Source organism: Rhizobium ecuadorense (assembly GCF_001187535.1).
Taxonomy (GTDB): Bacteria; Pseudomonadota; Alphaproteobacteria; order Rhizobiales; family Rhizobiaceae; genus Rhizobium; species Rhizobium ecuadorense.
Map to the genome: position 1 here is coordinate 283,612 of NZ_LFIO01001065.1, position 43,674 is coordinate 327,285.

The 43,674-nt window shown below is 62.2% G+C and carries 38 protein-coding genes, 1 pseudogene and 1 riboswitch (1 of these 40 only partly in view); of the genes and pseudogenes, 22 read left to right on the forward strand and 17 right to left on the reverse strand.

Features of this window, described 5'->3' with window-relative positions:
- A protein-coding gene (locus tag AF337_RS20200) for a cytochrome b (RefSeq protein WP_049733463.1) crosses the window boundary here: on the forward strand, positions 1 to 338 show its 3' portion. The gene continues 163 nt to the left of window position 1, outside the view; only the last 338 of its 501 coding nucleotides appear in the window; its start codon lies beyond the left edge, outside the window; it ends in the stop codon at positions 336 to 338.
- Between the two features lie 12 nt (positions 339 to 350).
- Here AF337_RS20200 and AF337_RS20205 read toward each other — a convergent pair whose 3' ends face one another.
- The 3 genes from AF337_RS20205 to AF337_RS20215 form a co-directional block, all read right to left on the reverse strand.
- Positions 351 to 1,406 carry a TraB/GumN family protein gene (locus AF337_RS20205; protein ID WP_049733464.1) on the reverse strand — a complete coding sequence of 352 codons (1,056 nt, stop codon included), beginning with the start codon at positions 1,404 to 1,406 and terminating at the stop codon, positions 351 to 353.
- 98 nt (positions 1,407 to 1,504) lie between these two features.
- Positions 1,505 to 2,581: a TraB/GumN family protein gene (locus AF337_RS20210; protein ID WP_049733465.1), complete on the reverse strand. Its 1,077-nt coding sequence runs from the start codon at positions 2,579 to 2,581 to the stop codon at positions 1,505 to 1,507.
- A gap of 136 nt (positions 2,582 to 2,717) precedes the next feature.
- On the reverse strand, positions 2,718 to 3,653 hold the full coding sequence (locus tag AF337_RS20215) for a tyrosine recombinase XerC (protein ID WP_049733466.1): 936 nt from the start codon (positions 3,651 to 3,653) through the stop codon (positions 2,718 to 2,720).
- Between the two features lie 139 nt (positions 3,654 to 3,792).
- On the opposite strand from AF337_RS20215, the gene AF337_RS20220 reads away from it, so the two are divergent.
- Together AF337_RS20220 and AF337_RS20225 are read left to right on the forward strand one after the other, a co-directional pair.
- Positions 3,793 to 4,743, forward strand: coding sequence for a GNAT family N-acetyltransferase (locus tag AF337_RS20220; protein WP_049733467.1), 951 nt, complete (start codon positions 3,793 to 3,795; stop codon positions 4,741 to 4,743).
- A 12-nt stretch (positions 4,744 to 4,755) separates the two neighbouring features.
- Positions 4,756 to 5,238 carry a GNAT family N-acetyltransferase gene (locus AF337_RS20225; protein WP_049733468.1) on the forward strand — a complete coding sequence of 161 codons (483 nt, stop codon included), beginning with the start codon at positions 4,756 to 4,758 and terminating at the stop codon, positions 5,236 to 5,238.
- A 3-nt stretch (positions 5,239 to 5,241) separates the two neighbouring features.
- Here AF337_RS20225 and AF337_RS20230 read toward each other — a convergent pair whose 3' ends face one another.
- A complete protein-coding gene (locus tag AF337_RS20230) occupies positions 5,242 to 6,174 on the reverse strand; it encodes a dihydrodipicolinate synthase family protein (protein ID WP_049733469.1) in 933 nt (310 codons plus the stop codon).
- 212 nt (positions 6,175 to 6,386) lie between these two features.
- On the opposite strand from AF337_RS20230, the gene AF337_RS20235 reads away from it, so the two are divergent.
- From AF337_RS20235 to AF337_RS20270, 8 genes are all read left to right on the forward strand, one after another.
- Positions 6,387 to 8,603, forward strand: a complete 2,217-nt coding sequence (locus AF337_RS20235) for a primosomal protein N' (protein WP_049733470.1) — start codon at positions 6,387 to 6,389, stop codon at positions 8,601 to 8,603.
- Between the two features lie 80 nt (positions 8,604 to 8,683).
- The gene (locus AF337_RS20240) at positions 8,684 to 9,073 is read left to right on the forward strand and encodes an AGROH133_08824 family phage infection protein (protein ID WP_049733471.1); all 390 of its coding nucleotides are present in this window, start codon (positions 8,684 to 8,686) and stop codon (positions 9,071 to 9,073) included.
- A 253-nt stretch (positions 9,074 to 9,326) separates the two neighbouring features.
- The gene (locus AF337_RS20245; RefSeq protein ID WP_003589849.1) at positions 9,327 to 9,893 is read left to right on the forward strand and encodes a F0F1 ATP synthase subunit delta; all 567 of its coding nucleotides are present in this window, start codon (positions 9,327 to 9,329) and stop codon (positions 9,891 to 9,893) included.
- Positions 9,893 to 11,422: a F0F1 ATP synthase subunit alpha gene (atpA, locus tag AF337_RS20250; RefSeq protein ID WP_049733472.1), complete on the forward strand. Its 1,530-nt coding sequence runs from the start codon at positions 9,893 to 9,895 to the stop codon at positions 11,420 to 11,422. Before AF337_RS20245 ends, atpA begins: the two co-directional genes overlap by 1 nt.
- A gap of 28 nt (positions 11,423 to 11,450) precedes the next feature.
- Positions 11,451 to 12,335 carry a F0F1 ATP synthase subunit gamma gene (locus AF337_RS20255; RefSeq protein WP_049733473.1) on the forward strand — a complete coding sequence of 295 codons (885 nt, stop codon included), beginning with the start codon at positions 11,451 to 11,453 and terminating at the stop codon, positions 12,333 to 12,335.
- A gap of 23 nt (positions 12,336 to 12,358) precedes the next feature.
- On the forward strand, positions 12,359 to 13,795 hold the full coding sequence (gene atpD / locus AF337_RS20260; protein WP_049733474.1) for a F0F1 ATP synthase subunit beta: 1,437 nt from the start codon (positions 12,359 to 12,361) through the stop codon (positions 13,793 to 13,795).
- Positions 13,795 to 14,034: a hypothetical protein gene (locus tag AF337_RS20265; RefSeq protein WP_049733475.1), complete on the forward strand. Its 240-nt coding sequence runs from the start codon at positions 13,795 to 13,797 to the stop codon at positions 14,032 to 14,034. The genes atpD and AF337_RS20265 overlap by 1 nt, the downstream gene beginning before the upstream one ends.
- Positions 14,034 to 14,441 (forward strand): F0F1 ATP synthase subunit epsilon, encoded by a 408-nt coding sequence (locus AF337_RS20270; RefSeq protein ID WP_049733476.1) that lies wholly within the window; start codon positions 14,034 to 14,036, stop codon positions 14,439 to 14,441. Before AF337_RS20265 ends, AF337_RS20270 begins: the two co-directional genes overlap by 1 nt.
- 148 nt (positions 14,442 to 14,589) lie before the next feature.
- On the opposite strand, the gene AF337_RS20275 is transcribed toward AF337_RS20270, so the two are convergent.
- The 6 genes and pseudogenes from AF337_RS20275 to AF337_RS46075 all read right to left on the reverse strand — a co-directional run.
- A complete protein-coding gene (locus tag AF337_RS20275) occupies positions 14,590 to 15,327 on the reverse strand; it encodes a sugar transferase (protein ID WP_049733477.1) in 738 nt (245 codons plus the stop codon).
- A 167-nt stretch (positions 15,328 to 15,494) separates the two neighbouring features.
- The gene (locus AF337_RS20280) at positions 15,495 to 16,715 is read right to left on the reverse strand and encodes an acyltransferase family protein (protein ID WP_049733478.1); all 1,221 of its coding nucleotides are present in this window, start codon (positions 16,713 to 16,715) and stop codon (positions 15,495 to 15,497) included.
- Positions 16,716 to 16,781: 66 nt separating this feature from the next.
- A complete protein-coding gene (locus AF337_RS20285; protein WP_049733479.1) occupies positions 16,782 to 17,792 on the reverse strand; it encodes an ABC transporter substrate-binding protein in 1,011 nt (336 codons plus the stop codon).
- Between the two features lie 64 nt (positions 17,793 to 17,856).
- Positions 17,857 to 18,669, reverse strand: a complete 813-nt coding sequence (locus AF337_RS20290) for an ABC transporter ATP-binding protein (protein WP_049733480.1) — start codon at positions 18,667 to 18,669, stop codon at positions 17,857 to 17,859.
- Positions 18,666 to 19,472 (reverse strand): ABC transporter permease, encoded by an 807-nt coding sequence (locus tag AF337_RS20295; RefSeq protein ID WP_049733481.1) that lies wholly within the window; start codon positions 19,470 to 19,472, stop codon positions 18,666 to 18,668. Before AF337_RS20295 ends, AF337_RS20290 begins: the two co-directional genes overlap by 4 nt.
- Before the next feature lie 11 nt (positions 19,473 to 19,483).
- Positions 19,484 to 19,600: pseudogene (locus AF337_RS46075) on the reverse strand (YkoF family thiamine/hydroxymethylpyrimidine-binding protein); the annotation flags it as partial.
- A riboswitch (TPP riboswitch) is annotated at positions 19,591 to 19,704 on the reverse strand. Its footprint overlaps the pseudogene before it by 10 nt.
- Before the next feature lie 275 nt (positions 19,705 to 19,979).
- On the opposite strand from AF337_RS46075, the gene soxR reads away from it, so the two are divergent.
- The 9 genes from soxR (at position 19,980) to AF337_RS20340 (ending at position 29,107) form a co-directional block, all read left to right on the forward strand.
- Entirely contained in the window at positions 19,980 to 20,444 is a 465-nt protein-coding gene (soxR, locus tag AF337_RS20300; protein ID WP_049733482.1) for a redox-sensitive transcriptional activator SoxR, read from the forward strand.
- A 144-nt stretch (positions 20,445 to 20,588) separates the two neighbouring features.
- On the forward strand, positions 20,589 to 21,359 hold the full coding sequence (locus AF337_RS20305; protein WP_049733483.1) for an SDR family NAD(P)-dependent oxidoreductase: 771 nt from the start codon (positions 20,589 to 20,591) through the stop codon (positions 21,357 to 21,359).
- Between the two features lie 103 nt (positions 21,360 to 21,462).
- The gene (locus AF337_RS20310; RefSeq protein WP_049733484.1) at positions 21,463 to 21,792 is read left to right on the forward strand and encodes an ArsR/SmtB family transcription factor; all 330 of its coding nucleotides are present in this window, start codon (positions 21,463 to 21,465) and stop codon (positions 21,790 to 21,792) included.
- 183 nt (positions 21,793 to 21,975) lie between these two features.
- Entirely contained in the window at positions 21,976 to 22,869 is an 894-nt protein-coding gene (locus tag AF337_RS20315) for a LysR family transcriptional regulator (RefSeq protein ID WP_049733485.1), read from the forward strand.
- A gap of 135 nt (positions 22,870 to 23,004) precedes the next feature.
- The gene (locus tag AF337_RS20320) at positions 23,005 to 23,484 is read left to right on the forward strand and encodes a formate dehydrogenase subunit gamma (RefSeq protein WP_049733486.1); all 480 of its coding nucleotides are present in this window, start codon (positions 23,005 to 23,007) and stop codon (positions 23,482 to 23,484) included.
- Positions 23,481 to 25,037: a formate dehydrogenase beta subunit gene (locus AF337_RS20325; RefSeq protein WP_049733487.1), complete on the forward strand. Its 1,557-nt coding sequence runs from the start codon at positions 23,481 to 23,483 to the stop codon at positions 25,035 to 25,037. Before AF337_RS20320 ends, AF337_RS20325 begins: the two co-directional genes overlap by 4 nt.
- Positions 25,038 to 25,100: 63 nt before the next feature.
- Complete coding sequence (gene fdhF / locus AF337_RS20330) at positions 25,101 to 27,980, forward strand: formate dehydrogenase subunit alpha (protein ID WP_049733488.1); 2,880 nt, start codon at positions 25,101 to 25,103, stop codon at positions 27,978 to 27,980.
- A gap of 64 nt (positions 27,981 to 28,044) precedes the next feature.
- Positions 28,045 to 28,872 (forward strand): formate dehydrogenase accessory sulfurtransferase FdhD, encoded by an 828-nt coding sequence (gene fdhD / locus AF337_RS20335; protein ID WP_049733489.1) that lies wholly within the window; start codon positions 28,045 to 28,047, stop codon positions 28,870 to 28,872.
- Positions 28,862 to 29,107 (forward strand): formate dehydrogenase subunit delta, encoded by a 246-nt coding sequence (locus AF337_RS20340; protein WP_049733490.1) that lies wholly within the window; start codon positions 28,862 to 28,864, stop codon positions 29,105 to 29,107. Before fdhD ends, AF337_RS20340 begins: the two co-directional genes overlap by 11 nt.
- A gap of 21 nt (positions 29,108 to 29,128) precedes the next feature.
- Here AF337_RS20340 and AF337_RS20345 read toward each other — a convergent pair whose 3' ends face one another.
- The 4 genes from AF337_RS20345 to rocF form a co-directional block, all read right to left on the reverse strand.
- On the reverse strand, positions 29,129 to 30,901 hold the full coding sequence (locus tag AF337_RS20345; RefSeq protein WP_049733491.1) for a methyl-accepting chemotaxis protein: 1,773 nt from the start codon (positions 30,899 to 30,901) through the stop codon (positions 29,129 to 29,131).
- 286 nt (positions 30,902 to 31,187) lie between these two features.
- Entirely contained in the window at positions 31,188 to 31,664 is a 477-nt protein-coding gene (locus tag AF337_RS20350; RefSeq protein ID WP_003567163.1) for a chemotaxis protein CheW, read from the reverse strand.
- A 196-nt stretch (positions 31,665 to 31,860) separates the two neighbouring features.
- Complete coding sequence (rocD, locus tag AF337_RS20355; protein WP_049733492.1) at positions 31,861 to 33,060, reverse strand: ornithine--oxo-acid transaminase; 1,200 nt, start codon at positions 33,058 to 33,060, stop codon at positions 31,861 to 31,863.
- Positions 33,061 to 33,091: 31 nt separating this feature from the next.
- On the reverse strand, positions 33,092 to 34,027 hold the full coding sequence (gene rocF / locus AF337_RS20360) for an arginase (RefSeq protein ID WP_049733493.1): 936 nt from the start codon (positions 34,025 to 34,027) through the stop codon (positions 33,092 to 33,094).
- A gap of 122 nt (positions 34,028 to 34,149) precedes the next feature.
- Between rocF and AF337_RS20365 the strand changes: the two genes are divergently transcribed.
- Entirely contained in the window at positions 34,150 to 34,587 is a 438-nt protein-coding gene (locus tag AF337_RS20365; RefSeq protein WP_184340771.1) for an Lrp/AsnC family transcriptional regulator, read from the forward strand.
- A 203-nt stretch (positions 34,588 to 34,790) separates the two neighbouring features.
- Here AF337_RS20365 and AF337_RS20370 read toward each other — a convergent pair whose 3' ends face one another.
- The 3 genes from AF337_RS20370 to AF337_RS20380 form a co-directional block, all read right to left on the reverse strand.
- Positions 34,791 to 40,892, reverse strand: coding sequence for a translocation/assembly module TamB domain-containing protein (locus tag AF337_RS20370; RefSeq protein ID WP_049733494.1), 6,102 nt, complete (start codon positions 40,890 to 40,892; stop codon positions 34,791 to 34,793).
- Positions 40,893 to 40,946: 54 nt separating this feature from the next.
- The gene (locus AF337_RS20375) at positions 40,947 to 42,875 is read right to left on the reverse strand and encodes an autotransporter assembly complex protein TamA (protein ID WP_193393645.1); all 1,929 of its coding nucleotides are present in this window, start codon (positions 42,873 to 42,875) and stop codon (positions 40,947 to 40,949) included.
- A 169-nt stretch (positions 42,876 to 43,044) separates the two neighbouring features.
- Entirely contained in the window at positions 43,045 to 43,302 is a 258-nt protein-coding gene (locus AF337_RS20380) for a YMGG-like glycine zipper-containing protein (protein WP_049733496.1), read from the reverse strand.
- A gap of 91 nt (positions 43,303 to 43,393) precedes the next feature.
- Between AF337_RS20380 and AF337_RS42440 the strand changes: the two genes are divergently transcribed.
- On the forward strand, positions 43,394 to 43,579 hold the full coding sequence (locus AF337_RS42440; protein ID WP_152971140.1) for a hypothetical protein: 186 nt from the start codon (positions 43,394 to 43,396) through the stop codon (positions 43,577 to 43,579).
- Positions 43,580 to 43,674: the final 95 nt, after the last annotated feature.

Here is a 43,674-nt window from a genome sequence, read left to right on the forward strand (position 1 = left end):
CGAACATCCATGCCTATGTCGGCATCGCCATCCTGCTGCTTGCGGTTGTCAGGCTCGGGCTGCGTTTCATCAACGGCGCGCCGGCCGAGGCCGCGGAGGAGCCGGCGATCTTCCGTCTTGCGGCGAAGCTTGCCCATGCCGGTCTCTATATCCTGATCTTCGCCATGCCGCTGACCGGCATCGCCGCCTACTATTTCGGCATCAATCCCGCCGGATCGTTCCATGCGGATATCCTGAAGATCATTCTCTGGGCGCTGATCGCGGCGCATCTCGCGGGCGCGCTCGTCCATCAGTTCTATTGGAAAACCAATGCGCTGCGGCGCATGACGCTCGGCTGAGCGCTTGCTCGCTCAGTTCACGGCAGTGACGGTGAAGCCCTGCCGGCGCAGCAGTTCAACCAAACCGTCGCCGCCGGGCAGATGCGCCGCTCCGACGGCAACCATGGTTCGCCCTTTGTCGAGATAGGGCTTCGCCCTTTCCGCCATGACCTTGTTTCGATCCGTTATCACACGGTTCTCGAATGCTTTTGCAGCAGCCTGATCTGTCGAAACGAACTCCATCAATGAGAAGATCATTCCGACGTCGCCGTGATCGTATAAGTCGATCATCGTCTCGGATATGTCATCCATACCATTGGGAAGTGCCAGAAATTCCCGCAGGTTTTGAAGCATGAGATTGTCCGGGACATCCGACATGGCTTCAAGTTGTTCGACCGGCGTTTCCAGGCCGACCAGACGGATGCCATCATTGAGCGCGCCGAGAGCAAGAGACTGGTCCAGTACTTTAAAGCCCTTTGCGCTGCGCCTGGCGTCGCAACCGCGTGTCTGCAGTCCCATATAGATGAACCATGGCCGCATCTTCGCCATCAGGTTCATACTGATTCCCTTTTTCTTCAAACCGGCAGCGACGTCGCTGGTTGCATCGGGCGGCAGGATATGATCGAGCGTTTTGTCATCTTGAAGCGTCGTCAGTTCGGGATGCTTCAAGATTTCCATCGCAAGTTTTTCCGGCTTTGCGACCTCCGCCAACTCGACGGTTAGAGTGTCGATAGTCTCATAGGCATCGTAAAATCCTTCCGGCAGATCCAAAACACGGGGATCGCTCACATGCATCGTGCCGAGCAACCAGGAAGGCTCAAGACCTGATTTTTCGATTTTCCAGAAGATCGCATTGCCGTTCGGTATCGTCTCGGCTCTCTCAACTGCTTTTCTGAAACGAACGGGATCTTCCTTCTCCAGCCGGGTGAAAAGATTCTGGCCCGGGCAGGCCAACTCGTCATCCGCCAAGGCATGCGAAAAGGAAAATATCGTCAGCACCGCCGCCATGATGAGCAGTGCGCCGTTCCCGAACGTGGAAAGACCTGTCGAGGCTGCTCTCGAGGTGAAAACCATATTGTGGCTGAGCATCGAAAACTCTTCTTAGGAGAAAAGGTTGTAAATACCGCCAAATGACGTATGCAAACTGAGGTTGTCAATCTCGACGAGACTAACTACCGGGCTCGGGCCTAGTTCACCGCAGTCACGGTAAAGCCCTGCTGGCGCAGCAGTTCGATGACGCCGGCCTTGCCGGGCAGGTGCAGGGCGCCGACCGCCATGAAGACATTGCCGCCGTCGAGAATGGGGGCGGCGCGCTCGGCCATCACCTTGTTGCGGTCGAGGATGACGCGCTGTTCGAAGGCGGCGTAGTCGCTATCTTCGCCTTCCTTCTCCGGCGTCACGGTCTTCAGCATCGGCATGGTCATGCCGATATCGCCGGAGAGATAGAGGGCGGTCATCGTCTCGACGACGTCGCTCATCTTGTCGCCGAGCTCCAGCGTCTCGATCAGCGACTTCAGGTGGAATTCGATCGGCAGGTCGGCCATCGCCTGGATCTGCTCGGCAAGCGTTTCCAGCCCCTTGACCTGCTTGCCCTGAGCAACGGCGTCGGTCGCGATCTTCTGATCGAGGAACTGCACGCCTTTGGCCTTGCGGGCGATCTCGCAGGCCGGCAGGGCGACGGCGCTCGAAATCATCCAGGGCCGCATGCGGGAGACGGCGCCGAGCGGGATACCGCGCTGCTTCAGACCGGCTTCGAGGCGTTTGTAGTCCTCGGGGGAGAGCAGCTTGTCGATCGTCGTGCCGTCGGTGAACATCGTCAGTTCCGGCCTTGCGAGCAGGGCGGCGGTCGCCTTGCGTTCATCGAGAATCTCGTCGGATTCGATGATGATCGTATTGGCCGCGTCGTGGGCGGCTTGGGCGCGCGGCGGCAGGGCCAGCACGCGCGGATCGGTGACATGCATGCTGCCAAGCAGCCATGAAGGCTGAACTCCTGCTTTTTCGATCTTCCAGAAGATGCCCTTGCCGTTCGGCGTTGCGTCGGCTTCCTTTACCGCCTCGGCGTAGCGGGCGGGATCGTTCTGTTGCAGCTCGACCATCAGGTTGCGGCCGGTGCAGGCCGCCGCGTCTTCGGCCGCCGCCGGCCTTGCAGCCAGGAAGGCCAAAAACAGGGCGGCAAGAAGCAGCATATGAAAGGCCGCAATCAGCCAGAGCAGCAGATTGCCGGGTGCTGCGAGAAAAGTCCGGCGGCCGATTGATGTCGTCATGATGGTGTTCCGGTCACATGCCTTGTGGCTTCATGCTCTACGCCCGGCTTGCGCATATTCCTTTAAGAGAATGCGTTAACGAAAGCTTAGGGTCTTTCTTGCTCCAGCAGAATGTTCAATCTGACCAGAAAAGGTTTTAAGCGCGCGGGTGTGCCCGATCATACACCTCGAGCAGCCGCGACGCATCGACGCCGGTATAGACCTGCGTTGTGGACAGGCTGGCATGGCCGAGCAGTTCCTGAATGGTGCGCAGGTCGCCGCCGCCGGCAAGCAGGTGGGTGGCGAAGGAATGGCGCAGCGCATGGGGTGTCGCCGACTCCGGCAGGCCGAAGGCGCTGCGCAGTTTCTGCATGGCGCGCTGGATGATCGCCGGCTGCAATTTGCCGCCGCGGGCGCCGCGAAACAGCGGCTCGCCGGGCTCGAGATGATAGGGGCAGAGCATGCGGTATTTCTCGACCGCGTCGAACACCACGGACAAAAGCGGCACCAGCCGCATCTTGTTGCCCTTGCCGGTGATGCGCAGCGTTGTGGCGCCCTGCTGCAGGTCGGAGGGAATGAGATCCAGCGCTTCGGAGATGCGCAGGCCGCAGCCGTAGAGCAGCGTCATGACGGCCGCATCGCGCGCGGCGATCCAGGGTTCGTCGTGGAGCTGGGCTTCGTTGCTGACGACGGTGATCGCCTGCGTGTCCGACAGCGGCTTGGGCAGCGATTTCGGCTGTTTCGGCGAGCGGATCGCAGCAGCACCCGCGGCATTGACCAGACCCTTTTTTTCCAGGTGGCGCAGCAGCGAACGCAGGCCGGCGAGATTGCGGCCGAGCGAGCGGGCGCCGGAGCCCTGCTTGCGCCGGGCGGCCAGGAAGGCGCGGAAATCGGCAGGGCGCAGCTCCCTGATATCGCCAAGCGTCGCCGGGCCGGCGAGATGGCCGGTCAGGAAGGTCAGGAACTGGCGGGTGTCGCGCTCATAGGCATCGAGCGTATGCTCGGAAAGACGGCGCTCGCGGGCGAGATTTTCGAGCCACGCGGCCCGTTCCGCCATCAGGTGCGGATCGGCGATAACAAGCAGTTCGTTCACATCGCTGGCCTTGAATTTGCCTTCAAGTCCGCCAATTTGAAACAGGAACGGTTATGGAATTGCTAATGCCGGCCAAGCCTTTGTCATCCTTAGATCATATTCCACTGCGATAGCTTATAGCCCACAGACAGGATCTTTCATGGCACGGCGCGACTCCATGACGGCTTTCGGACAGCTCGCGGAAGCGATCGCTCTCGTTTCACAGGGAAAGCCGGGTCATATCGTCGATGCGCTGATTGCCGAACGTGGCCAGAGGATCGTGAAAAATCCGCTCTGGCCCGTCATGCGGCCGTTCCTCTACACGCTGCTGCGCTACAACAAGGCGATCGAATTCGCCAATGCGGTGGCCAAGATGCCGGGTTTCCAGTCGTTCGAATATCTGAGCGAGGTGCTGAAACTCGATATCGGCATCATCAATGGCGAACGGATTCCGAATGCCGGCGGCTTCATCCTCGTCAGCAACCACCCTACAGGCATTGCCGACGGTGTCGCCGTGTTCGATCTGCTGAAGACGCGCCGGCCGGATATGATGTTCTTCGCCAACCGCGATGCGATCCGGGTCAATCCGCGGTTTGCCGAGATGGTCATTCCCGTCGAATGGCGGGAGGAGCACAAGAGCAAGCTCAAGGCGCGCGAAACGCTGCAATTGACCAACCACGCGGTCAGGGAGGGCAAGGCGACGGTGCTTTTCCCGTCGGGCCGCATCGCCTATTGGGCGAACGGCCGGCTGAACGAACGCCCATGGAAGACCTCGGCGGTCGGGCTGGCGCGCAAATACAATCTGCCGATCCTGCCCGTCCATATGACGGCACGCAATTCCGGCCTGTTCTACTGGTTGGCGAAATGGTCGACGGAACTTCGCGACATGACGGTCTTTCACGAACTCTTGAACAAACGCGGCGACCGCTTCGATTTCGTGATCGGTAATCTCATTCCGGCCGAACATCTGGACGGCGACCTCAACGAGGTGACCAAGGCACTGGAGAAACATACGGTGCACGATATGGCGGCGGATGGCGACGCGAGTTTCGTGCCGGTCAGCCTGCCGGCTGCAGCACCGCCTCGCGAGCTTCCCGTTGCCGCGGTCTAAATAGGGTTCGCCATGACGGTCGATATCCGCGTGATCCGCGATCGATTGCCACGGGAGATCGCGGACCTCGAAAGCGAGGCCCGGCAGGAGGGCCATCTCCATATCACCCGCCTTGTCGACGAATGGTGGGCCGGCGACATCAGATTCGAACGTGACGGCGAAATTCTGCTTGGCGCCTACGTCGGGGAGGCGCTTGCCGGCGTCGGGGGTATGACCCTCGAACCCGCCCTATCCGGAGCGTTGCGGATGCGGCGTTTCTACGTCAGTTCCGAGATGCGTCGGCACGGCATCGGCCGACTGCTGGCCCTGGCGCTGCTCAATCATGCGCGGGCTTTCAGCGGTGTCGTCACCGTTCATCCGGGCAATCCCGGCGCGGTCAAATTCTGGGGTGCTCTCGGGTTTCGGCGCTACGGGCCGGACGGCGATATACATCGTCTCGAAATTGCCCGCATTCCCGCCGGTCGGGATGTTTCGGGCGCGTCCTTCACGCTTTAAGCTTCACGCCCCGATCTCTTTGAGGCGGATGGCCTGACGCGCCAGCAATCGCTCGACATCGGCAATATCGAGCGCCGAGAGATTGGCGCCCGGCTTGCGCAGGGTGGCGGATTTTATCACGCCGCGCTTGGCAAGAACGTATTTGCGGCAGGCGAGGCCGATGCCCTGCTGCTGTTCGTAGCGGGCGAGCGGCAGATAGGCATCGAAGATGTCTTGGGCGCGATCCGGATTTCCGGCCGTATAGGCCGCGACGACGCCGACCATCATCTCCGGATAACAAAAGCCGGTCATTGCGCCATCGGCGCCGCGGCCCATCTCTTCGGGCAGGAACAGTCCGCCATTGCCGCAAAGAATGGAGATGCGCCGCATGGCGCCCTTGTCGCTGGCGGCGCGGAGTGCGGTGATCTTGGCAAGACCCGGCCAGTCCTCGTGTTTGAGCATGACGCAATTCGGCACCTCGCTGACGATACGCTCGATGACCTTGGGCGCGATCGTCACATTGGTGGTGAGCGGATAATCCTGCAGCACGAAGGGCGTATCGCCGAGGGCTTCGCCGACCGACTGGTAGAAGGCGAAAGCCTGGTCGTCGGTCTTGACGGTCCAGGGCGGCGCGACCATGACGCCGGCAGCACCCTCGCCGATGACGGCTTCGGCCAGTTCGCGCATCGGCGCAAGCCCCGGCGCCGACACACCGACGACCACGGGCAGGCGCCCGTCGAGGCGCTTCAGCACACGCTCGACGACGATCCGCGATTCCTCGGCGGTCAGCTTCGGGGCCTCGCCGAGCTGGCCAAGCACCGTCAGGCCGGTGACGCCGGCGCCCTCGTAGAAATCGACCATGCTGTCGATGCTGCCGAGATCGAGCGCGCCGTCATCGGTGAACGGGGTTACGGCGATCACGTAAACGCCCTTGGCATTCTCGGTCAGTCTGGCCATCAGGTGTTCTCCCATTCAGCGGCCGAAGAGCGGGCTCCGGCATGTCGAACAATCTTTCCGGCAATCTATGCGGCCACTCGCCCGCCCCGCAACTCCTTCGTATGGGCACGGGCAATCTCGCCGAAACGGCTCGTGGTTTAGATTCCCGGCCCGATGCGCGGCCCCGTCTTTGCGGTTCCAATTGCATCGATTTGCGGGCATGGTCTCGCCCGATGAGCACAGATTCGTCCGATCTCTTTGGCGCGCTTTTCGAGGCACCGCCCGCGAACCGAACGGTTCCCGTGCTGGTGCCGATGCCGGCGCCAAAACCCTATTCCTATTCGGTGCCTGAGGGCATGGCGGTCGAGCCGGGCTCGGTCGTGCAGGTGCCGCTCGGGCCGCGGCAGGTGATCGGCGTCGTCTGGGACGGCGGCGAGGATGGCGTCGATCCGAAGAAGCTTCGGCCGATCAGCCATGTCTTCGACTGCCCGCCGCTATCTCGGGAAATGCGCGATTTCATCGATTGGGTCGCGACCTATACGCTCTCGCCGCCCGGCCTCGTCGCTCGCATGGCGCTGAGGGCGCCGAACGCCTTCGAGCCGGAACCGATGGTGGAGGGGCTGAAATTCGTCGGCGGCGAACCGGAGCGGATGACGCCGGCGCGCGCCCGGGTGCTGGACACGGCCTCCGACGGTTTGTCCTGGACGCGCAGCGGCCTGGCGCATGCGGCGGGGGTCTCGACCAGCGTCGTCGACGGGCTGATCACGCTTGGGATCTTCGAGACGATATTCCTGCCGCCGCCGCCGGTCGTGGCGATGCCGGATCCCGAATTTGCCGCCGCGCGTCTCGAAGGGCCGCAGAAAGAGGCGGCCGCAGAGATCGTTTGCGATGTTCGCAAAGGCGAATTTTCGGTGTCGCTGATCGACGGGGTGACCGGATCGGGCAAGACCGAGGTCTATTTCGAGGCGATTGCCGAGACGCTGAAACGCGGCAAGCAGGTGCTGATTCTGCTGCCGGAGATCGCGCTGACGGCAAGTTTCATGGAGCGTTTCCAGGATCGTTTCGGGGCAAAGCCGGCCGAATGGCATTCCGATCTCGCGCCGCGCATGCGCGAAAAGGTCTGGCGCCAGGCGGTAACCGGCGAGGTCCGCGTCGTGGCCGGCGCCCGCTCGGCGCTGTTCCTGCCTTTCGAGGATCTCGGCCTTATCATCGTCGACGAGGAGCATGATCCGGCCTACAAGCAGGAGGATCGCGTCTTCTACAATGCTCGCGACATGGCGGTGGTGCGCGGCCGTATCGGCGATTTCCCCGTCATTCTGGTGTCGGCGACGCCGTCGGTCGAAAGTCAGGTCAACGGGCAGAGCGGGCGCTATAGCACCGTCCACCTGCCGACGCGTTTCGGCGACGCGGCGCTGCCGGACCTGCATCTCGTCGACATGCGCCGGCACGCGCCGGAGCGCGGCGGCTTCCTGTCGCCGGTGCTGATCCGGGCGATCGGCAAGACGGTGGAGAAGCGCGAACAGGCGCTGCTCTTTCTCAATCGGCGCGGATATGCGCCGCTGACGCTCTGCCGGGTCTGCGGCCATCGCTTCCAATGCCCGCAATGTTCGAGCTGGCTGGTCGAGCATCGTTTCCGCAAGCAGCTGCAATGCCACCAATGCGGCCATGCCGAGCGCACGCCGGAGGCGTGCCCGGAATGCGGCACGCTCGACCATCTCGTTGCCTGCGGGCCGGGCGTCGAGCGCATCGCCGAGGAGGTGGAGCGGCATTTTCCGGAGGCGCGGACGATCGTTCTCTCCTCGGATATCATGGGCGGGGTGAAGCGGCTGCGGCTGGAACTGGAGGCGATCGCCAAGGGCGAGGCCGATATCGTCATCGGCACCCAGCTCGTCGCCAAGGGGCATAATTTTCCTCTGATGACGCTGGTCGGTATCGTCGACGCCGATCTCGGCCTTGCCAATGGCGACCCACGCGCCGCCGAGCGCACCTTCCAGCTTCTGTCGCAGGTGACGGGCCGGGCCGGGCGCACCGGTCTCAAGAGCCATGGGCTGCTGCAGACCTATCAGCCGCAGCATCCCGTGATGCAGGCGATTGTATCAGGCGATTCCGATGCCTTTTACGAGCGCGAGATCACCGAACGCGAACGCGCCATATTGCCGCCCTTCGGCAGGCTCGCCTCGATCATCGTTTCGGCCGAAACCCGTCATGATGCCGAAAACCATGCGCGCGGTATGCGCAACGCCGCACCGCAGGTCTCGGGCATCTCGGTGCTCGGCCCGGCCGAGGCGCCGCTCGCGCTGGTGCGCGGCCGCCACCGCTTCCGGCTTCTGGTGCACGGCCGGCGCAACTCCGACATGCAGGGCTTTTTGCGGGCAATGCTGTCGCAATCGCCGAAGGAGCGCGGATCGGTGCAGGTGCAGCTCGATATCGATCCCCAGAGCTTTCTGTAGATCGTTCCGCGCGCTGCGTTTCCGGATGCGGCCGATCATGGCATAAACGCAGAATCAGCGGATGGATTTGGGGTCGAGGCATGGAGTTTGAATTTCCGACGGAATTTGGTGAGCAGCTTGCCTTCGGCGCAGCCGCCTTCACAGCCTTTGCCGGCTTCGTCATCATGTTTGCGCCCGGTCTTGCGATGAGGGTCTTCGGCCTGGCGCCGCGCGGCGAGCGGCGTGAAGGTTTCAGCGAGGTCCGATCGATGGGCGGTTTCTATCTCGGTCTTGGCCTCGGTGCTGTCATGCTGGCTCAGACGTTAATTTATACCGTCTTCGGCGCAGCGTTTGCCATGGCGGCGTTTGCCCGCATCGTCTCCATTCTGTCAGATAAGGGGAGTACGTACCTCAACTATTTACTTCTGGTTGTGCAGGCGATTATCGCGGCATTGCCGCTGCTGTATGTTTTCGGCTTCTTCCAGACATAATTTCGCCGCCGGCGGCGGCTTGCGCGGCTCGCTTTCAGGCCATTGCGCAATTTTGCGGACAGAAATGCATTTGAAAGGCGTATTCGGGCATTACGCGTGTTGCGAGTCCGAACATCCTATGTTAGACGGACCCCGAATTTCGGAAGAAGCAAGAGGCTTCTCTTGTGATTTCTGGGGGAAATCAAAACGAATTCAAGATCATAGGTTCGGCGCCCGCCGAGAGCCGGATTTTGGATTGAAATCAGGGAAATTTGTGCCAGTGGCAGACACGTCCCAGCTTACATCTGGTGTTGCCGAGCGCTATGCCTCGTCGCTTTTCGATCTGGCGCTCGAGCAGGGTGCCGTCGACAGCGTAACCGCCGATCTTGACCGTTTCCAGGCGATGCTGGATGAGAGCGCCGATCTGAAGCGCTTCGTCGCAAGCCCGGTTTTCTCTGCCGAGGACCAGCTGAAGGCGATCGTCGCCATCAGCGAGAAGGCCGGAATCAGCGGCTTCTTCGCCAATTTCCTGAAGGTCGTGGCGCGCAACCGCCGCCTGTTTGCCCTGCCGGGCATGATCAAGGCCTTCCGCATCATCGCCGCGAACCATCGCGGTGAAATCTCCGCCGAGGTCACCTCGGCGCATGCGCTTTCGCAAGCGCAGGAAACCGAATTGAAGGTGGCACTCAAGAGCGTTACCGGCAAAGACGTGACGATTGCCGTCACGGTTGATCCGTCAATTCTTGGTGGTCTGATCGTCAAGGTCGGGTCCCGCCAGATTGATACGTCTCTTCGTACCAAACTCTCCACTCTTAAGCTCGCATTGAAAGAGGTTGGCTGATGGATATCCGCGCCGCGGAAATTTCCGCAATTCTCAAAGACCAGATCAAAAATTTCGGCAAAGAGGCAGAAGTCTCGGAAGTCGGCCAGGTTCTCTCCGTCGGTGACGGTATCGCCCGCGTCTATGGTCTGGACAATGTCCAGGCCGGCGAAATGGTCGAGTTCCCGGGCGGCATCCGCGGCATGGCTTTGAATCTCGAATCCGACAATGTCGGCGTCGTCATCTTCGGCTCCGACCGCGACATCAAGGAAGGCGACACCGTCAAGCGGACCGGCGCCATCGTCGACGTTCCTGTCGGTCCGGAACTGCTTGGCCGCGTCGTCGACGCGCTCGGCAACCCGATCGATGGCAAGGGCCCGATCAACGCGACGCGCCGCTCGCGTGTCGACGTCAAAGCTCCCGGCATCATTCCGCGCAAGTCGGTTCATGAGCCGATGTCGACCGGCCTCAAGGCCATCGATGCGCTGATCCCGGTCGGCCGCGGCCAGCGCGAGCTGGTTATCGGCGACCGCCAGACCGGCAAGACCGCCATTCTTCTCGACGCCTTCCTCAACCAGAAGGCCATTCACGAGAACGGTCCTGAGGGCGAGAAGCTTTACTGCGTCTACGTCGCCATCGGCCAGAAGCGCTCGACCGTTGCCCAGTTCGTCAAGGTGCTCGAAGAGCGCGGCGCACTGAAGTATTCGATCATCGTCGCGGCAACCGCTTCCGATCCGGCGCCGATGCAGTATCTGGCTCCGTTTGCCGGCTGCGCCATGGGCGAATATTTCCGCGACAACGGCATGCATGCGCTGATCGGTTACGACGACCTGTCGAAGCAGGCCGTTTCCTACCGCCAGATGTCGCTGCTGCTGCGCCGCCCGCCGGGCCGCGAAGCCTATCCGGGCGACGTTTTCTACCTGCATTCGCGTCTGCTCGAGCGCGCTGCGAAGATGAACGACGACCAGGGCGCCGGTTCGCTGACCGCTCTGCCGGTCATCGAAACCCAGGGCAACGACGTGTCGGCTTTCATTCCGACCAACGTGATCTCGATCACCGATGGCCAGATCTTCCTTGAAACCGACCTGTTCTACCAGGGTATCCGCCCGGCCGTGAACGTCGGTCTGTCGGTCTCCCGCGTCGGCTCGTCGGCGCAGATCAAGGCGATGAAGCAGGTTGCCGGCTCGATCAAGGGCGAACTCGCCCAGTATCGCGAAATGGCCGCCTTCGCCCAGTTCGGTTCGGACCTCGACGCTGCGACGCAGCGCCTGCTGAACCGCGGTGCACGCCTGACCGAACTCCTGAAGCAGCCGCAGTTCTCGCCGCTGAAGACGGAAGAACAGGTCGCGGTGATTTTTGCCGGCGTCAACGGCTATCTCGACAAGCTGCCGGTCGCTTCGGTCGGCAAGTTCGAGCAGGGCTTCCTCTCGTATCTGCGTTCGGAAGGCTCCGCCATCCTCGACGCGATCCGCACGGAAAAGGCAATCAGCGACGATACCAAGGGCAAGCTCACCGCTGCTCTCGATACCTTCGCAAAGTCTTTCGCGTAATCAGGCCCTAAGTTAGGACGGATCACGGATGCCTTCACTTAAGGATCTGAAAAACCGGATCGCCTCCGTCAAGGCGACGCAGAAGATCACCAAGGCGATGAAAATGGTCGCCGCGGCGAAGCTTCGGCGTGCGCAGGAGGCGGCCGAGGCCGCCCGGCCTTATTCGCAGCGCATGGGTGCGGTTCTGGCGAACATCGCCAAGGCTGTCACCGATGCCGACGGCGCGCCGACATTGATGACCGGCACCGGCAAGGACCAGGTTCATCTGCTGGTGGTCTGCACGGCCGAACGCGGTCTTTGCGGCGGCTTCAATTCACAGATCGCCCGCTTTGCGCGCGACCATGTGCGCAGGCTGCTTGCCGAGGGCAAGACGGTGAAGATCTTCACCGTCGGCAAGAAGGGCTACGATATCCTTCGCCGCGAATATGCTTCGTTGATCATCGAGCGTAAGGAATTGCGCGACGTCAAGAAGATCGGCTTCGAGAATGCGGACCAGATCGGCAAGCGCATCATCGAGATGTACGGGGCTGGCGAATTCGACGTTTGCACGCTGTTCTATTCCGAGTTCAAGTCGGTGATCAGTCAGATCCCGACGGCGCAACAGCTCATCCCGGCTTCGACAGGCGCAGTGCAGGCCGAAGATGCGGCACATGCTGGCGCAGTCTACGAATATGAGCCGGATCCGGCGTCGATCCTCGAAGACTTGATCCCGCGCAACATCTCCGTCCAGATCTTCCGCGCGCTCCTTGAGAATGTCGCCGGCGAAATGGGCGCGAAGATGAGCGCCATGGACAATGCGACGCGTAATGCCGGTGAGATGATCAACAAACTGACGCTGAGCTACAACCGCCAGCGCCAGGCGCAGATCACCAAGGAACTCATTGAAATCATTTCGGGCGCGGAAGCGCTCTGAGGCTAGGAAAAGAGGGTCAGAAAATGGCTGAGGCAGCTACCCCCAAGATCGGCTCTGTCGGCAGGGTCACACAGGTTATCGGCGCCGTCGTCGACGTTGCTTTCGAAGGCGAACTGCCGAAGATCCTGAACGCGCTGGAAACCACCAACAACGGCGTCCGTCTGGTTCTCGAAGTTGCGCAGCACCTTGGCGAGAACGAAGTTCGTACGATCGCGATGGACTCCAGCGAAGGTCTCGTGCGCGGCCAGGAAGTCAGCGATACCGGTGCTCCGATCATGGTTCCGGTCGGCAACGAGACGCTCGGCCGTATCATGAACGTCATCGGCGAGCCGGTCGACGAAGCAGGCCCGCTGGTCACCACCCATAAGCGCGCCATCCACCAGGATGCGCCCTCCTATGTCGAGCAGTCGACGGAAGCGCAGATCCTCGTCACCGGCATCAAGGTCGTCGACCTTCTGGCGCCCTATGCACGCGGCGGCAAGATCGGCCTGTTCGGCGGCGCCGGCGTCGGCAAGACCGTTCTGATCATGGAACTGATCAACAACGTCGCCAAGGCGCATGGTGGTTACTCGGTTTTCGCGGGCGTCGGTGAACGCACTCGCGAAGGCAACGACCTCTACCATGAAATGATCGAATCGAACGTCAACAAGCATGGCGGCGGCGAAGGCTCGAAGGCGGCACTTGTTTACGGCCAGATGAACGAACCGCCGGGTGCCCGCGCCCGCGTCGCGCTGACCGGCCTGACGGTCGCCGAACATTTCCGCGACCAGGGCCAGGACGTCCTGTTCTTCGTCGACAACATCTTCCGCTTCACCCAGGCAGGTTCCGAAGTGTCGGCTCTGCTCGGCCGTATCCCGTCGGCCGTCGGCTATCAGCCGACGCTTGCCACCGACATGGGCCAGATGCAGGAGCGCATCACCACGACGACGACCGGCTCGATCACCTCGGTCCAGGCCATTTACGTTCCTGCCGACGACTTGACCGACCCGGCGCCGGCAACCTCGTTCGCGCATCTTGACGCGACGACGGTTCTGTCGCGCTCGATCGCCGAAAAGGGCATCTACCCGGCCGTCGATCCGCTCGACTCGACCTCGCGCATGCTCGACCCGATGGTCGTCGGCGAAGAGCATTACGAAGTCGCCCGTAAGGTCCAGTCGACGCTGCAGCGCTACAAGGCCCTGCAGGACATCATCGCCATCCTGGGCATGGACGAACTGTCCGAAGAGGACAAGATTGCCGTTGCCCGCGCCCGCAAGATCGAGCGTTTCCTGTCGCAGCCGTTCTTCGTCGCCGAAGTCTTCACCGGCTCGCCTGGCAAGCTGGTTGCGCTCGAAGACACGATCAAGGGCTTCAAGGGCCTCGTCAACGGCGAATACGATCACCTGCCGGAGGCGGCCTTCTACATGGTCGGCTCGATGGAAGAAGCGATCGAAAAGGCCAAGAAGCTCGCAGCTGCTTGATGAGCGACGCGCTAGACGAGCTATTCTGCTGCGATCCCCTCAAAGGGGTCGTGGCGGATCTTCCGGAACCAGCCGCGCCGACCATCTATCGCGCCGATAACGGCGTGCTGATGATGGTGGTCGGTTTGGTCCAGAGCGAGGAAGGCCTCGGTTATCTCGACCAAGCGATAATGCACTGCCCGTTCTGCGGGACCCAATTGCAAGATGCGAAAGCCATAGCCGAGAAGGTAAGTCACTGATGGCTGACAATTTCAACTTTGAGCTCGTTTCGCCGGAGCGTCTGCTGCTGTCGGAAATGGTGACCGAGGTCGTCATTCCCGCGACGGAAGGCGAAATGACCGTCATGGCGCACCATGCGCCGACGATGACGACGGTCAAGCCGGGTCTCGTGAGCGTGCGTTCGGCCTCCGGCAAGAAGCAGGACTATGTCGTTTTCGGCGGTTTCGCCGATATCCTGCCGACTGGCTGCACATTGCTTGCCGAATCGGCCGTACCGGTCGAGGAACTCCACAAGGACGAGCTGACCCGCCGCATCGAGGCCGCCCGCAAGGAACTCGAACATGCCGAGCTGCACGAGCACAAGTCGAAGCTCGAGCACTTCATCATGGAACTGACGCATCTGAGCGGCATCGTCCAGCAGGATTGATCGCAATCGATTTTGCAACGATGAAAGGCGGCTTAACAGCCGCCTTTTTTGTGGTCGCTCATCTCTCGGGATGCGGCAGGCGCCTCCATCGGAGGCTTCAAACGAAGACGCGGCCCCTATGGCCGCTTTGCCGACATGTCGGATCGTCTCAGAAGCCGGTGCCGCCACGCAGCTCGATGACGAGCGTCTTCAATAAGATCTTCAAGTCGAGCAACAGGCTGAAATTCCGGACATAATAAATATCGCAGGCGATGCGGGCGCGGGCCTGCAGCGGCCGCGCCGTCGGGCCGCGCCAGCCGCGTGTCTGGGCAAGGCCGGTGATGCCGGGGCGCATGACGTGACGCTGGTGGTAGTCCGGCACCAGTTCCTCGTAGAGCCTGCCGGCTGCGCGCATATTGATCGCATGGCAGCGCGGACCGACCAGCGACATCTCGCCGATAAGGACGTTGAAAAGCTGCGGCAGCTCGTCGATATTGGTCCTTCGCAGCACCGCCCCGATGGATGTCATCCGGCTGTCGCCCTTGACGGTCTGCCGAATGCCGCTCGGATCACAATCTTCGGCGCGCATCGAGCGGAACTTGAAAACCACGATCTTCCGGCCGTTCAGTCCCCAGCGGATCTGGCGGAAAAATACCGGACCGCCATCGTCGAGTTTGATGAAGAGAGCGATCGCCAGAAAAAATGGCGCCAGCACGATGAGGGCGCTGACGGAGGCGACGATGTCGAACAGCCGCTTTACGCCCAGTCGCACAGCCATCTTTCTTTCGACAGGCGAAAAGCTGTTCGGCTGGCGAATGTTGGAGTTCGCGACAACCAGGGTCCTGGTCTTGTCCTGACGCTGAGACGGATCGAAGCGTGAATTCGTCTTCGAAGTAAAAGCATTCATTACGCAAGGTCCACAAGTTTAGCTGCGATACTGAACTACAGGGAGACAGATACATCCTCATGTATCGTTTGTCATCGGTATAATTAAGAATCATGTAACCCTAAAGAAGCCAAAAATGGGAGTATCTCGCGGTTAACCTTAACGCATTAGTTGAAATGGTGGGAAATTTATACTTTGAAAGGAGTAGCCCGATTGGGTTGGGGGGATGTCAGGCGGTTGCCGAGGTCGATCGCCGGTCTCTCCAGCAGGTGGTAGCTGAAGCTGGCGACGAGAAGGACAAGCGTTGCTGCCAGTCCGCAGGACTGCAGCCAGCCGGTGATGACATTGTCCGTGGAAACGCCGAACGAACCGGGGTCAAGCCGCTGGATCGATATCAGGATGATCTCCTGCCAGATATAGATGCCGAAGGAGATCTTGGCGATGTAGCGGACGGGTGCATTGTCGAGCAGCCTGCCCAGGTGCTGCGAATGGCAGAGCGCAACGAGCGCCGTTGCGATCGCCAGCGGAAAGACCGGGAAGCCATAGGGGATTTCGAGCCAGCCGTAGGCTTCAGGGGTGCCGCCGGGCGATATGACGAGGCGGTAGCCGGCAACGGCGAGGGCCAGCAGCGCTGCGGCATCGAACCAGAAGGACTGCCGTCTACTAAGCATGACCTCGACGCCGGCGGCGAACGCGCCGAGGGCGAAGACGGCGAAAAAACCGATCGGATTATATCGCGGCATCCACTCTTTCGCCCCGCCCTGGAGGCCGTATTGCCAGCCGCGTCCGATGTCGTCGAGCGGAAAGACGATGAGGATCAGCACATGGGCGAGGAGGACACCGGCGATGACGCAAAGCCAGGCAAAGCGGGCAAGCGGCGGGCGCTGCCGGAGCAGGGGTAAACGAAACAGCAGGAAAAAGCAGATCGGCAGCAGCACATAGCTGGTGACCTCGAAGGGAATCGACCAAAGCGGGCCGTCGGCTTCGACGGGAAACAATGTGCGCCAATGCCATTGGCTCATGAACAGCAGCCCGGAGACGTAGCGAAGTGTCAGCTCAGGCGTCAGCGGCAGGGCCAGCAGCGTCAGGCTGAGCGCGAAGCTGACGGTTGCGGCCACCCAGAAGCCCGGCGCGACGCGCGCCGCCCTGCGGATCGTGTAATGGCGCAGGCTCGGCATGTCGCGGCCGTCGTCGAGCGCGCGCCAGAAGGGATGGGCGAGAAGAAAGCCGCTGAGCACGAAGAAGATGGCAACGCCGAAATTGCCGAAGCGGAGGATCTGCGCAGCCGTTCCCAGTTCGTCGGGAATTCTGCGCATGTCCAGCCGGAGCGCGAGGTGGTGGGCGAGCACCAGCAGACAAGCCGTCGCGCGCAGAAAGTCCGCTCCGGCCAGTCTCTCCTGTTGTCGCATCCTGTCCCTCGCCCTACCCGGTGACTTTGCCGCGGAATGCGGCGGCGGGCAAGGCCAGGGCTTGGCTCAGGCCAAGAGATCGTTGGTATAATAGGTGGAAAAGTCCGGCTTCTCCTTGAGTGCGGCGCCATTCGCATCGACCAGAATGCCGTTCTCGAGCAGGAAGCCGCCGATGGCGTCGGCCTTTGCCGGGTCGAGCGTGCCGATCACGCCGGCCTCGGATTTCAGGAAGTGTCCTTCGATCAGCGCCTTCTGCGACGCTTTCACCAATTCGGTGTTCATCAGCGCGCCGTTGCTCTCGGATATCAGCAGCGCGCAGGCTTCGTCGGAATGATCGACGGAATAGGCATAACCCTTTCGCGTCGCCTGAATGAAAGCGCGGGCATTGTCCCGATTGGCCGAGAGATAGGCGTCGCTGGAGACGATGACCGTCGTCTGCTCGTCGGGAATGCCATAGTCGGAATAGTGGAAGCGGGCGATCTTCCGGTTTTCCAGTTCGGCGGCAACGCCTTCCCAGGTATAGATCTCCAGCGTGAAATCGATCGAGCCATTGTCCAGCGCCTCGTAGGCCGAGGTGCCGAGCGTGACGGTGTTGACCTCGCCTTTGCCGCCATCGTTGCGGATCATCGCGGAGACCAGTGCGCTCTCCCAGGTGCCGCCGAAGCCGCCATAGGTCTTGCCGTCGAGATCCTTGGGGCTCTTGATGTCGTCGCGTCCGCCCTTGAAGATCAGCCGGGCTGTTTCGGTCTGGACGACGCCGTAGACCATTTTCACGTCGCCGCCGGCGGCGCGCTGCGTGATGGCCTCGATCTCGCTGCTGATGCCGAAGTCGGCGACGCCGTTCGACACCAGCGTGCCGGCGCTGGTGTCGGTAAAGGGAAGAATTTCGACATCGAGGCCGGCGGCGGCATAGAAGCCCTTCGCCTTGGCGACATAGATGCCGATATGGTTGGTGTTGGGCGTCCAGTCGAGCGCGATGCGCGCCTTTGCGGGCGCTGACTGGGCGAAGGCGGGGCGGCCGGCAAGGCTTGCCGCGAGGGCGGCGAAGATCGTCTGGCGACGGGTGAGAAGCAGCATGGTGACCTCCTCAGGTCTCTGGAGCATGATGCCGAAAAGTGTGAGCAGTTTTCGGCATCATGCTCTAACTCTTTATATTGGCACAGGATTCAGATTTTAGACCGGCCGGCCCAAAATCATCCTGTTCTAGCGAATGAAGCAGGGTTTGCAGGATTTCGGTTTCGATCGCCTGGGCCGCCGGCGAGCCGAGATCGGCAATGCTTCTCGGACGGGGCAGGGGAACGTGGAATTCGCGGATGATACGCGCCGGGCGGGCCGAAAGCACGTAGATACGGTCGGAGAGGAACACGGCCTCGCGGACGTCATGGGTGATCAGCAGCGCCGTCCAGCGGTGTTCGGTCCACATGCCCTGCAGCCATTCCTGGATCTGCGTGCGCGTCAGCGCGTCGAGCGCGCCGAACGGCTCGTCGAGCAGCAGCATGTCCTGGGTCTGGACGACGGTGCGCAACAGGGCGGCGCGCTGGCGCATGCCGCCGGATAATTCGGAGGGATAATGGTGTTCGAAACCGGCAAGGCCGAAGCGTTCGAATAGCGGCGCGACAGTGGCGCGCGCTGCCCGGCGGCTCATGCCCCGCACCTCGAGGCCAAGGGCGGCATTGTCGATGATCCGGCGCCAGGGCATCAGCGCATCGCGCTGCGGCATGAAGGCGAAGGAGTGCGGCGCCTCTTCCAGTGGCGCGCCGTTGAAAAGCACGGTGCCGGAATCGGGCCGAAGCGCCTGCGTCAGCAATCGGAGCACTGTCGATTTTCCGGAGCCGGACGGGCCGACGATCGAAACGAACTCGCCGCTTGCGACGCTGAGCGAAATATCGCCCAGCACCTTCATGCCGTCGAAGGATTTGGCGATATTCCGCAGCTCAACCATTGTATCGCTCATCGGCGCCGCTCCCCGGATGGTTGCCAGGGCATGACAAGGCGCTGGATCAAGAGCGTCAGGCCGAAGAGGCAGAGGGTGAGCACGGCGCTGACAACGACGGCGGCGAGCACCAGATCGGGACGGAAATTATTCTTGGCGTTGAGGATATAGATGCCGAGGCCGCGGGCGGCGCCGGCATATTCGGCAAAGATCGCGCCGACGACGGCATAGGTGATCGAGATCCGCAGGCCGGCGAAGAAATAGGGCAGCGCGGAGGGAAGCCGTGCCAGGCGGAAGATGCGCCAGCGGCTCGCTTTCATCGAGTTCAAAAGTTCGGCGATGTCGCGGTCGGTCGATTCATAGCCCTGCAGCAGGGCGACAAGCAGCGGGAAGAAGGTGACGAGCGCCACCAGCAGGATCTTCGGCAAGAGGCCGAAGCCAAACCAGAGGACGACAAGCGGCGCGATCGCCACCAGTGGCAGGGTCTGGCTGGCGATGAAGATCGGCAGCAATGCCCGGCGCATGAAAGGCATGAAATCCATGAGGATCGAAGCGGCGAAGGCGAAGGCAAGCGACAGCGCGAAACCGCCAAGCGTCGCGCCGAGCGTCGGCCAGGTGTTTGATATCAGCGCTTCGCGGTTCAGCCAGCCCTGGATGAGAATGCGCGAAGGCGCCGGCAGGATGGAAGGCTTGATGCCGGAAAGATCGACATAGACCTCCCATGCCGCCAGAAAGGCGAAGCCCGCGAGCAAGGCGGGCATTGCCCGGTAGAGAGCGGCGCGGAGCGCTGCAAGGCGCGAATGCGAAGGTCGTGGCAGTGTCATCAGCGTTTGATTTCGGTCTCGATGGGCAGCCGGTCGCTATCGGGATCGAGCGCCTTGACGGCATCGAGAATGATGCCGACGAGGTTGCCTGATATCGGATAGACTGACACTTCTGCGCTTGAGAACATCTGAACCTCGCTCCGCTGGCATTACCCAGATCAGCTTTGAAGGGTCCAGAGGCTTGCGCCTCACATCTCAGCCCCGGCGATACGGAGCTCCCCTGTATTTCGGCGGAAACTACCACCCGGGTTTTCTTCCCGCAACCGCAAAATTGCGAACCGGTCCGTCCAGTCGGAATGGATCTGATCTCAGGGAAACACCCGAGCGGAAGTCCCGCTCGGGTGTTCCTCGGTGGGCCCGTACCTGCCGGGAACGGGACCGCAGCTTGCTGCCTCAGGCGGCGATGTCGGCGTGCGCAAGGCGTCCGCGCTGGCGGGCGCCCGATCGGGCTTTACGATTGCAGGAGCAAGGGTTATAAAACCTCAACTAATATTGAGGTCAAGAGGCATGGATCGGATTCCGGCAGCGCAGCCCGGCAAACTGCTGACGGTCGGTGAGGTGGCCGAGCGCAGCGGTCTTGCCGTTTCGGCGCTGCATTTCTACGAGACAAAGGGTTTGATCTCGAGCATCCGCTCCCGCGGCAACCAGCGGCGCTACGGGCGCGACGTACTTCGCCGCCTCGGCATCATTAAGGTGGCGCAGCGTGTCGGCATTCCGCTTGTGGAAATCCAGGCGGCGTTCCACTCGCTGCCGCAGGGGCGCACGCCGACGGCCGCGGACTGGCAGACGTTGTCGGCACGATGGAAGGACGATCTCGACGCGCGAATCGGCCAGCTCAGCCTGTTGCGCGACCGCCTGGCCGGCTGCATCGGCTGCGGCTGTCTGTCGATCGAAAGCTGTCCGCTGCGCAATCCCTGCGACCGGCTCGGCAAGGAAGGGCCGGGTGCGCGGCTGCTGCAGACCGAAAACTAGCCTTCGGGAGAGCCAAGTCTCCCCGGGAGAGCCGAGTCTCTCCGGGAGAGCCAAGTCTCTCCCGGAAAGATCGATGTCTGCCTTTCTTTCGGTCGCGGTGCTCATATGTTAAGGGCGAGTGACGCAACCGAGGAGGACGGCTTCGTGTTTCATCCAAGACTGTTTGAAAATCGCAATGTCGTCGTCACCGGCGCCGGCCGCGGCATCGGCCTGGAAGTCGCTCGGCAGTTTCTGGATTGCGGCGCGAAGGTCATCGTTCACACCGGGCGCAAGCCGGGGCGAGACCTGCCGGATTTCCTGCTGACGGCTGAATCGGAAAGACGGGCGCTGCTGCTGCATGCCGATTTCTCCGCCGCCGGCGGGGCGGCGCAATTTGCCGAAGATGTTCTCGCATTCTTCGACAAGGTGCATGTGCTCGTCAACAATGCCGGCACCATGCTCGGCCGTTTTCCGGCTGCGACGCTGACCGACGCGGAATATGAGGCGGTCATCCGGCTCAACCAGACATCGGTGGTGGCGCTGACGCGCGCCTTGCTGCCGGCATTGAAGGCGGCCGAGGGTGCTGCCGTCGTCAACACAGTTTCGATCTCGGCGCTGACCGGCGGCAGCCCCGGCTCCTCGATCTATTCGGCCTCGAAAGCCTTCGTTGCGACCTATTCGAAGGCGCTTGCCCGCGAGCTTGCCCCGGACGGCATCCGCGTCAACTGCGTCTCGCCGGGAACGATCGAGACGGATTTCCACGAGCGCTATTCCTCCAGGGAAAAACTGGAGCAGACCCGGAAATCCATCCCGTTGCAGCGGCTCGGCACGGCGGAGGATTGCGCTCCCGCCTATCTGTTCCTGGCAGCTCCCTTGCTGTCGGGATACATCACCGGCCAGGTGATCGAGATCAATGGCGGACAGCTTATCTGCTGATTTACTTGGACCTTTTTTGGCATTTCATCACTATTGACCAATTCGCTTGTGCGAATATGCTATTGTGCTGATCTACCACACCGCCTCCCTTCCGAGATATCGAATGCCGTTGCCTAAACCGGAGCCGGGGATGACCGGCCAGGACTTGCACATACTCGCTGGAAAAGCCCATGAAGCGAGCGATCTGCTGAAAGCTTTGGCGCATCACACTCGACTTCTGATCCTCTGCATACTGGCAAAACAGGAGCGGACGGTCGGGGAAATCGAAAATATTCTCGGCATACAGCAGGCGATGGTCTCGCAGCAGCTTGCGCGTTTGCGGCTCGAAGGCCTGGTCAATACGCGCCGTCAGGGCAGGCTGGTTTATTACAGTATCGGCAATGTCAGCGTGCTTGCCTTCCTCGAATCGCTGTTTGAGCTTTTCCCATTGTAGAAAACTGTTAAAGCGCGTCGCAAAGAACTTGCTTCATGCGACGCGCTTTAGTTTTTTGTGTTATGCATGTCGTCGTCCCAAAACCGCTGCACACTTTTGGGCGACATGCATTAGCACCGCCCTTGCGGAGCGTCGCTGCTATGTCGAAGATGAGGCCGGACGCGGAATGTCGCGGGAGACCGGATGATCGACAAGCTGGAATTCTTCATCGCCCTTGCCAATGAAAAACATTTCGGCCGCGCCGCCGAAGAATGCGGGATTTCACAGCCGACGTTGTCGGCCGCGATCCGGCAGCTCGAGGATCAGCTCGGCGTCATGCTGGTGCAGCGCGGCTCGCGGTTTCAGGGCTTGACGCCGGAAGGGCAGCGCGTGCTCGAATGGGCTCGCCGCATCGTCGGCGACGCCCGCACCATGCGCGAGGAGATGCGCGCCGCGCGCCGCGGTCTTTCCGGCCATATCCGTCTCGCCGCCATTCCGACGGCGCTCGCCATGCTGTCGCGCATCACCACGCCCTTTCAGGAGCGGCATCCCGGCGTCACCTTCTCGATCGTCTCACGCAATTCGCTGCAGGTGCTGAGCATGCTCGAAAACCTCGAAATCGATGCCGGCATCACCTATCTCGAAAATGAACCGCTCGGCCGTGTCACCAGCGTTCCGCTCTATGCCGAGCGTTACCATCTGATCACGGCTGCAGGCAGCCCGCTGTCCGATCGCGACAATGTGACCTGGAAGGAGGTCGGCGATCTTCGGCTTTGTCTATTGACCGCCGACATGCAGAACCGCCGAATCATCAATCGGCACCTGACGGAAGCAGGCGCGAGTGTGCATCCGACGCTCGAATCCAATTCGATGATCGTGCTGTTTTCGCATGTTCGAACCGGACGCTGGGCGAGCATCATGCCGCGCAATGTCGCCAAATCTTTTGGTTTTCCAGTGGAAATCCGGATGATTCCGATCGTCGAACCGGAAGCGCATCATCTGGTCGGGCTCGTAGCGCCTTATCGTGAACCCTTCACGCCGCTCGTCTCGGCCTTGCTGCACGAAGCGCGGGTGCTCGTGAGGGACGAGGAACTCTGATAGGAAAAATCTATCGATCCACAGGATAGCTTTATTGATCACGCTCGGCTTCCCTGAGATGCTGGTTATGGAATGGTGATTGGCTGGGGGAGTCTGCCATTCCTGTAACGAGCAAGCGGCTGGGAGGGCTGCCTTATGACCATTCATATCGCCGAAGGCGATATCACAGCGCGCACCCGTGCCATCGTCGCCGAGCTTCGCTTCCTTGAAGGGCCGCTGCTTCCCATTCTGCACGAGGTTCAGGAAGAATTCGGCTATGTGCCGCAGGAGGCCGTGCCTGTGATAGCGGAGGAACTGAACCTTTCCCGCGCCGAGGTGCATGGCGTGGTGACCTTCTATCATGATTACCGCGACCATCCGGCCGGCCGGCATGTGCTGAAGCTCTGTCGGGCCGAGGCCTGTCAGTCGATGGGCGGCGATGCGGTGGCCGAACGTGTGAAGACGCTGCTCGGCATCGATTTTCACCAGACGACGCTCGACGGCAGTGTGACGCTGGAACCGGTCTACTGCCTCGGGCTCTGCGCCTGCGCCCCGTCGGCGATGCTCGACGGCGAGGTCTACGGCCGGATCGACGATCAGACGGCGGCCGAACTCGTTGCGGAGGCACGCCGATGACAGTCAGGATTTATGTTCCGCGCGATGCCGCTGCGCTGGCGCTCGGGGCCGAAAAGGTGGCAAAGGCGATTGCCCAGGAGATCGCCGCCCGCGGCCTTGATGCCGAGATCGTGCGCAACGGCTCGCGCGGAATGTTCTGGCTGGAGCCGCTGGTCGAGGTCGAGCTTGCCGGCAAGCGCATCGGCTACGGACCGGTGAAGGCAAAGGATGTGTCCGTTCTGTTCGATGCCGGGATCATCGATGGCGGCGATCACCCGCTCTGTCTCGGGGAGGTTGAAGACCTCCCGTTCCTGAAGGAACAGACCCGCCTGACCTTCGCCCGCTGCGGCGTCACCGATCCGCTGTCGCTGGCCGATTACGAAGCGCATGGCGGCCTTGCCGGCCTTCGCCGCGCCGTTTCGATGGCGCCTGCCGAAATCGTCAAGGAAGTCACCGATTCCGGCCTTCGCGGCCGTGGCGGCGCGGGTTTCCCCACAGGCATCAAGTGGAAGACGGTTCTCGATGCCGCCGGCGACCGCAAATATATCGTCTGCAACGCCGACGAGGGCGACAGCGGCACCTTTGCCGACCGGATGATCATGGAGGGTGATCCCTTCGTGCTGATCGAGGGCATGGCGATATCAGGACTTGCTACCGGCGCCACGAAGGGCTTCGTCTACACGCGTTCGGAATATCCGCACGCCATCGCTGCGATGACCGAGGCTGTCGCCATCGCGCGCCAAGCCGGGATACTCGGCCCTTCGGTGCTCGGCTCCGGCCGCGCCTTCGATATCGAGGTGCGCACCGGCGCCGGCGCCTATGTCTGCGGCGAGGAGACGGCGCTGCTGAACAGCCTCGAAGGCAAGCGCGGCGTCGTGCGCGCCAAGCCGCCGTTGCCGGCGCATAAGGGGCTGTTTGACTGTCCGACCGTCATCAACAATGTGATCTCGCTCGCCTCAGTGCCTGTCATCATGGAGAAGGGTGCGGCCTTCTATCGCGATTTCGGTATGGGCCGCTCGCGCGGCACCATCCCGCTACAGATCGCCGGCAATATCAGATATGGCGGTCTTTACGAAACGGCCTTCGGTCTTGCGCTCGGCGATATCGTCGACAGGATCGGCGGCGGTACGGCGACAGGACGGCCGGTCAAGGCCGTGCAGGTCGGTGGGCCGCTCGGGGCCTATTTCCCGCGGGCACTGTTCGACACGCCGTTCGATTACGAAGCCTTCGCTGCCAGGGACGGGCTGATCGGCCATGCCGGCATCGTCGTCTTCGACGACACCGCCGACATGCTGAAGCAGGCGCGTTTCGCCATGGAATTCTGCGCCGTCGAAAGCTGCGGCAAGTGCACGCCCTGCCGCATCGGCTCGACGCGCGGCGTCGAGACGGCCGACAAGATCGCCCATGGCATCGAGCCGGAGAAGAACCGGGCGCTGCTCACCGATCTCTGCAATACGATGAAATTCGGCTCGCTCTGCGCGCTCGGCGGTTTCACGCCCTATCCGGTCATGAGCGCCATGACGCATTTCCCGGAGGATTTTTCGCCGGCGCCGATGGTGGAGGCTGCGGAATGATGGCCTTCTACCCGTCAGCTCCCTCCGAATTGCTCATTTTCACTTCCAGACAGGAGGCCGACCATGTCTCTCATCCATGAAATCGACTACGGCACTCCTGCTTCGACATCCGAGGTGATGGTGACACTCACCATCGATGGGCAGCAGATCAGCGTGCCGGAGGGCACCTCGATCATGCGCGCTTCGATGGAGGCCGGCATCACGGTGCCGAAGCTCTGCGCCACCGACATGATCGACGCCTTCGGTTCCTGCCGGCTCTGTCTCGTCGAGATTGAGGGCCGGGCGGGCATGCCTGCCTCCTGCACGACGCCGGTGGCGGCCAACATGGTGGTGCACACGCAGACGGGACGGCTGAAGGATGTTCGCCGCGGCGTGATGGAGCTTTATATTTCCGACCACCCGCTCGACTGTCTGACCTGCGCTGCCAACGGCGATTGCGAATTGCAGGACATGGCGGGCGCCGTCGGCCTGCGTGACGTGCGCTACGGCTATGACGGCGACAACCACATCAGGGCGCGCAACAATGGCGAGATCAATCTGAAATGGACGCCGAAGGACGAATCCAATCCCTACTTCACCTTTGATCCCTCCAAGTGCATCGTCTGTTCGCGCTGCGTGCGCGCCTGCGAAGAGGTGCAAGGCACTTTCGCGCTGACGATCGAGGGGCGCGGTTTCGGCTCCAAGGTTTCCTCGGGTGCGCATGAAGCTTTCATCGATTCCGAATGTGTCTCTTGCGGCGCCTGCGTCCAGGCCTGCCCGACGGCGACGCTGACGGAGAAGTCGGTGATAGAGATCGGCCAGCCCGAGCATTCGGCCATCACCACCTGCGCCTATTGCGGTGTCGGCTGTTCCTTCAAGGCGGAGATGCGCGGCGAGGAGCTGGTGCGCATGGTGCCGTGGAAGGATGGCCAGGCCAATCGCGGCCATTCCTGCGTCAAGGGCCGCTTTGCTTACGGCTATTCCTCCCATAAGGACCGCATCCTCAACCCGATGATCCGCGAAAAGGTCAGCGATCCCTGGCGGGAGGTGAGCTGGGACGAGGCCTTCGCGCATGTGGCGTCGGAGTTCCGCCGCATTCAGTATCAGTATGGCCGCGAGTCGATCGGCGGCATCACCTCGTCGCGCTGCACCAATGAGGAAACCTATCTGGTGCAGAAGCTGGTCCGCGCCGGCTTCGGCAACAACAATGTCGATACCTGCGCCCGCGTCTGCCATTCGCCGACTGGCTACGGTCTCGGCCAGGCCTTCGGCACCTCGGCCGGCACGCAGAACTTCGACAGCGTCGAGTATTCCGATGTTGTCGTCATCATCGGTGCCAACCCGACGGACGGCCATCCGGTATTCGCCTCGCGGCTGAAGAAGCGGCTGCGCCAGGGCGCCAAGCTCATCGTCATCGATCCGCGCCGCACCGATATCGTCCGGTCGCCGCATATCGAGGCTTCTTACCATCTGCCGCTGAAGCCCGGCACCAATGTCGCTGTCATGACGGCGCTGGCGCATGTGATCGTCACCGAAGGGCTCTATGACGAGGCGTTTATCCGCGAGCGCTGCGACTGGTCGGAATTCGAGGACTGGGCTGGTTTCGTCGCCGAACCGGCGCACAGCCCCGAAGAGACCGAGATCTTCACCGGCGTACCGGCGGCGGATCTGCGCGGCGCGGCAAGGCTCTATGCCAAGGGCGGCAACGGCGCGATCTATTATGGTCTCGGCGTCACCGAACACAGCCAGGGCTCGACCACCGTCATCGCGATCGCCAATCTGGCGATGGCGACCGGCAATATCGGCCGCCCCGGCGTCGGCGTGAACCCGTTGCGCGGCCAGAACAATGTGCAGGGCTCCTGCGACATGGGCTCCTTCCCGCACGAACTGCCCGGCTACCGGCACATTTCCGACGATGCGACGCGCGATATCTTCGAAAAGCTCTGGGGCGTGAAGATCAACAACGAGCCGGGCCTGCGCATTCCGAACATGCTGGATGCGGCGGTCGACGGTTCCTTCAAGGGTCTCTACGTTCAGGGCGAGGACATTCTCCAGTCCGATCCCGATACGAAACATGTCGCGGCCGGACTGGCCGCGATGGAATGCGTCGTCGTGCAGGACCTGTTCCTCAACGAGACCGCCAATTACGCTCATGTCTTCCTGCCGGGCTCGACCTTCCTCGAGAAGGACGGCACCTTCACCAATGCCGAGCGCCGCATCAACCGCGTGCGCAAGGTGATGACGCCGCGCAACGGTTATGGCGACTGGGAAGTGACACAGAAGCTTGCCCGGGCGATGGGACTCGACTGGAACTACAATCATCCGTCGGAGATCATGGACGAGATCGCGGCGACCACGCCGAGTTTCGCGCTTGTAAGCTACGACTATCTCGAAAAGATGGGCTCGGTGCAGTGGCCCTGCAACGAGAAGAACCCGCTCGGCTCGCCGATCATGCATGTCAACGGATTCGTGCGCGGCAAGGGCAAGTTCATCCGCACCGAATATGTGGCGACCGACGAGCGCACCGGTCCGCGCTTCCCGCTGCTGCTCACCACCGGTCGCATCCTCAGCCAGTACAATGTCGGGGCGCAGACGCGGCGGACCGAGAATGTCGTCTGGCATGCGGAAGACCGGCTGGAAATCCATCCGCACGATGCCGAGCAGCGCGGCGTTCGCGACGGCGACTGGGTGAAGCTCGGCAGCCGCTCCGGCGACACGACGCTCCGGGCACTGATCACCGATCGTGTGGCGCCGGGTGTCGTCTATACGACCTTCCATCACCCCAATACGCAGGCGAACGTCATCACCACCGACTTTTCCGACTGGGCGACGAACTGCCCGGAATACAAGGTGACGGCGGTGCAGGTCTCGCCCTCCAACGGCCCGAGCGACTGGCAGATGGAATATGACGAGCAAGCGCGGCAATCGCGCCGGATCGCCGGAAAGCTCGAGGCAGCGGAGTGACGATGGGGGGACGGGCTGGCGTTGACGGTGAGGCGGAGGAGGGTGTTTTTCACCCTTTTGCCGCATGGTAGATTTCCCCACCACCGCCCGCGCCGCCGAAACCGCCCGCCGCAATGGCTTGATGCACAGCGGCTCTCGCATCGTGCCGGAAGAGGTGCCGGTCGCCTTTTCCTATGGCGGCAGCTCGCATGCGGTGATGATGGCGACGCCTGCCGATCTTGAGGATTTTGCCGTCGGCTTCAGCCTGACCGAAGGGATCATCGCGAAGCGGGTGGAGATATCCGGCATCGAGTTCGTCGCGGGTGAGCAGGGGATCGATGTGCAGGTGAGCCTGGTCGACGACGTCGCCGATCGGCTGCGGGCACGCCGCCGCAGCATGGCGGGGCCGGTCGGCTGCGGCCTCTGCGGCATCGAATCGATCGAGCAGGCGGTGCGGCCGGTGCCGCATGTCTCGGCATCGCCGCTGGCGTTGTCGCATGCCGATATCGTTCGCGCCGTTTCGCTTTTGAACGAGGCGCAGCTGCTGCATCGGGAGACGCGGGCGGTGCATGGCGCCGGCTTCTATCTTCCGGCTAAGGGATTGCTTGCGGTCCGCGAAGATGTCGGCCGGCACAATGCGCTGGACAAGCTTTGTGGCGCCGTCATCGGCCTTGGCGAAAGAGGCGGAGACGGCGCCGTCGTCGTCACCAGCCGGCTCTCGGTCGAGATGGTGCAGAAGGCGGCGATCCTTGGCAGTCCGGTGCTGATTGCCATTTCAGCGCCGACCGCTCTGGCCATCCGCACGGCCGAAGCGGCCGGCATGACGCTCGTTGCGCTGGTGCGCGGCGAGGATTTCGAGATTTTCACCCACCCGCACCGCATCTTGCCCGGAAGCATCGCCGATGTCGCATGATACCAAGACCAAGCTCGTTTATATGGCAAACCAGATCGCCACCTTCTTCAAGAGCCAGCCGGCAAGCGAGGCCGTCGAGGGGGTCGCCAATCATATCAACAAATTCTGGGAGCCGCGCATGCGGCGGCAATTGTTCGAAATCCTGCAAAACGAGGAGAATGGTCTGGATGCGCTGGTGCGTCAGGCTGCTCCCTTGATCCGAAAGCCCGAGCCGGAAGCAAACCAGGCCCGGTAGTGCGGCGGGGGAAGACTGACGTCAAAACTCTTCCCAGCTCTGTGCGGTTGCAGCAGTTGCGCCGTGCGCTTTTGCGACACGGGAAACGAGATGCAATGCTGGCGAGGCTATCTGTCTTGCCTCGGGCCTGCCGGCAATCTGCTGGGCCTGGGCGCGGGTCTGGCCGGGCAGGCGGAATCTTGCCAGCAGGACCCGCAGCATTTCGGCTTCCTTTGCCAGGCTATGGCTGGCGGCGGTGCTCTCCTCGACCATGGCGGCATTCTGCTGGGTTGCCTGGTCCAGCGTATTGACCGCCTGGTTGATTTCCTTGAGGCCGGTTGCCTGTTCCCGTGAAGCTTCGACGATAGCAACGACGTTGCCGTTGATATCGCCGACCTGTGTGACGATCTCCTCGAGCGCCTTACCGGTCTGACCGACGAGGCCGACACCGTTCTTGACGAGGTCGCTCGAGCTGTTGATCAGCGCCTTGATCTCCTTCGCCGCCTTGGCGGAGCGCTGGGCGAGTTCGCGGACTTCCTGGGCGACGACCGCAAAGCCCTTGCCGGCTTCGCCGGCGCGGGCGGCTTCGACGCCGGCATTCAAGGCCAAAAGATTGGTCTGGAAGGCGATATCGTCGATGACGCCGATGATGTTGGTGATTTCGCGCGAGGATTGTTCGATCTGGTCCATGGCGGCGACGGCGTTGCGGACCACGACGCCCGATTGTTCGGCGCCCTGCTTCGTTACGGCGACAAGGCGGCCCGCCTCATCGGCGCGGCGGCTGGAATCGTTGACGGTGGTGGTGATTTCCTCCAGCGCGGCTGCCGTCTCCTCGATCGATGCGGCCTGCTGTTCCGTCCGCTTGGAGAAGGAATCCGCCGATGCGCCGATTTCGCTCGACCCGGCGGCGATCGCAACGGCATTCTCGCCGATCGTCTTCATCGTCTCGGCAAGACCTCTGACCGCGGTATTGAAATCATGGCGCAACTGCTCCATCGAGGGGACGAAGGGCGTGTCCACCGTCCTTGTCAGATCCCCTTCGGAAAGCTGACGCAACGCGCCGCCGAGCAGGGAAATCGCGCTCATCCGCTGGGTGACGTCGGTTGCGAATTTCACGACCTTGTAGACCTTGCCGTCGGCATCGACGATCGGGTTGTAAGCCGCCTGGATCCAGATTTCGCGGCCGCCCTTGCCGAAACGCACGAATTCGTTGGCGATGAATTCGCCATTGGCAAGACGCTGCCAGAAGCTGCTGTATTCCTCAGTCCTGACATAGGCGGGATCACAGAAGATGCTGTGATGTTTGCCGGCGATTTCGGCCAGCGAATATCCCATGGCCTGAAAATTCTCGTTCGCCGTCAGGATGTCGCCGTTGGGCTTGAATTCGATTACCGCCTGCGAGCGCGAGATCGCTTCCAGTTTGCCGGAATCCTCGATTGCCTTCCTCTTCGTGGCGGTGACGTCGGTCGCGAACTTCACGACCTTGAATGGCTTTCCGCCTTTTGAAACCGGATTATAGGAAGCCCGGATCCATATCTCCCGGTTGCCCTTGCCAAGACGCTTGTAAGCGCCGGCATCATATTGCCCGCGTCCGAGCCGCGCCCAGAATTCGCGGTACTCCGCGGTTGCTGTATAGGCCGGCTCGCAGAACATGCTGTGGTGCTTGCCGACGATTTCGCTCAGGCTGTAACCCAGCGCTTTGCAGAAATTCTCGTTCGCCGTCAGGATATTTCCCTTGAGATCGAATTCGATGATCGCCTGCGATCTGGAGATGGCGTCAAGAATGTATTTCGAATCGGAAGATAGACCAAACATTCCTGTCCCTTTGAGATGCACAGCTTCCGCTGTTTCGGCTGGAGAAGCGAGGGGGCGGGTGAGGTATACCGGTGCCGGGAAGAACCGCTCGCCGGTTATCTCCCCTGTACCGGAGACTCATCATCCGTATGCTTCATCACCATGCTGAGGGAGCGTGGTTAATATTACGTATAAAAGCTGTTGCTAATAATAAAATGTGAAGTCGGCGACCGCGGCGATTTCCCTGGACGTGCAGCAAAAAACCGCCCGGGGGCGGTTTTCAATATCGGAATTGTCTTGATGGCGATCAGGCCGCCAGTTCATCCGTCTCGTTTTCCTTGAACATCTTGGCGAGGTTCAGGAAGCAGATCATGCCATTTTCCGAAGCGATGATGCCTTCGCAATAGGCGCGGTCGAAGGAGGCGGTCACCTCAGGCACGGGCTGGACCTGGCTGGAGGAGATGGTGAGAATATCCGAGACGCGGTCGACGAGCATGCCGATGACCATGCTGTGAACTTCGGCGACGACAATGGCGCTGCGTTCGTTGGCGACGGTGCTCTTCATGCCGAGCTTGTAGGCAAGATCGATAATCGGGATCACCGAGCCGCGCAGGTTCATGACGCCAATGACATCGGCCGGCGCATGCGGGATCGGCGTCGACGGCGCCCAGCCGCGAATTTCGCGGATGGTCGTGGTCTTGACGCAGAATTCCTGATCATGCAGGCGGAAGGCAATGATCTCGAGCGTATCGCCGCTGAAGCTAGTGGAATTGATCGTGGTCATAGAATTCTTCCCAACTGTCGTAAGCCAGGGCAGAAGCGGGCGCGCCACCATTGGCGCGGACGAGCTTTGCCTTCACACCACGCGATGGCTTTGCGCTCGGCCCAGCATCGTTACGGTTACGACGACATTAGCGAAAGAGTGTTGCCCAAATCTAAATCGGGAGCTGCTTTGCGAAGGTTTTCAGCCCCGATTGACTTCAGCCTATGGTCTTTTCGATCTGCGAGACCGCCCAATCGACCTGTTCCCTTGATATGACCAGTGGTGGGGCGAGGCGAATCGTATGGTCGTGCGTATCCTTGGCGAGCAGGCCGCGTTCCTTCAGTGCATGGCAATATTGCCGCGCGCCGCCGGCTTCGGGCTCCAGCTCGATCGCCATCATCAGGCCGCGGCCGCGCACGTCCCTGACGATGTTCGAGCGGATCGACCTGAGGCCTTCGAGGAAATAGTCGCCCATATCGGCGGCATTCTCGATCATGCCCTCGTCCGTCAGCACCTTCAGCGCGGTGCGCGCCACCGCGCAGGCAAGCGGGTTGCCGCCGAAGGTCGAGCCGTGCTGGCCGGGTTTCAGCACCCCCAGTACCTCGGAATTCGATAGCACGGCCGACACCGGGTAGAAGCCGCCGGACAGCGCCTTGCCGATCAGCGTTACATCGGCCTCGATGCCTTCATGTTCCTCCGCCAGCAGCTTGCCGGTGCGGCCGAGTCCGGTCTGGATCTCATCGAGGATGAGGGTGACGTTGTTATCAGTGCAAAGCTCGCGAATGCGCGTGAAATACCCGGCCGGCGGGATGATGACGCCGGCTTCCCCCTGAATCGGCTCGATCAGCGCTGCGACCGTGTTGCCGTTGATGGCGGCCTCGAAGGCCTCGGCATCGCCGAAGGGAATGGTGCGGAAGCCCGGCGTGTAAGGGCCGAAGCCGGTGCGGGCGTCGGGATCGGTGGAGAAGCTGATGATGCTCAGCGTCCGGCCATGGAAATTATCGGCGCAGACGATGATCTCCGCCTGGCCTTCCGGGACGCCCTTGACCTCGTATCCCCATTTGCGCACCGCCTTGATGGCGGTCTCCACGGCTTCGGCGCCTGAGTTCATCGGCAGGATCTTGTGCGAGCCGGTCAGCGCCGCCAGTTCCTCATAGAGATAGGCGAGCTGGTCGTTGCGGAAGGCGCGGGAGGTGAGCGTCAATCTCCCCGCCTGCTCGACCATGGCGGCGAGGATCTTCGGATGGCAATGGCCCTGGTTGACGGCGGAATAGGCCGAGAGGCAATCGAGATAACGATTGCCGTCGGTATCCCAGACATGAACACCTTCGCCGCGCGTCAGCACCACGTCGAGCGGCTTGTAGTTGTTGGCGCCGAGCCGCTGTTCGGTGGCGATCAGTTTTTCCGAGGTGTTCATGGTTCTTCCCTCCTTTATGCAGCGCGTGCCTTTATGCGGCGCGGGTTGGGCGATCGAAGATGCGGCGCCCGAAGAGGCTTGCCGTCAGTTCCACCAGGACGCGGGCGCTCTTGCCTCGATCGTCGAGAAACGGATTGAGTTCGACGAGATCGAGCGACGAAACGAGGCCGCTGTCGGACAGCATTTCCATCACCAGATGCGCCTCGCGGAAGGTTGCGCCGCCGGGCACCGTGGTGCCGACGCCGGGGGCAATGTCGGGATCGAGGAAATCGAGGTCGAGGCTGACATGCAGCAGGCCGTTCGCCTTGGCGACGGCATCGAGGATCTCACGCATGATGGCGCCGATGCCCTGCTCGTCGATCGCGCGCATATCGAAGACGTTGACGCCGTGTTCGTGGATTTCCTCGCGCTCGCGCGCATCGACCGAACGGATGCCGACCTGGAAGACATGTTTCGGGTCGACGAAGGGACGGTCTTTCGGCAGGATCTCGGCGAACTCCGCCTCGCCGCAGAGGAAGGCGACGGGCATGCCGTGGATATTGCCGGAGGGCGAGGTGCCGGGGGAGTTGAAGTCGGCATGGGCATCGAGCCACAGCACGAAAAGCGGCCGGCCTTTGCCGGCGGCATATCGGGCCATGCCGGAGACGCTGCCCATGGACAGGCTGTGGTCGCCGCCGAGAATCAGCGGGAAACGACCGGAAGCGGCGACGTCATAGACGCTGCTTTCGAGCGCACGGGTGAAGGCGCCGACAATCCTGAGATTATGGGCCTTCGGATGATTCGGCAGGTCCATCGCCGGCACGATCCTGAGATCGCCGAGATCGGCGACGTCATGGCCAAGCTCGATCAGCGTCTGGTCGACGCCGGCGATACGCAGCGCCGCGGGGCCCATGGCAGCGCCCCTGCGGCCGGAGCCTTCTTCCAGCGGCGCGCCGATGAGGGTGACAGATCGCGATTGGGCATTCATTCGGGGGCTCCGCGGTTAGGCCTGTTTCGGCCGATAGTGGGATAAAGGGCTGACGGCAAAAAGATGGAAAAGTGTCAGAAATGGATTATGATTGCGCAAATTGATAAACCTATTTTGACAAAGTGATCATCGTGGACGATCTCGATACCGAGCTTCTCAGTGCACTTCGCCATAATGCCCGGATTTCCGTCTCCTCGCTTGCGGCGATCACCGGCGCCTCGCGGGCAACGGTTGCCGCGCGGATCGACAGGCTGGTCGCCGCCGGCACCATCGTCGGCTTCACCATCCGCACCGGTCATGAAACGCGATCGGCCGGCGTGCGCGCCATCGTCATGATCGAGGTGCTCGGCAAACTCGCCGACAGGGTGGCCGATCAGCTGCGCGGCCTGCCGCAGGTCCGCGCCCTTCACAGCACCAACGGCAAATGGGATTTCGTCGCCGAACTCGAGGATCGCGATCTTGCCTCCTTCGACGAGACGCTGCGCCGCATCCGGCTGATCAACGGGATCAATTCGACCGAGAGCAATATTCTGCTGAAGACCAGCAAGACGGGTTTTTAGCGTATTTTCACGCGACACCCTGGCCTGTGAAATCGGCGAAGCCGGCCCTCATCCGCCTGCCGGCACCTTCTCCCCGCACGCGGGGCGAAGGGGGAATAGCCGCAACCTCCCGTCTCTTCTCCTACCTTTCGCATGGCACGTCCCCTCGCCCCGTTTACGGGGAGAGGGTTAGGGCGAGGGGCAGCCGCAGACGCTAAGCCGGCTCAATATTCCCGTTCGTAGACGATGCCCGCTTCGCCGGCACCATTGCCGCCGGCAGCACCGCGCAGCTTGACGCCGCGGCCGACGTCGAGGTTGATGATCGCCTTGGCGCCGGCCGCGCCGCCCTGCTGCAATTCGAAATAGGTGCGGTCGTTGAGGTAGCGGCCGACGCTGACGCTGGTCTGGCCCTTGGAATCGGTGCTGATGTCGAGATCGTCGACGCCGAGCTGGTTGCGCAGGCCTTCGAAAAGCGAGGTCGAGCGGTTGCCGGCCAGCTGGCTGACGGCGTCGGCGAGCTGGGCGATCTGCACCGGCGAGAGTTTTGACATCGACTGGCCGAAGATCAGCTGCGCCAGCACCTCATCCTGTGGCAGCTGCGGCGAGGAGGAGAAGGTGATTGCCGGGTCGGTGGCGAGGCCCGCGACATCGACGGTCAGCGTCGTCGAGCCGGAGGTCGAGGTCGCCTCCATATCGAGCGCCGGCGTCAGGTCGCCGGCAAAGGTGATCCGGCTCTTGTCGGTGAAATCCAGGCGGCGGTTGAGAATGGTCAATCGGCCGCGGCGCATGGTGAAGCCGCCGGTCACGATCGGCGCTGCCGCCGTTCCGCGGATCGTCACCTTGCCGCCAAGCTCGGCATCGATGCCGCGGCCGCGTGCGAAGATGTGCGAGGGCGCGTCGATTTCCAGATCGAGGGTGATCGTGGAGGATTTCTCGGCGGGTTTCTGCTCGCCGTCGTCGCGCAGCTGCGCGAGCACCGCGCGCGGCGCATTCTTATGGCGGATGTCTATTTCCCTGAGCGAGGTCGGCAATTTTTCCGGGACGGTGATCGAGGTCTTGTCCAGCCGAAGTTTGCCGCTCAGCGTCGAATTCATGATCGGCCCACGCAGGCCGAGCGTGCCGTTGACGGTGGAGACGACGAGGGTTCCATCGACATAGACCGCTTTATCCAGCTTGATCGAAATATCGGCGGGAAAACCGCCGGTCGGCTGGATGCCGATCGTGCCGCTTGCCGAAATCGTGCCGCCGCCGCCGAGATTGCCGTTGAGGCGGGAGATGACGGCCTGGCTGCCGTTGAAGCTCACGGTTGCCGCCAGATTGTTGACGGCGAGATTGCGGCGGACGTCGACGAGCTTTGCGCCTGAGGTCGTGACGGTGCCGTTGATGACCGGTGCTGCGGCCGTTCCGCCGATCTCCAGGTTGACGGTGGCGACGCCGTCGGCGACGAGGCCCTGCTGTGCCAGCGGCGCGCCGAGCACGGCGAAAGGCAGGTTGCCGTTGAAGCGCATGTCGAGGGCGCGATTGCCTGTGATCACCACGCTGCCGCCGCCCTTCAGCGACATGCCGGCGTCGCCGGCAAGGCTGGTGTCGACCGTCAGCCGGTTGCCGGCAAGTTTGCCCGATGCGCCGATAGTGAACGGCGAAAGGCCGGCGCCTTTTGTCTGGCTCGTCGCCGCGTTCTTCCAGTCGACCTTGAAATCGACCGAGGGCGACGATAGCGCGCCGGTGGCCTTTGCGGTCGCGGTGACCGCGCCTTCGGCGCCAAGACCGGGCACAAAGCCGTTGGCGATGCCGGCCGGGACATTGGTCGCATCCGCCGTGACATCGACCGCGCGGATCGAGGTGCCGGCGATCGAAAGATTGCCGGCGGCCTTCAGCGCTATGCCGCCGCTGCCGCTGAGACTGGCATCGAAATCGAGCCGGTCACCGGCATATTTTCCCGTCGCCGCCAGTGCCAGGCGGGAGAGGCCGGCAGCCTTGGTGTGGCTGGTCGCGGCATCCTTCCAGTCGAGTTTGAAATCGACGATCGGATTGGCTGGCGTTCCCGACGTGACGGCGTTGGCCGAAAGCATGCCTTCGGCACCGAGACCGGGCACGAAGGCATTGGCGATATTGGCCGGCAGAGCGGGAATATCGGCATTGATCGAAAGATCGCGGATGGCCGTTCCGGCAATAGTGACGCCGCCGGTGGCCTTGGCCAGCACCCCGTCCTTGCCGGCAAGGTTGGCATCGAAGTCGACCCTGTCATTGGCGTATTTTCCGGAGGCGGCGGCACTCAGGCCGGAAAGGCCGCTGCTTCTGGTCTGAGCCGTGGCGGCGTTTTTCCAATCGAGCTTGAAATCGACGGCGGGTTTGGGCAGGGCGCCGGAGGCGGATGCCGTTCCCGACACCATGCCCTCGGCGGCAAGGCCGGGGACGAAGCCGTTGGCCAGGGCGGCCGGCAGGTTGACAAGATCGGCCTTGACGTCAAGGTTGCGGACCGACGTGCCTGATGTGGCGACATTGCCCTTGGCTTTGAGCGAGAGGCCGTCCTTGCCGCCGAGATCGGCATCGAATTCGAGCCGGTTGTCGGCGAAATGGCCCGATGCGGCAAGCGCCAGTCCCGAGAGGCGAGCGCTTCTGGTTTGGCTGGTCGCGGCATCGGTCCAGGCGAGCTTGAAGTCGGCATTCGGGGCGGCCGGTGTGCCGGCGGCCGACAGCGTGCCCGATATCGTGCCGCCGGCCGCCAGATCCGGAACGAAGGCATTTGCGAGGCTGGCCGGAATCCTGGCGATCTCGGCATCGACCTTGATGGTTTCGACCGTCGTGCCGGCGAGGGCGACATTGCCGGTGCTCTTCAGCGAAAGGCCTTCGCCGCCGCTGGCGGCGGCGGTGAACTCAAGCTTGTTGTCGGCAAATTTTCCGGATGCGGTCAGGCCGAGAGCGGCAAGGCCGGCCCGCTTGGTATGGCTGGTCGCAGCACCTTTCCAAGCAAGGTCGAAATTGGCACTCGGAGCGGCAAGCGAGCCTGCGGCCGAGACCGTGCCGGAGACTGCGCCTTCGGCGGCGAGATCGGCGACGAAGCTGTTTGCGATACCTGCCGGGATATTGCTGAGCGTTGCGTCGACCTTGACGTTGCCGATGGTCGTGCCGGTGACGGCGACATTGCCGTTTGCCTTCAGCGAGAGGCGGCCGGCGCCCGATATCGCCGTGTCGAAATCAAGCTTGCTGTCGGCGAATTTACCGGATGCCTTCACCGCGAGGTCCGCAAGGCCGGCCCGCTTGGTGTGGCTCGTCGCAGCACCTTTCCAATCGAGATCGAAATCGGCGATCGGCGCGGAGAGGGGTCCAGTCGCCGAGAGTTTGCCGGTTATCACGCCTTCGGCGGCAAGATCGGGAACGAACCCATTGGCGATGCGGGCGGGCAGGTTGAGGATATCGGCGTCGATATCCAGGACTGGTGTCTTCGGATCGGTGAGCAGGACATTGCCGGCGGCTTTGAGCGACAGGCCGTCACCACCTGATATCGTCGTGTCGAAATCGAGCCTGTTGTCGGCGAATTTGCCGCCGGCGGTGATGCCGAGCGGTGCGACCCCGGCGCCCTTGGTCTGGCCCGTCGTCGCATCCTTCCAGTCGAGCTTGAAATCGGCAATCGGTGCGGCTGGCGTTCCCGTCACCGCAATCCTCCCGGAGATCGTGCCGCCGGCCGAAAGGTTCGGCACGAAACCATTGGCGAGTGCTGCCGGCAGTTCGCGAATATCGGCATCGAGCTTCAGCGTCTCGCCGGCCGATCCGGTGACGCTCACCGAGCCGGTGCCAGTTTTCAGCGTCAGCCCCGTCAGGCTGGCGGTGCCGCCAGCGATTTTGACCTGCGTCGGGGCGGCAAGCTCGACCGGGATATTGCGGGGGCTCGCGGAGAAACGATCGAGGTTGAGGTCGATCGCGCCGCCCGCCATCTCGATATTGCCCGCGGCCAGCACCGGATTGCCGTCATAGGCGGCATTGAGATCGAAGTCGGTCTGGTTCTGCTGCCTGGCAAAACCGAGCGCAAGGTCGCCAAGCTTGTTTGCCCCGGCATTCAGCTCCTCGGCCTTCACCGTGCCGTTTGCCGCAAGGGTGGAGAGGTCGCTGACTGTGACGTCGATATCCGGCTTGACGATGGCAAGCGTATCGCGGCGTATCGAAGCGCCTGATGCACGCAGCTTGAGCGCGATCTTTCCATTGTCACTCGCGACGCCAAGCGACCCTTTGAGGTCGCCCTCGGCCTTTTGTCCGCCGAGTGCCGCGAGCAGGCCGATATTGGGGAAATCGAAGGTCAATGCACCCGTCGGCTCCAGGGCGGGCGAGAATTCCAGATTGCCGGTCAGCCGGTTGCCGCCGATATCGGCGGTCAGCGCCGGAATACGCATCCTGCCGTCCGCAGAGCTTATGTCGCCATTGATGCTTATCGGCTGGCCGTCGATCGTGCCGGTGGCGGCGACCTTGCCTTGCGGCGCCTTGGGATCGGCAAGACCCGACAGGTCGATATTGAGATTGCCGAGCGTACGATCGGCCATTTCAAGGCTGGGGGCCTTGAGATTGGCCGTTACCGAGATCGCCGGCAGTTCGCCGCCCACTCTCAACGCATAACCCACCCCGCCGCGGGCGCCTGTCATGAGTTTGCCGATGTCGGGCAGCCGGCCGGAGAGATCGGCATTCACCTTCGAGCCGTCGAGCGCGACGTTGCCGGCGGCCTCAAGCGTGCCGGAGGTCAAGACGAGGTTGGACAGTGCGAGTTTCGACGGGATGGTGCCGACCAGCTGGCTTTCGAGTGCGATCGGTCCGTCGAACCTGCCCGAGACCGCAACCGGCAGGGCTGCCGGAGCGACGGTGAGCTTGACGTTGCCGGTCAGCGCCTGGTCTGCCAGCCGGTAGGAACCATTGAGGCCGCCGTTGATGTTGGCGCTTTCGACGGTGGTGCCGTTGAAGCCGATGCTGCCGGGCGTGATCTGCAGCGGCGAGGCGATCGTGACCGGGCCCTGGACGGCGCGATTGAGGTTCGGCTCGGCAAATGTCATGTCGCCGGCAACGAGGCGCAACTGGACGCTGCCGGAACGGGCGGCGAGATTGAAGGCGTCGCTCTTTGCCGTCAGCTTGACATTGCCGATATTGGCCTGCGGCAGGGTCGCGGTGTCGAGCGAGCCGCTGACATTCAATCGGGCCGCCTGGGCATCGCCCGTCAGCGCCAGGTTGAGACCTGAAATCAGGAAGCGCGCTTCGCCTTCGGCGAGCGGCCAGCGGAAATCGACAGGTCCCGACGTGCCGAGCAGGTTGGCGTTCAGGCTGTTGTTGCCGGCCGGATCGAGGGTGCCGGAGGCGGCGATGACGACGCTGCCGGTGGCAATGTTGCCGGTCTGGATGTCGATCTTGCCGCGGTTGTCGAAGGTGGTGGCAAGATCGATATTGGTCTGGCCTGAAAAAAGCGGCCGGAATGCCGAGGGAAGCAGCGAGCTCAGATCGCCGCCGCCCTTGAGGTCGAGGTGGTGCAGCCCGTCCGCGCTGATCTGATGCCGGGCCTCGATTGCGGCGCGCTGCTGTCCGTCGAGCGCGGCCTGCACTTTGCCTCTCCAGTCGGATATCGGCCCCTGGCCGTCGAGATCGATGTTGACGGCGGGGCTGTCCGGCAGGCCGAGAAAGCCCGCCAGCAGCCCGCCCTTCGGTTCGGCAAGCTGCGCCTTCAGCTGCAGCCGGTTTTCGGCCGGCGCATAGGCGATGTCGGCGGCAAGCCGCGCATCGGGGACGGCGTGGCGGCTGACATTGACGATCGCCTCGCCGCCATCGCGGTTCGCCGACAGGCTGCCTTCGGCGGCGAGCGCGAAAGCGCGTCCGGCAAAGGCTTCGGCCAGTTTGATGTCGGGCAGCGCGATGCGGTCTATATCGACCTTGATCGGAAGGCTGAAGCCGCCGGTATTTTCCGCTCCGGGCCGCGAGGGCAGGGTGCGCACCGGCTTGCGCAGCACGTCGATCGCTTCGATTTCGAAGCGTTGGGCGTGGAACGTTCCGGTCAGCAGCGCTAGCGGGTTCCAGTCGATGGCGATGCCGTGGATTTCGGCGAAGACGCCTCTGGTGTCGGAGATCGAGATCTCGGCGGCGCGAAGCCCGCCGGTCAAAAGACCCTGCGGTTCGCGCACCGTAATCGTCATGTCCCGGTTGGACAGCGTCGAGGCGATTTTTTCGGTGACGATGCGGGCGCCAAAGGCGGTGAAACCGAAGATCGCCAGTGCCAGGACGGCAAGAATCAAGGTTGCGCCCACGCCATAGGCGGTGAGCCGCAGGAACCAGTTGACGATTTTTGCCAGCATTTGCATCGGCGCGGACACTACCCCGTTTTCACGATGGTTCACAAATCGATATCGGCCATTCTAGAAGGATTGGCCGATGCCGGCGTAGATTCCATAATCTGTGCCACCTTCGTACTTGTTCAGCGGCATGGCAAAATCAAGCCGCAGCGGGCCGAAAGGTGTGGCATATCGTATTCCGGCGCCGGCGCCGGCGCGGATATCGGAAAAACCGGGAAAGGTGCTGTCCGATACGGTGCCGACATCGAGGAAGGGCACGATGCCGATCGTATCGGTGATCTTGATGCGCGCCTCCAGCGAAGCCGTGACATAGGAGCGGCCGCCAGTGGGGTCGCCATTGTCGTTATAGGGCGAGATTTCCTGATAGCTGTATCCGCGCACCGAGCCGCCGCCGCCGGCAAAGAAGCGCTGCGTGGCCGGAATATTCTCGATGCCGCCGCCGCCGATCAAGACACCGGCGGCGACCTTGCCGGCCAGCACCAGGCGGTCCTCGGCGCCGAAGGGCAGATAGCCGGAGACCGAGCCCTGGAAGGCCGCATAAGGCGTGGCATTGAAGATCTCGTAGCCGGGCTTGGCCGAAAATGTCGCGCGATAGCCCTCGGTCGGGTTGAACTTGTCGTCGCGGGCGTCGCGGTCATACTGCAGCGGCAGGGTGAAGGTCAGATAGTCGTTGGTGCCGAAGGCGTCGTCGTCGCGCTCCCAGCTGACCTCGCCGCTCGCCGAGACGGTGTCCCGGTCTGTCAGCTCATAGGAGAGGCCGAGCGAGGCGGTGACGAGCGTCGCATTATAGGCATCCGGATTTTCGGTCTTGGCGACGATGCCGGCCTTCAGTGTGGCGGCGGGGAAGAAGGCGCCGGGCTTGGTGAAGAGGATGCCGGCGGAATAGTCGAGGCTGCCGACATCGGTGGTTTCGCCAAGCCGCGAGACCGATCCCTCGATCCGCAGCGTTTCGGCCTCCCCGAACAGGTTGCGATGGCCCCAATAGCCCTGAACGCCGAAGCCGTCGGTGGTGGAATATTGGGCGCCGACGCCGAAATAGCGCCGCTTGCCTTCGGACACCTCGATCGTCATCGGCAGCGTACCATCCGGCGCCAGTGCATCGCCTTCGTGAATGGTAACGCTCGAAAACACGCCGAGGGCGCGAAGCCGCTCGCCGGCTTTCTTCAGCGCTTCCGGGGAGTAAGCTTCGCCCTTGTCGAGCCGGGAATAGCGCTGGATGAACCCCGGCTTGACGGTCTTCTCGCCGGTGACGCCGACATCGCCGATCGGAGCGACCGGGCCGCCTTCGGCCGATAGCACGATATCGACGGTGTCGCTGTTGTGGTCGGCGACGACCTTGCGTTCGGTCAGCTTGGCGAAGGGCCGGCCCTCGCTCTTCAGTTGCTCGACGATTTTGTCGCCCGCTTTGATGATGACGAGCGAGCCGGCCTCGGCGCCGGGGGCCAGATCGTAATCGGCGGGATTGTGGTTTGCGGCATCGCCGCCGAACTGCACCTCCCTGACCTTGAAGACCGGGCCGGGCGCAATGTCGACGGTGACGGGGACCGGCCCGGACCGGTCGAAGGTCGGATTGGGCGGCAGGTCGTCGATATTCTTACCGTCGATGGTGATGGTCACAACGCCGCCATAACGGGCCTTTTCATAGAGAGCTGCGATCAGGCGCTCGCGGTCGTCGCGCGCCTTGACGACGATGCCGAGATCGCCGGACACCGGCTGCTTCTGGTCGCCCACAAGCCGGGAGCTGTTCTCAAGCGCTTCCTTCAGGTCGGGATCGGCGGTGTCGGCTTTGAGATCGACGCTATAGCGCACCGGATCGGGAACCTGCTGCGTTTCGTCTTCGTCTTTGCCGAAAATGGTGATGCCGAAAAGCTTGAAGGCATAAGCGTCGCCGATCAGGACCGGTGAGAACGCAGCTGCCGCTGCGACCACCATCATGGTGCCTGTTCGCCGATACGCAATACCTGTTTTCGGGCCTGTCCCTCTAATCCGCATACGCCGCTTTTGGTTCGGTCTACAATGAAGCTTCGTTGCCCAGCCATGAACAGCTTAGCGGCAAAATCGCGCGGGGTGTACCATTTTAAATTGCCAACGCGCTATTTCAGCACAAAAAATCCCGGATGTGTGTCCGGGATTTCCTGTTTTTGCGATTTTGCAACCGCTCTCAGCGCGGGCAGGTGTCGATGTAGCGGCGGCCGTAGCGGTCGCGATAGTAGCACTGGCCGGGCTGTTCGGCGACGCTGCCGATGAGGGCGCCTGAGACACCGCCGATGGCGGCGCCGACCGCTGCACCGCGAACATTGCCGGTGACCGCGCCGCCGATGACGGCGCCTGAGGCCGCGCCGATACCGGCGCCCTGCTGGGTCGGCGTGCAGCTTGCGACCGATAGGCCGATCAATGCGAGTATGACAGCTTTTTTCATTTCTTTTCTCCTGGGTTGTCGCCCGATGGGCATAGGCCGTCCCTAGTCTTTTTTTGCCACGCTAGTGCGAAAACTATGTCGGAAGAAAGGGTTGTCCACTCTTGTGCCCATTTTTTTGCAATATGGGACATTGTCGCCGCCGGACGGTTTTCGCCAATTTCACGCGTCTCTGCCGCATCAATTCGTTGATCCGCGCTTGCGTATTTTTTTATCTGGAATCATTCAAAAAACTGGGCCTTTTGCCGCAGTTGATGTTAAAGCAAAGGGTAAGCATTGACGCGCGGACGTCCGGTCGGCAAGAACGGCCGCGCGATACTGGAGCAGATGATGGATTTCGAAGCGTTTTTCAAAAACGAGCTGGACGGGCTTCAT

What these genes read in the sequence shown, in the direction of transcription:
- AF337_RS20370 (WP_049733494.1), bottom strand. Translation starts at nt 40,892, where the DNA reads ATGCAAATGCTGGCAAAAATCGTCAACTGGTTCCTGCGGCTCACCGCC.
- AF337_RS20220 (WP_049733467.1), top strand. Translation starts at nt 3,793, where the DNA reads ATGGCACGGCGCGACTCCATGACGGCTTTCGGACAGCTCGCGGAAGCG.
- AF337_RS20255 (WP_049733473.1), top strand. Translation starts at nt 11,451, where the DNA reads ATGCCTTCACTTAAGGATCTGAAAAACCGGATCGCCTCCGTCAAGGCG.
- fdhF (WP_049733488.1), top strand. Translation starts at nt 25,101, where the DNA reads ATGTCTCTCATCCATGAAATCGACTACGGCACTCCTGCTTCGACATCC.
- AF337_RS20290 (WP_049733480.1), bottom strand. Translation starts at nt 18,669, where the DNA reads ATGAGCGATACAATGGTTGAGCTGCGGAATATCGCCAAATCCTTCGAC.
- AF337_RS20285 (WP_049733479.1), bottom strand. Translation starts at nt 17,792, where the DNA reads ATGCTGCTTCTCACCCGTCGCCAGACGATCTTCGCCGCCCTCGCGGCA.
- AF337_RS20340 (WP_049733490.1), top strand. Translation starts at nt 28,862, where the DNA reads ATGTCGCATGATACCAAGACCAAGCTCGTTTATATGGCAAACCAGATC.
- rocF (WP_049733493.1), bottom strand. Translation starts at nt 34,027, where the DNA reads ATGAATGCCCAATCGCGATCTGTCACCCTCATCGGCGCGCCGCTGGAA.
- soxR (WP_049733482.1), top strand. Translation starts at nt 19,980, where the DNA reads ATGGATCGGATTCCGGCAGCGCAGCCCGGCAAACTGCTGACGGTCGGT.
- AF337_RS20375 (WP_193393645.1), bottom strand. Translation starts at nt 42,875, where the DNA reads ATGCGGATTAGAGGGACAGGCCCGAAAACAGGTATTGCGTATCGGCGA.
- AF337_RS20320 (WP_049733486.1), top strand. Translation starts at nt 23,005, where the DNA reads ATGACCATTCATATCGCCGAAGGCGATATCACAGCGCGCACCCGTGCC.
- AF337_RS20325 (WP_049733487.1), top strand. Translation starts at nt 23,481, where the DNA reads ATGACAGTCAGGATTTATGTTCCGCGCGATGCCGCTGCGCTGGCGCTC.
- AF337_RS20235 (WP_049733470.1), top strand. Translation starts at nt 6,387, where the DNA reads ATGAGCACAGATTCGTCCGATCTCTTTGGCGCGCTTTTCGAGGCACCG.
- AF337_RS20270 (WP_049733476.1), top strand. Translation starts at nt 14,034, where the DNA reads ATGGCTGACAATTTCAACTTTGAGCTCGTTTCGCCGGAGCGTCTGCTG.
- AF337_RS20310 (WP_049733484.1), top strand. Translation starts at nt 21,463, where the DNA reads ATGCCGTTGCCTAAACCGGAGCCGGGGATGACCGGCCAGGACTTGCAC.
- AF337_RS20205 (WP_049733464.1), bottom strand. Translation starts at nt 1,406, where the DNA reads ATGCTCAGCCACAATATGGTTTTCACCTCGAGAGCAGCCTCGACAGGT.
- AF337_RS20380 (WP_049733496.1), bottom strand. Translation starts at nt 43,302, where the DNA reads ATGAAAAAAGCTGTCATACTCGCATTGATCGGCCTATCGGTCGCAAGC.
- rocD (WP_049733492.1), bottom strand. Translation starts at nt 33,060, where the DNA reads ATGAACACCTCGGAAAAACTGATCGCCACCGAACAGCGGCTCGGCGCC.
- atpD (WP_049733474.1), top strand. Translation starts at nt 12,359, where the DNA reads ATGGCTGAGGCAGCTACCCCCAAGATCGGCTCTGTCGGCAGGGTCACA.
- AF337_RS20275 (WP_049733477.1), bottom strand. Translation starts at nt 15,327, where the DNA reads ATGAATGCTTTTACTTCGAAGACGAATTCACGCTTCGATCCGTCTCAG.
- AF337_RS20230 (WP_049733469.1), bottom strand. Translation starts at nt 6,174, where the DNA reads ATGGCCAGACTGACCGAGAATGCCAAGGGCGTTTACGTGATCGCCGTA.
- AF337_RS20315 (WP_049733485.1), top strand. Translation starts at nt 21,976, where the DNA reads ATGATCGACAAGCTGGAATTCTTCATCGCCCTTGCCAATGAAAAACAT.
- AF337_RS20345 (WP_049733491.1), bottom strand. Translation starts at nt 30,901, where the DNA reads ATGTTTGGTCTATCTTCCGATTCGAAATACATTCTTGACGCCATCTCC.
- AF337_RS20350 (WP_003567163.1), bottom strand. Translation starts at nt 31,664, where the DNA reads ATGACCACGATCAATTCCACTAGCTTCAGCGGCGATACGCTCGAGATC.
- AF337_RS20210 (WP_049733465.1), bottom strand. Translation starts at nt 2,581, where the DNA reads ATGACGACATCAATCGGCCGCCGGACTTTTCTCGCAGCACCCGGCAAT.
- AF337_RS20265 (WP_049733475.1), top strand. Translation starts at nt 13,795, where the DNA reads ATGAGCGACGCGCTAGACGAGCTATTCTGCTGCGATCCCCTCAAAGGG.
- AF337_RS20295 (WP_049733481.1), bottom strand. Translation starts at nt 19,472, where the DNA reads ATGACACTGCCACGACCTTCGCATTCGCGCCTTGCAGCGCTCCGCGCC.
- AF337_RS20240 (WP_049733471.1), top strand. Translation starts at nt 8,684, where the DNA reads ATGGAGTTTGAATTTCCGACGGAATTTGGTGAGCAGCTTGCCTTCGGC.
- fdhD (WP_049733489.1), top strand. Translation starts at nt 28,045, where the DNA reads ATGGTAGATTTCCCCACCACCGCCCGCGCCGCCGAAACCGCCCGCCGC.
- AF337_RS20280 (WP_049733478.1), bottom strand. Translation starts at nt 16,715, where the DNA reads ATGCGACAACAGGAGAGACTGGCCGGAGCGGACTTTCTGCGCGCGACG.
- atpA (WP_049733472.1), top strand. Translation starts at nt 9,893, where the DNA reads ATGGATATCCGCGCCGCGGAAATTTCCGCAATTCTCAAAGACCAGATC.
- AF337_RS20225 (WP_049733468.1), top strand. Translation starts at nt 4,756, where the DNA reads ATGACGGTCGATATCCGCGTGATCCGCGATCGATTGCCACGGGAGATC.